At 71.6% G+C, this 56253-nt stretch carries 47 protein-coding genes, 2 tRNA genes and 1 pseudogene (1 of these 50 only partly in view); 31 read left to right on the plus strand and 19 right to left on the minus strand.

Going from position 1 to position 56253, the window contains the following annotated elements:
* Nucleotides 1-217: 217 nt before the first annotated feature.
* Nucleotides 218-1465, plus strand: a complete 1248-nt coding sequence (locus ACWD5Q_RS24760) for an MFS transporter (protein ID WP_451429219.1) — start codon at nucleotides 218-220, stop codon at nucleotides 1463-1465.
* A 109-nt stretch (nucleotides 1466-1574) separates the two neighbouring features.
* Here ACWD5Q_RS24760 and ACWD5Q_RS24765 read toward each other — a convergent pair whose 3' ends face one another.
* The 3 genes from ACWD5Q_RS24765 to ACWD5Q_RS24775 form a co-directional block, all read right to left on the minus strand.
* Nucleotides 1575-3311 (minus strand): thiamine pyrophosphate-binding protein, encoded by a 1737-nt coding sequence (locus ACWD5Q_RS24765; protein ID WP_451429220.1) that lies wholly within the window; start codon nucleotides 3309-3311, stop codon nucleotides 1575-1577.
* Nucleotides 3308-4315: an agmatinase gene (gene speB / locus ACWD5Q_RS24770; RefSeq protein WP_451429221.1), complete on the minus strand. Its 1008-nt coding sequence runs from the start codon at nucleotides 4313-4315 to the stop codon at nucleotides 3308-3310. Before speB ends, ACWD5Q_RS24765 begins: the two co-directional genes overlap by 4 nt.
* Nucleotides 4316-4418: 103 nt before the next feature.
* A complete protein-coding gene (locus ACWD5Q_RS24775) occupies nucleotides 4419-5882 on the minus strand; it encodes a sodium:solute symporter (protein WP_451429222.1) in 1464 nt (487 codons plus the stop codon).
* A 225-nt stretch (nucleotides 5883-6107) separates the two neighbouring features.
* Between ACWD5Q_RS24775 and ACWD5Q_RS24780 the strand changes: the two genes are divergently transcribed.
* The 4 genes from ACWD5Q_RS24780 (at nucleotide 6108) to ACWD5Q_RS24795 (ending at nucleotide 11962) form a co-directional block, all read left to right on the plus strand.
* Complete coding sequence (locus ACWD5Q_RS24780; protein ID WP_451429223.1) at nucleotides 6108-7739, plus strand: helix-turn-helix domain-containing protein; 1632 nt, start codon at nucleotides 6108-6110, stop codon at nucleotides 7737-7739.
* Nucleotides 7740-8072: 333 nt separating this feature from the next.
* On the plus strand, nucleotides 8073-9425 hold the full coding sequence (locus ACWD5Q_RS24785; RefSeq protein ID WP_451429224.1) for an MFS transporter: 1353 nt from the start codon (nucleotides 8073-8075) through the stop codon (nucleotides 9423-9425).
* A complete protein-coding gene (locus tag ACWD5Q_RS24790; protein ID WP_451429225.1) occupies nucleotides 9425-10870 on the plus strand; it encodes an aromatic amino acid ammonia-lyase in 1446 nt (481 codons plus the stop codon). The genes ACWD5Q_RS24785 and ACWD5Q_RS24790 overlap by 1 nt, the downstream gene beginning before the upstream one ends.
* Nucleotides 10871-11173: 303 nt before the next feature.
* A complete protein-coding gene (locus ACWD5Q_RS24795) occupies nucleotides 11174-11962 on the plus strand; it encodes a phosphatase (protein WP_451429226.1) in 789 nt (262 codons plus the stop codon).
* 46 nt (nucleotides 11963-12008) lie between these two features.
* Here ACWD5Q_RS24795 and ACWD5Q_RS24800 read toward each other — a convergent pair whose 3' ends face one another.
* The 3 genes from ACWD5Q_RS24800 to ACWD5Q_RS24810 all read right to left on the minus strand — a co-directional run bounded on the left by ACWD5Q_RS24800 (nucleotide 12009) and on the right by ACWD5Q_RS24810 (nucleotide 14781).
* Nucleotides 12009-12875 carry an acyl-CoA thioesterase gene (locus tag ACWD5Q_RS24800; RefSeq protein ID WP_451429227.1) on the minus strand — a complete coding sequence of 289 codons (867 nt, stop codon included), beginning with the start codon at nucleotides 12873-12875 and terminating at the stop codon, nucleotides 12009-12011.
* A 35-nt stretch (nucleotides 12876-12910) separates the two neighbouring features.
* On the minus strand, nucleotides 12911-14068 hold the full coding sequence (locus ACWD5Q_RS24805; protein ID WP_451429228.1) for an acyl-CoA dehydrogenase family protein: 1158 nt from the start codon (nucleotides 14066-14068) through the stop codon (nucleotides 12911-12913).
* 113 nt (nucleotides 14069-14181) lie between these two features.
* On the minus strand, nucleotides 14182-14781 hold the full coding sequence (locus ACWD5Q_RS24810; protein WP_451429229.1) for an SACE_7040 family transcriptional regulator: 600 nt from the start codon (nucleotides 14779-14781) through the stop codon (nucleotides 14182-14184).
* Between the two features lie 86 nt (nucleotides 14782-14867).
* Between ACWD5Q_RS24810 and ACWD5Q_RS24815 the strand changes: the two genes are divergently transcribed.
* The 10 genes from ACWD5Q_RS24815 (at nucleotide 14868) to ACWD5Q_RS24860 (ending at nucleotide 27902) form a co-directional block, all read left to right on the plus strand.
* Nucleotides 14868-16484, plus strand: a complete 1617-nt coding sequence (locus ACWD5Q_RS24815; RefSeq protein ID WP_451429230.1) for a carboxyl transferase domain-containing protein — start codon at nucleotides 14868-14870, stop codon at nucleotides 16482-16484.
* An 8-nt stretch (nucleotides 16485-16492) separates the two neighbouring features.
* Nucleotides 16493-18472, plus strand: a complete 1980-nt coding sequence (locus ACWD5Q_RS24820; RefSeq protein ID WP_451429231.1) for an acetyl-CoA carboxylase biotin carboxylase subunit — start codon at nucleotides 16493-16495, stop codon at nucleotides 18470-18472.
* Nucleotides 18469-19407, plus strand: a complete 939-nt coding sequence (locus ACWD5Q_RS24825; RefSeq protein ID WP_451429232.1) for a hydroxymethylglutaryl-CoA lyase — start codon at nucleotides 18469-18471, stop codon at nucleotides 19405-19407. Before ACWD5Q_RS24820 ends, ACWD5Q_RS24825 begins: the two co-directional genes overlap by 4 nt.
* 7 nt (nucleotides 19408-19414) lie before the next feature.
* Complete coding sequence (locus ACWD5Q_RS24830) at nucleotides 19415-20575, plus strand: acyl-CoA dehydrogenase family protein (protein WP_451429233.1); 1161 nt, start codon at nucleotides 19415-19417, stop codon at nucleotides 20573-20575.
* 180 nt (nucleotides 20576-20755) lie between these two features.
* Nucleotides 20756-21805, plus strand: a complete 1050-nt coding sequence (locus ACWD5Q_RS24835; protein WP_451429234.1) for an ABC transporter substrate-binding protein — start codon at nucleotides 20756-20758, stop codon at nucleotides 21803-21805.
* A gap of 79 nt (nucleotides 21806-21884) precedes the next feature.
* Nucleotides 21885-22727 (plus strand): siderophore-interacting protein, encoded by an 843-nt coding sequence (locus tag ACWD5Q_RS24840; protein WP_451429235.1) that lies wholly within the window; start codon nucleotides 21885-21887, stop codon nucleotides 22725-22727.
* Nucleotides 22728-22845: 118 nt separating this feature from the next.
* A complete protein-coding gene (desA, locus tag ACWD5Q_RS24845; RefSeq protein WP_451429236.1) occupies nucleotides 22846-24321 on the plus strand; it encodes a lysine decarboxylase DesA in 1476 nt (491 codons plus the stop codon).
* The gene (locus tag ACWD5Q_RS24850) at nucleotides 24305-25588 is read left to right on the plus strand and encodes a lysine N(6)-hydroxylase/L-ornithine N(5)-oxygenase family protein (protein ID WP_451429237.1); all 1284 of its coding nucleotides are present in this window, start codon (nucleotides 24305-24307) and stop codon (nucleotides 25586-25588) included. The genes desA and ACWD5Q_RS24850 overlap by 17 nt, the downstream gene beginning before the upstream one ends.
* Nucleotides 25585-26133: a GNAT family N-acetyltransferase gene (locus ACWD5Q_RS24855; protein WP_451429238.1), complete on the plus strand. Its 549-nt coding sequence runs from the start codon at nucleotides 25585-25587 to the stop codon at nucleotides 26131-26133. The genes ACWD5Q_RS24850 and ACWD5Q_RS24855 overlap by 4 nt, the downstream gene beginning before the upstream one ends.
* Nucleotides 26130-27902, plus strand: a complete 1773-nt coding sequence (locus ACWD5Q_RS24860; RefSeq protein WP_451429239.1) for an IucA/IucC family protein — start codon at nucleotides 26130-26132, stop codon at nucleotides 27900-27902. The genes ACWD5Q_RS24855 and ACWD5Q_RS24860 overlap by 4 nt, the downstream gene beginning before the upstream one ends.
* A 91-nt stretch (nucleotides 27903-27993) precedes the next feature.
* Here the strand turns inward: ACWD5Q_RS24860 and ACWD5Q_RS24865 are convergent, their stop codons facing one another.
* Nucleotides 27994-29559, minus strand: coding sequence for a fibronectin type III domain-containing protein (locus ACWD5Q_RS24865; RefSeq protein ID WP_451429240.1), 1566 nt, complete (start codon nucleotides 29557-29559; stop codon nucleotides 27994-27996).
* A gap of 165 nt (nucleotides 29560-29724) precedes the next feature.
* Between ACWD5Q_RS24865 and ACWD5Q_RS24870 the strand changes: the two genes are divergently transcribed.
* Both ACWD5Q_RS24870 and glmS read left to right on the plus strand, forming a co-directional pair.
* Complete coding sequence (locus tag ACWD5Q_RS24870; RefSeq protein WP_451429241.1) at nucleotides 29725-29982, plus strand: hypothetical protein; 258 nt, start codon at nucleotides 29725-29727, stop codon at nucleotides 29980-29982.
* Between the two features lie 65 nt (nucleotides 29983-30047).
* Nucleotides 30048-31865 (plus strand): glutamine--fructose-6-phosphate transaminase (isomerizing), encoded by a 1818-nt coding sequence (glmS, locus tag ACWD5Q_RS24875; RefSeq protein WP_451429242.1) that lies wholly within the window; start codon nucleotides 30048-30050, stop codon nucleotides 31863-31865.
* A 117-nt stretch (nucleotides 31866-31982) separates the two neighbouring features.
* Here the strand turns inward: glmS and ACWD5Q_RS24880 are convergent, their stop codons facing one another.
* Nucleotides 31983-32549, minus strand: a complete 567-nt coding sequence (locus ACWD5Q_RS24880; RefSeq protein WP_451429243.1) for a GPR1/FUN34/YaaH family transporter — start codon at nucleotides 32547-32549, stop codon at nucleotides 31983-31985.
* Between the two features lie 196 nt (nucleotides 32550-32745).
* Entirely contained in the window at nucleotides 32746-33273 is a 528-nt protein-coding gene (locus ACWD5Q_RS24885) for a universal stress protein (protein WP_451429244.1), read from the minus strand.
* 491 nt (nucleotides 33274-33764) lie between these two features.
* On the opposite strand from ACWD5Q_RS24885, the gene ACWD5Q_RS24890 reads away from it, so the two are divergent.
* The 4 genes from ACWD5Q_RS24890 (at nucleotide 33765) to ACWD5Q_RS24905 (ending at nucleotide 36742) form a co-directional block, all read left to right on the plus strand.
* Nucleotides 33765-34157: a hypothetical protein gene (locus tag ACWD5Q_RS24890; protein WP_451429245.1), complete on the plus strand. Its 393-nt coding sequence runs from the start codon at nucleotides 33765-33767 to the stop codon at nucleotides 34155-34157.
* A gap of 378 nt (nucleotides 34158-34535) precedes the next feature.
* Nucleotides 34536-35792, plus strand: a complete 1257-nt coding sequence (locus ACWD5Q_RS24895) for a helix-turn-helix domain-containing protein (RefSeq protein ID WP_451429246.1) — start codon at nucleotides 34536-34538, stop codon at nucleotides 35790-35792.
* Nucleotides 35793-35956: 164 nt separating this feature from the next.
* Nucleotides 35957-36559, plus strand: coding sequence for an oligoribonuclease (gene orn / locus ACWD5Q_RS24900; protein WP_451429247.1), 603 nt, complete (start codon nucleotides 35957-35959; stop codon nucleotides 36557-36559).
* 110 nt (nucleotides 36560-36669) lie between these two features.
* A tRNA-His gene (locus ACWD5Q_RS24905) sits at nucleotides 36670-36742 on the plus strand.
* A 200-nt stretch (nucleotides 36743-36942) separates the two neighbouring features.
* On the opposite strand, the gene ACWD5Q_RS24910 is transcribed toward ACWD5Q_RS24905, so the two are convergent.
* A complete protein-coding gene (locus ACWD5Q_RS24910) occupies nucleotides 36943-37809 on the minus strand; it encodes a spermidine synthase (RefSeq protein WP_451429248.1) in 867 nt (288 codons plus the stop codon).
* Between the two features lie 84 nt (nucleotides 37810-37893).
* A complete protein-coding gene (locus ACWD5Q_RS24915) occupies nucleotides 37894-38328 on the minus strand; it encodes a hypothetical protein (protein ID WP_451429249.1) in 435 nt (144 codons plus the stop codon).
* A 299-nt stretch (nucleotides 38329-38627) separates the two neighbouring features.
* Here ACWD5Q_RS24915 and ACWD5Q_RS24920 point away from each other — a divergent pair, with 299 nt between their 5' ends.
* Nucleotides 38628-40097, plus strand: coding sequence for a hypothetical protein (locus ACWD5Q_RS24920; protein WP_451429250.1), 1470 nt, complete (start codon nucleotides 38628-38630; stop codon nucleotides 40095-40097).
* A 53-nt stretch (nucleotides 40098-40150) separates the two neighbouring features.
* On the opposite strand, the gene ACWD5Q_RS24925 is transcribed toward ACWD5Q_RS24920, so the two are convergent.
* Nucleotides 40151-40747 (minus strand): histidine phosphatase family protein, encoded by a 597-nt coding sequence (locus ACWD5Q_RS24925; protein WP_451429251.1) that lies wholly within the window; start codon nucleotides 40745-40747, stop codon nucleotides 40151-40153.
* 239 nt (nucleotides 40748-40986) lie between these two features.
* Between ACWD5Q_RS24925 and ACWD5Q_RS24930 the strand changes: the two genes are divergently transcribed.
* From ACWD5Q_RS24930 to ACWD5Q_RS24945, 4 genes are read left to right on the plus strand one after another with little or no spacing between them, the layout of a single operon-like run.
* Complete coding sequence (locus tag ACWD5Q_RS24930; protein WP_451429252.1) at nucleotides 40987-41970, plus strand: phosphatase PAP2 family protein; 984 nt, start codon at nucleotides 40987-40989, stop codon at nucleotides 41968-41970.
* Entirely contained in the window at nucleotides 41882-43066 is a 1185-nt protein-coding gene (locus ACWD5Q_RS24935) for a hypothetical protein (protein WP_451429253.1), read from the plus strand. The genes ACWD5Q_RS24930 and ACWD5Q_RS24935 overlap by 89 nt, the downstream gene beginning before the upstream one ends.
* Nucleotides 43057-44745: a hypothetical protein gene (locus ACWD5Q_RS24940; RefSeq protein WP_451429254.1), complete on the plus strand. Its 1689-nt coding sequence runs from the start codon at nucleotides 43057-43059 to the stop codon at nucleotides 44743-44745. The genes ACWD5Q_RS24935 and ACWD5Q_RS24940 overlap by 10 nt, the downstream gene beginning before the upstream one ends.
* Nucleotides 44742-46094 (plus strand): AAA domain-containing protein, encoded by a 1353-nt coding sequence (locus ACWD5Q_RS24945; protein ID WP_451429255.1) that lies wholly within the window; start codon nucleotides 44742-44744, stop codon nucleotides 46092-46094. Before ACWD5Q_RS24940 ends, ACWD5Q_RS24945 begins: the two co-directional genes overlap by 4 nt.
* Nucleotides 46095-46221: 127 nt before the next feature.
* Here ACWD5Q_RS24945 and ACWD5Q_RS24950 read toward each other — a convergent pair whose 3' ends face one another.
* From ACWD5Q_RS24950 to ACWD5Q_RS24965, 4 genes and pseudogenes are all read right to left on the minus strand, one after another.
* On the minus strand, nucleotides 46222-46914 hold the full coding sequence (locus ACWD5Q_RS24950) for a 2OG-Fe(II) oxygenase (RefSeq protein ID WP_451429256.1): 693 nt from the start codon (nucleotides 46912-46914) through the stop codon (nucleotides 46222-46224).
* Between the two features lie 197 nt (nucleotides 46915-47111).
* Complete coding sequence (locus ACWD5Q_RS24955) at nucleotides 47112-47501, minus strand: tail fiber domain-containing protein (RefSeq protein ID WP_451429257.1); 390 nt, start codon at nucleotides 47499-47501, stop codon at nucleotides 47112-47114.
* Nucleotides 47502-47503: 2 nt separating this feature from the next.
* Nucleotides 47504-47860 (minus strand): hypothetical protein, encoded by a 357-nt coding sequence (locus ACWD5Q_RS24960; protein WP_451429258.1) that lies wholly within the window; start codon nucleotides 47858-47860, stop codon nucleotides 47504-47506.
* Nucleotides 47861-48254: 394 nt separating this feature from the next.
* A pseudogene (locus tag ACWD5Q_RS24965) lies at nucleotides 48255-48386 on the minus strand (aminoglycoside phosphotransferase); the annotation flags it as partial.
* 384 nt (nucleotides 48387-48770) lie between these two features.
* Between ACWD5Q_RS24965 and ACWD5Q_RS24970 the strand changes: the two are divergent.
* The 4 genes from ACWD5Q_RS24970 (at nucleotide 48771) to ACWD5Q_RS24985 (ending at nucleotide 50944) form a co-directional block, all read left to right on the plus strand.
* Nucleotides 48771-49328 carry a DUF3291 domain-containing protein gene (locus ACWD5Q_RS24970; protein ID WP_451429259.1) on the plus strand — a complete coding sequence of 186 codons (558 nt, stop codon included), beginning with the start codon at nucleotides 48771-48773 and terminating at the stop codon, nucleotides 49326-49328.
* A 435-nt stretch (nucleotides 49329-49763) separates the two neighbouring features.
* Nucleotides 49764-50129 (plus strand): hypothetical protein, encoded by a 366-nt coding sequence (locus ACWD5Q_RS24975; RefSeq protein ID WP_451429260.1) that lies wholly within the window; start codon nucleotides 49764-49766, stop codon nucleotides 50127-50129.
* A gap of 133 nt (nucleotides 50130-50262) precedes the next feature.
* Complete coding sequence (locus ACWD5Q_RS24980) at nucleotides 50263-50880, plus strand: hypothetical protein (RefSeq protein WP_451429261.1); 618 nt, start codon at nucleotides 50263-50265, stop codon at nucleotides 50878-50880.
* A tRNA-Lys gene (locus ACWD5Q_RS24985) sits at nucleotides 50871-50944 on the plus strand. Before ACWD5Q_RS24980 ends, ACWD5Q_RS24985 begins: the two co-directional genes overlap by 10 nt.
* A gap of 298 nt (nucleotides 50945-51242) precedes the next feature.
* Here ACWD5Q_RS24985 and ACWD5Q_RS24990 read toward each other — a convergent pair.
* A complete protein-coding gene (locus ACWD5Q_RS24990; RefSeq protein WP_451429262.1) occupies nucleotides 51243-52526 on the minus strand; it encodes a M6 family metalloprotease domain-containing protein in 1284 nt (427 codons plus the stop codon).
* A 562-nt stretch (nucleotides 52527-53088) separates the two neighbouring features.
* Here ACWD5Q_RS24990 and ACWD5Q_RS24995 point away from each other — a divergent pair.
* The gene (locus ACWD5Q_RS24995; RefSeq protein ID WP_451429272.1) at nucleotides 53089-55002 is read left to right on the plus strand and encodes a putative bifunctional diguanylate cyclase/phosphodiesterase; all 1914 of its coding nucleotides are present in this window, start codon (nucleotides 53089-53091) and stop codon (nucleotides 55000-55002) included.
* Nucleotides 55003-55029: 27 nt separating this feature from the next.
* Here ACWD5Q_RS24995 and ACWD5Q_RS25000 read toward each other — a convergent pair whose 3' ends face one another.
* Together ACWD5Q_RS25000 and ACWD5Q_RS25005 are read right to left on the minus strand one after the other, a co-directional pair.
* On the minus strand, nucleotides 55030-56118 hold the full coding sequence (locus ACWD5Q_RS25000; protein ID WP_451429273.1) for an LLM class flavin-dependent oxidoreductase: 1089 nt from the start codon (nucleotides 56116-56118) through the stop codon (nucleotides 55030-55032).
* Between the two features lie 86 nt (nucleotides 56119-56204).
* Nucleotides 56205-56253: the end of a maleate cis-trans isomerase family protein gene (locus ACWD5Q_RS25005; protein WP_451429263.1), read on the minus strand. 713 nt of this gene lie beyond the right edge of the window; 49 of the gene's 762 nt are visible here — the last part of the coding sequence; its start codon lies off the right edge, out of view — the gene reads right to left on this strand; the stop codon is at nucleotides 56205-56207.

Consider the following 56253-nt stretch of genomic DNA (forward strand, 5'->3'; position numbering starts at 1 on the left):
GCGGCCGCTCACCCCTTCTCATGTGCAGGCTAACAAGTCATCAGACCCCTTCATTCCGAGGCGAGTTGCAGCATTCTGTTAGGAGTTCTTAGTGAACAACGGATGGTTGTGAACCGCTGGCAGGTCGGTTGTTTGACCTGCTGTTGTGCTGCTCGCTTAGCTCTCCCTGGTCAAGGTCGGTCTGTTCGGGTGGGACATCAAAGGGGGCGTGCTGAGCATGGTGGGCAGGAGACCGTTGGGCCGGCAGTTCGGCTGGCTGTGGACGGCGTATGCGGTGAGCGCCTACGGGTCCGGGCTGGGGTTCGGGGCGTTCCCGCTGATCGCCGTGCTGGCGTTGCATGCCGGCCCCGCCGAGGTGTCCGCGCTGTCCGCGGTGGGGCCGGCGGTGGGCGCGCTGATCGCGCTGCCGCTCGCGCCGTGGGTGGAGTTCCGGCGCAAGCGCCCGGTCATGATCGCGATGGACCTGACCCGGTTCGCGGTCATGGCGACGATCCCGGTCGCCTACGCCTTCGGTTGGCTCGGTTTCGTCCAGTTGCTCGTGGTCTCGGCCGTGGTCGCCGCGGCCAAGATCGCCTTCAACGCGGCCAGTGGCGCCTACCTCAAGGCCCTCGTCCGGCCGGATGACCTGCTGGTGGCCAACGCGCGGTTCGAGTCCACGAACTGGAGCTCCATCGCGGTCGGGCCGCCGCTGGGCGGGGCGGCGATCGGCTTGTTCGGGCCGGTCGCCACCGTGGTGGCCGACGCGCTCAGCTACCTGCTCTCCGCGCTCAGCATCACCGCGATCCGAGGCCGGGAAGAAGCGGCGCCGCAACCGACCGGCAAAAGCCCGGTCCGGGCGGGCGCAGTCCTTGACGGCTGGCGGCACATCATGGGCCATCCCGGTCTGCGGGCGCTCTACCTCAACAACATGCTCGTCTCCGGTCTGATCATGGCCACCGAGCCGCTGCTGGCCGTGCTCCTCCTCCGCCAGCTCGGGTTCCCGCCCTGGCAGTACGGCCTCGCCTTCGCCGCCCCCTGTCTCGGCGGACTCATCGGCTCCCGGCTGGCCCGCCGTGTCGTGGCCCGCTACGGCCGGCACCGGGTCTTCCGCACCGTCGGCACCCTGCGCGCCATCTGGCTGATCGGCCTGGCCTTCGTCCGTCCCGGCGTCGTCGGTCTCGTCACCGTGATGGCCGTCGAGCTGGCGATCATCATCAACATGAGCCTGTACACCCCGGTGCTCGCCACCTACCGGCTCGAACAGACCCCCAGGCATCTCGTCGCCCGCACCCTGTCGGCCTGGTCGATCGGCCAGCAGGCGTCCATCGCCGTCCTCACCGCGCTCGCCGGGCTGCTCGCCGACGTCACCAGCCCGCGCACCGCCCTCACGGTCGCGGGACTGCTCATCCTGGCCACCCCGCTCCTGCTTCCCCGGCACGACCGCACGCCGCAGCACGAGCCGGAGCTGGACCGTAGCCACGCATGACACGCCCCGGCTCGCCGCTGAAGCCCGCAGGCCGCAGCTCGTCCGCCGATGCGTGTCCGCGTCGGCCGACCATGCACACCGCCGGCAAGGGCCGGGTGACTCAGAACCCTCAGTCCAGGTGCGTCGGGGCGAACATGCGCAGGACCGCCGGGAGGACGACCACCGAGGGGCCCGGCTGGGCGAGGGCGTTCGTCAGGTCCTCCTCCAAGGTCTCCGGGGTCGTACGGAGGCCCGGGACGCCGAACGACTCCGCCAGGGCCACGTAGTCCGGGCGGGTCAGCTCCGTCGCCGTGGCCTGGCCGAAGGCGTCCGTCATGTACTCGCGCAGGATGCCGTAGCCGCCGTCGTCGACGATCAGCCAGGTCACGTTCAGGTCGTACTGCCTGGCCGTCGCCAGCTCGGCGATGGAGTACAGGGCTCCGCCGTCGCCCGAGACCGCGAGGACCGGGCGCGTGGGGTCGGCCGCGGCGGCGCCGAGCGCGGCCGGGAAGCCGTAGCCGAGGCCGCCCGCGCCCTGCGCCGAGTGCATCGTGTTCGTCCCGCGCGGGTCGAACGCCGACCACGCCCAGTACGCCAGGATCGTCATGTCCCAGAAGGACGGGGAGTCGGCGGGCAGGGCGCGCCGCACCGACGTCAGCAGCCGCTGTTCCAGGGTGAGTTCCTGGGACGCGATCCGCTCGGCGACCCGCGCCAGCAGCGCCCGCACGCGCTCGGGGGCCGTCGCGTCCTCGCGTACCGGTGCCGTCTCCAGCAGCGCCTGCACCGCCAGGCGCGCGTCCGCGTGGATGCCCAGGGCGGGGTGGTTGGACTCCAGCTTGCCGAGGTCCGCCTCGATCTGGATCACCCGGCCGCGCGGCGTGAACGTGTGGTAGTTCGAGGACAGTTCGCCCAGGCCCGAGCCGACCACCAGCAGGACGTCCGCGTCCTCCAAGAAGTCCGTCGTGTGCCGGTCCTCCAGCCAGGACTGGAGGGACAGGGGGTGCTCCCAGGGGAAGGCGCCCTTGCCGCCGAAGGTGGTGACGACGGGGGCGTCCAGTTTCTCGGCGAGCTGGAGGAGTTTGCCCGCGGCGTCCGCCCGGACCACTCCCCCGCCCGCGATGATCGCCGGACGCGACGCCTTCGACAGCAGGTCCGCGGCCAGGGCGGTCAGTTCGGGGCGCGGCGGCAGGTCCTCGGGGGCCGCGTCCATCGCCGTGACCACCGGCAGGCTCGTCTCCGCGAGCAGTACGTCCTGCGGGATCTCCACCCACACCGGCCCGTGCGGAGCCGTCAGCGCCGACCGCCAGGCCTCGGCGATCGCGGACGGGATCTGCGACTGCGTACGGACCGTGTGGACCGACTTGACCACGCCCCGGAACGAGGCCGCCTGGTCGGGCAGTTCGTGCAGATAGCCGTGGCGGCCCCCGCCCAGGCCCGCGGCCGGGATCTGGCTGCCGATCGCCAGCACGGGCGCCGAGGCGGCGGCCGCTTCCTGGAGCGCGGCCAGGGACGTCAGCGCGCCGGGACCCGTCGAGAGGAGGAGCGGGGCGGCCTCGCCCGTGATCCGGCCGTACGCGTCCGCCGCGAAGCCCGCGTTGTTCTCCACCCGCAGGCCCACGTACCGCAGCGTGGAGCGGCGCAGCGCGTCGAACATGCCGAGCGCGTGCTGGCCGGGCAGGCCGAAGACGGTCGTCGCGCCCAGCCCGGTCAGGGTCTCCACGACCAGATCTCCGCCGTTGCGGCCAGTCATCACCGGGCGCGAAGCGCCTCCTTGAGGGGTGGTGGCCGGGCGACGGGTGGGAGGGTTCAGCGCGGCCTCGGTCTGGGCCGCCGTCGGACGGAGGACCAGGTCGTGGTCGTGGGTCACTTGGTCTCGGTCTCCTCACCGGCGCGGGCGGCCGCGATCTGGCGGGTCATGATGGTCGTCAGCTCGTAGGCGGTGTGGGAGGCGGCCACCGACGTGATCTCCGCGTGGTCGTACGCGGGCGCCACCTCGACGACGTCCGCCGAGACCAGGTTGCAGGACGCGAGGCCGCGCAGGATCTCCAGGAGCTCGCGCGAGGTCATGCCGCCGGCCTCGGGGGTGCCGGTGCCGGGGGCGTGCGCCGGGTCCAGGCAGTCGATGTCGATGGAGATGTACAGCGGGCGGTCGCCGATGCGCTGGCGGAGCTGGTCGGCGACCTCGTCCGCGCCGCGCCGGTAGACGTCGGCGGAGGTGACGATGCCGAAGCCCATCTTCTCGTCGTCGGTGAGGTCCTGCTTGCCGTACAGCGGGCCGCGGGTGCCGACGTGGGAGAGCGCCGAGGTGTCGAGGATGCCCTCCTCGACGGCACGGCGGAACGGGGTGCCGTGGGTGTACTCGGCGCCGAAGTAGGTGTCCCAGGTGTCGAGGTGGGCGTCGAAGTGGAGCAGGGCCACCGGGCCGTGCTTCTTGGCGACGGACCGCAGCAGCGGCAGGGCGATGGTGTGGTCGCCGCCGAGCGTCATCAGGCGGGCGCCCGTGCCGAGCAGTTCGTCGGCGGCGGCCTCGATGGTCTCCACGGCCTCGTTGATGTGGAACGGGTTCACCGCGATGTCGCCGCCGTCCGCGACCTGCGCGAGCGCGAAGGGGGAGGCGTCCTGCGCCGGGTTGTACGGGCGCAGCAGGCGGGAGGCCTCACGGATGGCGTTGCCGCCGAAGCGGGCGCCGGGGCGGTAGGAGACCCCCGAGTCGAAGGGCACACCGACCACCGCGACATCCGCGGTGCCGACCTCGTCGAGGCGGGGCAGCCGGGCGAAGGTCGCGGGGCCCGCGTACCGCGGGACGCGGGACGAGTCGACGGGTCCGCGGGGTCGGCCGGCGCCTGCTGCGGGGTTGTCGGTGCTGCTCATCGTCGGACTCCTCCGGGTCATGCGTGTTTCCTCCAGTGTCGCGGGCCCCGGGAGGGGACCCGCACGGTCCGGCCACCGTGCGGCGGCCGGACCGAAGCATCGCCTAGGCGCCCACCGCCGCGGGCTCCTCCACGGCCGGCGCGCCGCGGCCCGCGAGCCGCTCGCGCCAGGCGGCCAGCACGTGCTCCTCGGTCGGCTTCGTCACCAGCGACACCACGACGTACGCCGCCAGCGAGGCCAGCAGCCCGTAGTAGACGGGCTCGTTGGCGAGGATGCCGTAGGTCGCCATCAGGGCGATGACGGAGAGACCGCCGACGGCGACGGAGGCGAGAGCGCCCTGTGCGGTGCCGCGCTTCCACAGCAGTCCGCCGAGGATCGGCACCAGCAGGCCGCCGACGAGCAGGTTGTACGCGACGGTCAGCGCCTCGACCACGTTGTTCAGCGCGATGGCCGTACCGATCACGGCGACCCCCATGAGGAGGATGAAGGCGCGGTTGCCCCTGACCTCGTCGTGCGCCTCGTCCCCGTCGCGGCGCACGGCACCGCGCAGCCGGGACCAGATGTCGTTGTTGGCGACGGTCGCACACGCGATGAGCGCGCCGGACGAGGTCGACATCACCGCGGCGAGGGCCGCGGCGAGCACCAATCCCCGTACGCCGATGGGGAGTTCCTGCTTGACGATGGTCGCGAACGCGTCGTCCGGGCTGCCCAGCTTCGGGTACAGCACCTTGGCGGCGGTGCCGATGACCGCGCCGGCGAGCGCGTACGCCAGGCAGTAGGTGCCGGCCACCGTGCCGCCCCACTTGGCCGTCGTGTCGCTGCGGGCGGTGAACACGCGCTGCCAGATGTCCTGCCCGATCAGCATGCCGAACGTGTAGATGAGGACATAGGTGAAGATCGTCTCGCCGCCGATGCCCAGCGGGTCGAAGTACGAGGTCGGCAGCTTGGCCTTCATCTCGCTGAAGCCGCCGGCCCGGACGACCGCGATGGGCAGCAGCAGGAGCAGGACGCCGATGGTCTTCACCACGAACTGCACCATGTCGGTCAGCGTGATGGACCACATGCCGCCGAGCGTCGAGTACGCGACGACGATCGAGCCGCCCAGGATGATCGCGAGGGTCCGGTTCATGTCGAAGAGGACGTCGAAGATGGTGGCGTAGGCGATGGTCGAGGTGACCGCGAGCATCAGCGTGTACGCCCACATGACCACGCCCGAGATCAGACCGGCCCGGCCGCCGTAGCGGAGGTCGAGCATCTCGGAGACGGTGTAGACCTTCAGGCGGGCGATGCGCGCGGAGAAGAAGACGGACAGGGCGAGCAGTCCGAGGCCGATGGTGAACACCATCCAGGCGCCGGAGAGCCCGTACCGGTAGCCGAGGCCGACGCCGCCGATGGTGGACGCGCCGCCGAGGACGATCGCGGCCATGGTGCCGGAGTACATCGCGGGCCCCAGGCGGCGCCCCGCGACGAGGAAGTCGCTCTTGGACTTGGCGCGGCGCATGCCCCACCAGCCCATGGCCAGCATGCCGGCCAGATAGAGGACGATCACTGTGTAGTCGACGGCCATGTGGGGCCCTCCTTCGCGCACTGTCCGGTGGCGTGTCGTGCAGATGGGTTTCTTCGGGGACGCGGTCGGCTTGCGGGGGCCGACCGGCACTGACGGCAGTGGTTCGCGGGGACATCCGCCCGTACCCGCGGTTGCCGGTCTGGAGAGACATTAGGTGGCCGGAAAGCGACTCTGAAGTGTACGTTTCATCCATCTGAACCGAGTGGAATGGAGGAACCGTCCACCATGCCGGACCCATCGCCCCCGGCCGCGCCTGCGGTACCCCCCACGCCGCCGGTGCCGCTGTCGGCCCTGCTCGCCCGGGAGGACCTGGCCCTGCGGCAGATCGCCGGGCCGGCCGGTCCCGACCTCGTGATCCACGGGGCGCACACCTCGGAGATGGCGGACCCCTATCCGTATCTGCTGGGCGGTGAGCTGCTGCTGACGGCGGGCGTGCAGATCCCCGAGGCGGCCGGCTCCGACGGGGCCGTCCCCGGCCGGGCGGACGCGGGATGGGGGGAGTACTTCGACGACTACGTCTCCCGGATCGTGTCGGCGGGCGGCGTGGCGCTCGGTTTCGGTCTGGCGCCGGTGCACGAGAGGGTGCCGCGAGCGCTGGTGGAGGCCTGCGACCGCCAGGGGCTGCCACTGCTGGAGGTCCCGCCGCAGACGACCTTCTCGGGCGTGGCCCGGGCGGTGTGGCAGCTGATGGCCCAGGCCCGCCTCGCGGAGCTGCGCCGTGTCACGGAGGCCCAGCAGAGCCTGGCCGCGGCGGCGGCCCGCCCGGACCCGGTGCCCTCGGTCCTGCGGCAGCTCGCCCAGCGGGTGGCGGGCTGGGCGGTGCTCTACGGCCCGGACGGGACGCAGATCGCGGCGGCGGGACGGGAGCCGGAGGGCGAGCCGCGGGAGGCGATGGCGCGGCTGGCCCGGGTCGTACGGCCCGCCGGCACCGCGCCCTGGCCCCCGGCCGGCGCGTCCCAGCCGGGCACGGCCACGGGTTCGGGCCGGGCCCGCCCCGCCCCGTCGTCCGCCGCCGAGACCGTCGCCGGGACGCATCTCGCCGCCTATGCGCTCGGCCCGGCCCAGGGCTTCGTCCTCGGGGTCGCCTCCACCCGGCGCGATCCGGGGGACCACACCATCGTCTCGGTCGCCGCGGTCCTCCTCTCCCTGCTGACCGGGGAGCACCAGAGCGGCGCGGGCGCGGCACGTACGTCGGCGCTCGTACGGCTGCTGCTGGGCGACGCGCCGGAGGCGGTCGCACCGCTGCTCGGAGACGGGCGGTGGACCGTCGTGCACGCCCTCCTGGACGCCCGGACTCCCGGGAGCGGGGAGCCCGGGCGTCCGGGCGGCACCGGTCCGCACGACGCCGTGGCCGCCTCCGCGCTCGGCGCCGCGCTCGGGTCCCCGCTGGTCGACCTCGGTGCCGGGGTCGTACGGGTCCTCGTCCCGGCCGACCGGGAACCGGACCCGCTCCCCGGCTGGACCCTCGGCGTGAGCGCCGCGGTCCTCCCGGGCGACTGGCCCGCCGCCGACACCCAGGCGGCCCGGGCCCTGGCCCGCGCCCGTGCGACCCGTGCGCCGCTGGTGCGCCACGGCGAACGTACGGGTCTGGCCGACCTGGTCCCGGCCGGGCAGGCCGAGCTGCACGCCCGCACCCTGCTCGCGCCGGTCGCCGGGGCGCCCGCCCTCGTCGAGACCCTGCGCACCTGGCTCTCCCTGCACGGGAGCTGGGACCGCACGGCCATCGCCCTGTCGGTCCACCGCAACACGGTGCGCCAGCGCATCGCCCGCTGTGCGGCGCTGCTGGAAGCGGACCTGGACGACCCGGACGTACGGATGGAACTGTGGTTCGCGTTGCAGCAGAGAGGGCAGGGCTGAGAGACGGGCCCGACAGCCCACGCACCACGTTCGGCTGGGAAACCCCGGTCGAGCGGCTCGCCGATGTGCTCGCGACCTGATCAACTCACTGGATCGCAACGTCCTTGGAATTCCCATGAGTTGAGGTGGGACGGCTGGCCGCCGATCCGGAGCCGGCACTCGGGCCGACCACGCCGTGCCCATCACCCCATCGCCACGCGAGACATCCCCACAGCCAGGAAACCGTAGGGCTCGGCATCTCGATGAATGGGAATCTTCATCCAACTCTTGTTTGAGCGCATTGATTCATGCATGCTGTCGCCACCCCAACACCCCAGCTGCCGGGAGGCGCGCATGGCGACAGACGTGGAAGCGCAAGGGACACAAGAGAGCGGGGCCGTGACGGCCGCGGCGGAGCCGCTCACCCGCTTCCACCTCAGGGTGACGGCGACCACCTTCGGGGCGAACTTCTCCGACGGCTACGCCCTCGGGGTCATCGGCGCGGTCCTGCCTGCCCTCGACACGACCATGCACCTGTCGGGTGTCTGGCAGGGGCTGCTCGGCGCCTCCGCGCTGATCGGTCTGTTCTTCGGAAGCATCCTGCTCGGACGGGTGGCGGACGTCATCGGTCGCCAGAAGCTGTACCTCTACAACTTCGTCCTGATCGCGATCGCGTCCGCCGCCCAGTTCTGGGCCCACAGCCCGCTGGTCCTCTTCCTGCTGCGCCTGGTGATCGGCTTCGGTCTGGGGGCCGACTACGCCGTCGGCCCGACCCTCCTCTCCGAGTTCGCACCCCGCCGCCTGCGCGGCGTTCTGCTGGGCTCGCTCACCGTGCTGTGGACTGTCGGCTACGTACTGGCCAACATCCTCGGCACCTACATCCCGATCACCGACAGTGCCGCGCACTGGCTGCTGGCCAGCGGGGCGCTGCCCGCCCTGCTGGTTCTCGTGCTGCGGATCGGCATCCCGGAGTCCCCTAGCTGGCTGGCCGCCCGCGGCCGTGCCGCCGAGGCCGCGGAGATCCGCCGCAGGTACCTCGGTCAGTGCGAGGTCACCGCCGAGGAGGTGCGGGCCGCGGCCGCCGAACAGCCGCCGGCCGCCCGCTACCGCGAGCTCTTCGCCCGCGGCCAGGCCGCCAGGACATGGTTCGGCGTGATCTTCTACAGCGCCCAGGTGCTGCCGTACTTCGCGATCTACACCTTCATGTCGCAGATCCTGGGAACCCTGCACATCGCCGACGCCGACACCCAGAATCTGGTGCTCAACCTGGCTCTGCTGCTGGGCGGCGTGATCGGGCTGTGGCCGGTGCAGCGGATGGGCCGGAGGCCGTTCACCATCGGCACCTTCGCGATCCTCACAGCGTGTCTGGCGGCCATGGCCGTGTTCAGCGGCTCCTCCGGCTGGGTGCTCATGGTCCCGTTCCTGATCTACACCTTCGTGATGGCCGGGGCGTCCAACATCACCCAGGTCTACCCGCCCGAACTGTTCCCCACCGCGCTGCGCGGCTCCGGCGTCGGCTTCCTCAACGGCACCAGTCGGGTCGCCTCCGCGATCGGCACCTTCGTCCTGCCGGTCAGCCTGAGCCGGCTGGGCGTGGGCTGGTCGATGGGCTGGATGGCGCTCGTGCTGCTGTTGGGCACGGTCGTCAGCCTGGCCTGGGCGCCGGAAACCCGAGACACGCTCACTGCCGGGGAGTGGCACCACTGATGACGCACACTCACCTCACTCTCGACGGCCGGTCGCTCAGCGCCGCCCAGGTCTCTTCCCTCGCCCGGGGCGAGACGCTGCCCTTGCTCGACCCGAAGGCCCGCGAGCGGGTGCGCGAGGCCCGGGAGATCGCCCGGCGGACCACCGCGCGCCGCCGGGTCTACGGCTACACCACGGGCGTGGGCGCCAACCGGACGGCGACCGTCCCGGACTCCGCCGTGGACACCTTCGGGATGCGGCTGCTGCGCAGCCACAGCGGCGGTATCGGCCCGGTGGTGCCGGACGAACAGACCCGGGCAATGCTCGCGGTCCGGCTGAACCAGCTCCTGCGCGGCGGGTCGGCGATCGACGTCGCGGTGCTGGACCGTATCGCCGAGGCACTGAGCAGCGGTCACCTGCCCACCGTGCACGCCCTGGGCGCGATAGGCACCGGAGACCTCACCGCGCTCGGGGAGCTCGGCCTCACGCTGGCGGGCGAGCTGCCCTGGCACGGCGGCTCCGGACCGGCTCCCGCGCCGCTGGCGCTCAGCCGCTGGGACGCGCTGCCTCTGATGTCCAGCGGCGCGCTGACCATCGGGCAGTCCGCGCTCGCCGCCACCGATCTGCGGCTGCTGCTCGACCGGGTGCCGCTGGTCGCCGCGCTGACCCTGACCGCGCTGCGCGGCTCCACCGAACCGTACGCCGAGTACGTGCACGAGCTTCGCCCGCACCCGGGCGCGCAACTGCTCGCGGCGCGGATGCGAGAGCTGCTGGACCCGGCGGACTGGGACGCGCCGCTGGTGCAGGACCCCTTCGGTCTGCGCTGCCTCCCGCAGGTGCACGGCGCGGCGCTGGACGCCTGGTCGGCGCTGGACCAGGTGCTCTCCGTCGAGATCAACGCCGCCGTGGAGAACCCGCTGCTCAACGCGGATGCGGAGGACTACCACCACCACGGCGGCTTTCACCTGGCCCGGCTGGGCCTGGCCCTCGACCAGTTCCGGCTGGGGCTGCTGGGCACCGCGGAGCTGTCCACGACCCGGCTGGGCATCCTGGTCGAACCGGCCTTCACGGGCTTGCCGCCCTTCCTCGCCGAGGACGAGCACGGCAGCAGCGGAATCATGATCACCGAGTACGCGGCGCAGTCCGCACTGGCCGAACTGCGCGGGGCCGCACAGCCGGTCACGCTCGGCCACGCGGTGATATCGCGCGGGGTGGAGGAGCACGCGAGCTTCGCCTCCACCGGTGCCCGGCGGCTGCTGGAGTCGGTGGAGCACTTCACGCTCGTACTGGCCTGTGAACTGGTCGCGGCGGTCCGCGCGCTGCGGCTGCGCGGCCTCGTGCCGACGGGCGACGGCGAACTGCGCCACTTCTACGACCGCGCGGCCGATCGACTCGACCCGTCCGTCGCCGACCGCAATCTCACGGCGGACGTGGAGGCGGCGGCGGCGCTGCTGGCCGGCGACTGACGTCAGCCGACTGCGACGAAGGAGCGGTCCGCCGGTCCACGCGCCCGGGGAAGGAGTGCACTCGGCACCTAAGAGCTCCGAACGAAATGGGCGCCCGGCTCGCGACGCCTGGCACGCACGCTCGCGGCGTTGCCGGAAGGCCCTAGTAGCTCCGCTACGAGGACCTTCCGGCGCCTTGCGATCGCACGCACCAGACGCCGCGAGCTGATCGGACTCCCATTTTGTTCGGAGCTCTAAGTGACGCACGTCCCACGGTGCGCAAGACCGGCCGGCCCGGCGGAGCGCGACGGCACAATGGGTCCCATGCCGATACCCGGGACCCCCAGCCGCGCCGAGCTCGTCGACCACCTCGTACGGACCCGTATCGCGGGCGACGTCGCCACGCCCCGTGAGAACAACCTCTCCCACTACCGCAAACTCGCGAACGGCGACCGCAATTTCTGGCTCGGCCTGGAACTGGGCGACCGCTGGACCGACGAGCAGGACGTGCTCGCGGTCATGGCGGAGCGCTGCGGCGTCCACGACGACCCCGAGTACCGCTACGGCCAGGACACCATCGACCCCGACCTGACCGTCGACGCGCTGGACCGCCTGGCGGCCCGCCTGCGCAAGGCCGCCGCCGGCGAGCAGCGCGTGCTGCTGGCCACCGGCCACCCCGGCGGGCTCCTCGACGTCCACCGCGCCACCGCGGCCGCCCTGCGCGCCGCCGGGTGCGAGATCGTGGTCATCCCGGACGGGCTGCAGACGGACGAGGGGTACGTCATGCAGTTCGCGGACGTGGCCATGCTGGAGCACGGCGCCACCCTGTGGCACACGCACTCCGGCGAGCCGATGCGCGCGATCCTGAGGGCCCTCGAGGCGGCGGGCCGCCCGCTGCCCGACCTGGTCGTCGCCGACCACGGCTGGGCGGGCCGCGCGGGCCAGTCGGGTGTCGACTCCGTCGGCTACGCCGACTGCAACGACCCGGCCCTGTTCCTGGCGGAGGCCGAGGGGACCGTCCAGGTGACGGTCCCCCTCGACGACCACGTCACCAGCCCCCGCCACTACGACCCGCTGACGGCCTACCTGCTGAACGCGGCGGGGCTGGCCTGACGGACCGTCAGGCCGGGCCGGGGCGTGGCCTCGGCCCGCTCCACCGTCACCTCGGGACGCGGACCACGCCCTCCTGGATCACCGAGATCGCCAGCCGGCCGTCCTGTGTGTAGATACGGGCCTGGCCGAGGCCCCGGCCGCCGTACGCGGAGGGGGACTCCTGGTCGTAGAGCAGCCACTCGTCGGCCCGGAACGGACGGTGGAACCACATCGCGTGGTCCAGGGAGGCCCCGACGACATCGCCGACGGCCCAGCCGCCGCGCCCGTGCGCGAGCAGCACGGAGTCGAGGAGCGTCATGTCGGAGACGTAGGTCGCGAGGACCACGTGCAGCAGCGGGTCGTCCGCGAGTTTGCCGTTGGTGCGGAACCACACCTGGGAGTGCGGCTCGCGCGGCTCGCCGAACTTCCCGTACGGCGGGGCGTCGACGTAGCGCAGGTCGATCGCCTCCCGCGCCTCCAGAAACCGCTCCACCACCTGGGGGTCGAGGTGGTCGTAGGAGCGCATCCGGTCCTCGGAGGTGGGCAGGGCGACCGGGTCCGGCGCGGGCGGCATCGGGGCCTGGTGGTCGAGGCCCTCCTCGTACGTCTGGAACGACGCGGACAGCCCGAAGATCGGCTTGCCGTGCTGCACGGCGACGACCCGGCGGGTGGTGAAGGAGCGGCCGTCGCGGAGACGGTCGACGGTGTAGACGATGGGTGCGCCCGGGTCCCCCGCGCGCAGGAAGTACGCGTGGAGGGAGTGGGCGAGCCGGTCCGCGGGGACCGTGCGCCCGGCGGCGACCAGTGCCTGGGCCGCCACCTGCCCGCCGAAGACGCGGGGGACGACGGCGGACCGGGACCGGCCGCGGTAGATGTTCTCCTCGATCTGCTCCAGGTCGAGCAGATCGAGGAGATCCTGTAGTGCCTGACTCATGGGGTCAGTTGTATCCGCCGGTCGTTGCGCGGGGCTTACAGGCCCATGTCCTTGGCGATGATCGTCTTCATGATCTCGCTGGTGCCGCCGTAGATGCGGTTGACCCGGTTGTCCGCGTACAGGCGGGCGATCGGGTACTCGTTCATGAAGCCGTAGCCGCCGTGCAGCTGGAGGCAGCGGTCGATCACGCGGTGGGCGACCTCGGTGCAGAAGAGCTTGGCGGAGGCGGCCTCGGCGGGGGTCAGCTCACCGGCGTCGAGGGCCTCCGTCGCGCGGTCGGCGACGGCCTCCGCCGCGTCCACCTCGGCCTGGCAGGCGGCGAGCTCGAACTTGGTGTTCTGGAAGGCGGCGACGGGCTGGCCGAAGACGGTGCGCTGCTGGACGTACTCCTTGGCGAACCGGACGGCGGCCTTGGCCTGCGCGTAGGCGCCGTAGGCGATGCCCCAGCGCTCGGAGGCCAGGTTGTGGCCGAGGTAGGAGAAGCCCTTGTTCTCCTCGCCGAGGAGGTCCTCGGCGGGCACCTTGACGTCGACGAACGCCAGCTCGGCGGTGTCGGAGGTCTTCAGGCCCAGCTTGTCGAGCTTGCGGCCGACCGAGTAGCCCTCGGCCTTGGTGTCCACGACGAACAGGGAGATGCCGTGACGGCGGTCCTCGGCGGTGGGCGCGGCGGTGCGCGCGCAGACGATCATGCGGTCGGCGTGCACGCCACCGGTGATGAAGGTCTTGGCGCCGTTGAGGACGTAGTGCGTGCCGTCCTCGGAGAGCTTGGCGGTGGTCTTCATGCCCGCGAGGTCGGAGCCGGTGCCCGGCTCGGTCATCGCGATGGCCCACATCTCCTCGCCGGAGACGAACTTCGGCAGGTAGCGCTTCTTCTGCTCGTCGGTGGCGAGCAGCTTGATGTACGGCAGGCCGAGCAGCACGTGGACGCCGGAGCCGCCGAAGGTGACGCCCGCGCGGGCGGTCTCCTCGTACAGCACCGCCTCGAACTTGTACGAGTCGATGCCGGCGCCGCCGTACTCCTCGTCGACGCGAATGCCGAATATGCCCAGCTCGGCGAGCTTGTAGTAGAAGTCGCGCGGCGCCTGGCCGGCGGCGAGCCACTCGTCGTAGACGGGGACGACCTCGGCCTCGATGAAGGAGCGCAGGGTCTCCCGGAACGCCTCGTGATCCTCGTTGAACACCGTACGGCGCACGCCGCCACCTCCGCGTACCTTTGACTGTCTAAGCGCTTGCTCATATCAAACGTACCGGCGAGTACGGGCGGGCGTCCAGAGGTCCCCCGGTAACGCTCGTCACGCCGGCGACGTCAGCGCCCTCCGGCCGCCGCGAAGGCGCCCCGGGCCATGCGGTGCAGCAGCCGAGCCGTGGCCCCCCGGCTCGGGAGGGGGCCCCGGCGGCCCAGGTGCGGGGTCGAGTTCAGCAGGCCGAAGACCAGGTGGACCGCCGAGCGGGCCGCCGGTTCCGCCAGCTCGGGGTAGACCCCGCACAGGACCTCCACCCACAGCTCGACGTACTGCCGCTGGAGCTGCCGGACCAGCTTGCGGTCGCTGTCCCGGAGGCGGTCCAGCTCACGGTCGTGCAAGGTGATCAGGGGACGGTCGTCGAGCGCGAAGTCGATGTGCCCCTCGATGAGCGAGTCGAGGACCGCCTCGGGAGCGGCCACCCCGTCGGCCTCCGCCAGGCGCCGCTTCGCCCCGGTCAGCAACTGGCCGCTGATCCCGACCAGCAGCTCCGCGAGCATGGCGTCCTTGCCCGCGAAGTGCCGGTACAGACCCGGTCCGCTGATGCCCACGGCGGCGCCTATCTCGTCGACGCCGACGCCGTGGAAGCCACGCTCGGCGAACAGCCGCGCTGCCTCCTTGAGGATCTGCTCACGGCGGGTGGAGGCGTCGGTTCTGGTGGCCATGAAATCAATTCTAGACAGGCGGGTTAGCGGTCGTTAACCTGAAGGAAATGCGTTAACGCTCATTAACAAGGTGAGGGGACCGCAGGATGCCGGAGGCACCGGAGCTGACGAGCGCGGACGACCCCGCGTCGGAGGCCTGGCGGGCCAACGAGGAGGCGCACCGCGCGCTGGGCGAGGAGCTGCGCGCCAAGCTGGCCGCGGCCCGGCTCGGCGGCGGCGAGAAGGCCCGCGCCCGCCACACCGCGCGCGGCAAGCTGCTGCCGCGCGACCGGGTGGACACCCTGCTGGACCCGGGGTCGCCCTTCTTGGAGCTGGCCCCCCTCGCGGCCGACGGGATGTACGGCGGGCAGGCCCCGGCCGCCGGGGTGATCGCCGGGATCGGCCGGATCAGCGGCCGCGAGTGCGTGATCGTCGCCAACGACGCCACGGTCAAGGGCGGCACGTACTACCCGATGACGGTGAAGAAGCACCTCCGGGCCCAGGAGGTGGCGCTCGAGAACCGCCTTCCCTGTGTGTACCTGGTCGACTCCGGGGGCGCCTTCCTGCCCCTGCAGGACGAGGTGTTCCCCGACCGCGAGCACTTCGGGCGGATCTTCTACAACCAGGCGCGGATGTCGGGCGCCGGGATTCCCCAGATCGCCGCCGTCCTCGGGTCCTGCACGGCCGGCGGGGCCTATGTCCCGGCGATGAGCGACGAGGCCGTGATCGTGCGCAACCAGGGCACGATCTTCCTGGGCGGCCCGCCCCTGGTGAAGGCGGCCACCGGTGAGGTGGTGACCGCCGAGGAGCTGGGCGGCGGCGAGGTCCACTCCCGGGTGTCGGGCGTGACCGACCACCTGGCGGAGGACGACGCGCACGCGCTGCGGATCGTGCGGACCATCGTCTCCACGCTCCCCGCGCGCGGGGAGCTGCCCTGGGAGGTCGTCCCCACCGTCGAGCCGAAGATCGACCCCCTCGGGCTGTACGGCGCGGTCCCGGTCGACTCCCGCACGCCGTACGACGTACGCGAGGTCATCGCACGCGTGGTGGACGGTTCGCGCTTCGCCGAGTTCAAGGCGGAGTTCGGCCAGACCCTCGTCACCGGCTTCGCCCGCATCCACGGCCACCCGGTCGGGATCGTCGCCAACAACGGCATCCTGTTCTCCGAGTCCGCCCAGAAGGGCGCCCACTTCATCGAGTTGTGCGACCAGCGCGGCGTCCCGCTGGTGTTCCTGCAGAACATCTCGGGCTTCATGGTCGGGCGGGCCTACGAGGCGGGCGGCATCGCCAAGCACGGCGCCAAGATGGTCACGGCGGTCGCCTGCACCCGCGTGCCGAAGCTCACGGTCGTCATCGGCGGCTCGTTCGGCGCGGGCAACTACTCGATGTGCGGGCGGGCCTATGCGCCGCGCTTCCTGTGGATGTGGCCGAACGCCAAGATCTCGGTGATGGGCGGCGAGCAGGCCGCGTCGGTCCTCGCGACCGTCAAGCGCGACCAGTTCGAGGCGCGCGGGGAGACCTGGCCCGCCGAGGAGGAGGAGACCTTCAAGGCCCCGATCCGCGCCCAGTACGAGCGCCAGGGCAACGCGTACTACGCGACGGCCCGGCTGTGGGACGACGGTGTGATCGATCCGCTGGAGACCCGGCAGGTGCTGGGCCTGGCCCTGACGGCATGCGCCAACGCGCCTCTGGGCGAGCCCCAGTTCGGCGTCTTCAGGATGTGAGGGGGACCATGTTCGACACGGTGCTTGTGGCCAACCGGGGCGAGATCGCCGTCCGCGTCATCCGCACGCTGCGGTCGATGGGCGTGCGCTCGGTGGCCGTCTTCTCCGACGCCGACGCCGACGCCCGCCATGTCCGGGAGGCCGACACGGCGGTGCGGATCGGTCCGGCGCCCGCGGCCGAGAGCTATCTCTCGGCGGAGCGTCTGCTGGAGGCCGCCGCCCGGACCGGGGCCCAGGCGGTGCACCCCGGATACGGCTTCCTCGCGGAGAACGCCGCGTTCGCGCGGGCGTGCGCGGAGGCCGGCCTGGTCTTCATCGGCCCTCCCGCGCAGGCGATCTCCCTCATGGGCGACAAGATCCGCGCCAAGGAGACGGTGCGCACGGCCGGGGTGCCGGTGGTGCCCGGGTCGAGCGGGAGCGGCCTCACGGACGAGGAACTGGCCGCGGCGGCCCAGGAGATCGGTGTGCCGGTGCTGCTGAAGCCGAGCGCGGGCGGCGGCGGCAAGGGCATGCGGCTCGTCCGGGACCCGGCCGCGCTGGCGGACGAGATCGCCGCCGCCCGCCGCGAGGCCCGTGCCTCCTTCGGCGACGACACGCTCCTGGTCGAGCGCTGGATCGACCGCCCCCGCCATATCGAGATCCAGGTCCTGGCCGACGGCCACGGGAACGTGGTGCACCTGGGCGAGCGCGAGTGCTCCCTCCAGCGCCGCCACCAGAAGATCATCGAGGAGGCGCCCAGTGTGCTCCTCGACGAGGCCACCCGCACCGCGATGGGCGAGGCGGCGGTCCAGGCCGCCCGCTCCTGCGGGTACGAGGGCGCGGGCACGGTGGAGTTCATCGTGCCGGGCGGCGACCCCTCCTCGTACTACTTCATGGAGATGAACACCCGCCTCCAGGTGGAGCACCCGGTCACCGAACTGGTCACGGGACTGGACCTGGTGCAGTGGCAGCTCCGGGTCGCGGCGGGAGAGCCCCTGTCCTTCGGGCAGAAGGACGTCACGCTCACCGGGCACGCGGTCGAGGCCCGCATCTACGCCGAGGACCCGGCCCGCGGCTTCCTCCCCTCGGGAGGCACCGTGCGGGCGCTGCGCGAGCCGCAGGGCGACGGGGTGCGCACGGACTCGGGCCTGACCGAGGGCACCGAGGTCGGCAGCCTGTACGACCCCATGCTGTCGAAGGTCATCGCCTACGGCCCCGACCGCGCGACCGCCCTGCGGAAGCTGCGGGCGGCCCTCGCCCGGACGGCCACGCTGGGCGTGCAGACCAACGCCGGATTCCTGCGCCGTCTGCTGGCCCACCCGGCGGTCGTGGCGGGCGACCTGGACACGGGTCTGGTGGAGCGGGTGGTGGACACGCTCGTCACCACCGAGGTGCCGCAGGAGGTGTACGAGGCCGCGGCGGCCGTACGTCTTGAGGCGCTGACGCCGCGCGGCGCGGGCTGGACCGACCCGTTCTCCGTGCCGAGCGGCTGGCGGCTCGGCGGCGAGCCCAAGCCCCTGGTCTTCCCCCTGCGGGTGGCCGACCCCGTGGAGTACACCCCGCGGGGCACCCACACCGTGACAGAGGACTCGGTGTCCGTCGTCCTGGACGGCGTACGGCACACCTTCCAGCGGGCCGGGGACTGGCTGGGCCGCGACGGCGACGCCTGGCATGTGCGCGACCACGACCCGGTCGCCGCCTCGCTCACGCGGGCGGCGCACTCCGGCACCGAGTCGCTGACCGCGCCCATGCCCGGCACGGTGACCGTGGTGAAGGTGGCCGTCGGGGACGAGGTGGCGGCCGGACAGAGCCTGCTGGTGGTCGAGGCGATGAAGATGGAGCACGTCATCTCCGCCCCGCACGCGGGCACCGTCGCCGAACTCGATGTCACCCCCGGCACGACGGTCGCCATGGACCAGGTGCTGGCCGTGATCGCACCACACGAGAACGACGCCGACGACCCCGAGGACCCCGGGGCCGGCCGCGAGGACAGGGAGACGGAGACATGACCGCTCAGGGACTGCCGATGGTCGTACCGTCCGAGGACCTGCCCCCCAGGGTCAGGATTTACGAGGTCGGCCCGCGCGACGGCCTGCAGAACGAGAAGCGCACGGTCCCGACGGAGGTGAAGGCGGAGTTCATCCACCGGCTCGCGGACGCGGGCCTGACCACCATCGAGGCGACCAGCTTCGTGCACCCCGAGTGGGTTCCCCAGCTCGCGGACGCCGAGCGGTTGTACCCGCTCGTCGGTGATCTGCCGGTGGCGCTCCCGGTCCTCGTCCCGAACGAACGCGGACTCGACCGCGCCCTCGCGCTCGGCGCCCGCCGGATCGCCGTCTTCGCCAGCGCCACCGAGTCCTTCGCCAAGGCCAACCTCAACCGCACGGTGGACGAGGCGCTCGGGATGTTCCGGCCGGTGGTGGAGCGGGCGAAGGCGCACCGGGTGCACGTCCGCGGCTATCTGTCCATGTGCTTCGGCGACCCCTGGGAGGGTCCGGTCCCCATCCACCAGGTCGTCCGCGTCAGCAAGGCGCTGATGGACATGGGCTGCGACGAGCTGAGCCTGGGCGACACGATCGGTGTGGCGACGCCGGGCCACGTCCAGGACCTGCTGTCCGAGCTGAACGAGGAGGGCGTGCCGACCAGTGCCATCGGCGTGCACTTCCATGACACCTACGGCCAGGCCCTCGCCAACACGTTGGCGGCGCTCCAGCACGGTGTGACGACGGTCGACGCCTCCGCGGGCGGCCTCGGCGGCTGCCCGTACGCCAAGTCCGCCACCGGCAACCTCGCCACCGAGGACCTCGTCTGGATGCTGCACGGCCTCGGTATCGACACCGGGGTCGACCTCGGCCGGCTCACCGCCACCAGCGTGTGGATGGCCGCCCATCTGGACCGGCCCAGCCCCTCCCGTACCGTCCGAGCCCTCTCCCACAAGGAGTGAGACCCCCATGGACCACCGCCTCTCCCCCGAACTGGAAGAACTCCGGCGCACGGTCGAGGAGTTCGCGCACGACGTCGTGGCGCCCAAGATCGGTGACTTCTACGAGCGCCATGAGTTCCCGTACGAGATCGTCCGCGAGATGGGCCGGATGGGCCTGTTCGGACTGCCCTTCCCCGAGGAGTACGGCGGCATGGGCGGCGACTACCTGGCCCTCGGCATCGCGCTCGAGGAACTCGCCCGGGTGGACTCGTCCGTCGCCATCACCCTGGAGGCGGGTGTGTCGCTCGGCGCGATGCCGATCCACCGCTTCGGCAGCGAGGCCCAGAAGCGGGAGTGGCTCCCGCGGCTGTGCTCCGGCGAACTCCTCGGCGCGTTCGGCCTGACGGAGCCGGACGGCGGCTCGGACGCGGGCGCCACCCGGACGACGGCGCGGCTGGACCCGGAGACGAACGAGTGGGTGATCAACGGCACGAAGTGCTTCATCACCAACTCGGGCACGGACATCACCGGCCTGGTGACGGTCACCGCGGTGACCGGCCGGACCGAGGACGGCCGCCCGGAGATCTCCGCGATCATCGTCCCGTCCGGCACGCCCGGCTTCACGGTGGCGGCCCCCTACTCGAAGGTCGGCTGGAACGCGTCGGACACCCGTGAGCTGTCCTTCGCGGACGTACGCGTCCCGGCCGCGAACCTGCTGGGCGAGGAGGGCCGCGGCTACGCCCAGTTCCTGCGCATCCTGGACGAGGGCCGCATCGCGATCGCGGCGCTGGCGACGGGCCTGGCGCAGGGCTGCGTGGACGAGTCGGTGAAGTACGCCAAGGAGCGCCATGCGTTCGGCCGTTCGATCGGCGCGTACCAGGCGATCCAGTTCAAGATCGCCGACATGGAGATGAAGGCCCACACGGCCCGTCTGTCCTGGCGCGACGCGGCGTCCCGCCTGATCGGCGGCGAACCCTTCAAGAAGGAGGCGGCCATGGCGAAGCTCTACACGTCCACGGTCGCCGTCGACAACGCCCGCGAGGCCACCCAGATCCACGGCGGCTACGGCTTCATGAACGAGTACCCGGTGGCCCGTATGTGGCGCGACTCCAAGATCCTGGAGATCGGCGAGGGCACCAGCGAGGTCCAGCGCATGCTGATCGCCCGGGAGCTGGGGCTGACGGGCTGAGCCCGCGGCGCCGACGAAGAGCGATGAGGGGCCCGCGCCGCACCAGGCGCGGGCCCCTTGGCATATGAGGCCCGGTCAGGCGGATGGCCGACCCGCTCCCTGGACAGGAAGTGAGGTTAGGCTAACCTACCTTCGACTCGTCCGGCGGATGTTCCCGCCCCGTTCGAAGGCAGCTCACTCATGCCCCATGCCCGTGCCCCTCGCCTCACCCGCCGCGGCATCCTCGCCGCCGGCGGCGCCCTCGGCCTCGGTGCCGCACTCGCGGCCTGCGGAGACGACCAGGCGAAAAACGCAGGCTCGGACAGCACGAAGGGCGCGGGCAAGTCCGGCCCCTGGTCGTTCAAGGACGACCGCGGGCAGACCGCGAAGGCGGACAAGGTCCCCGCGGACATCGTCGCGTTCGTCGGTGTCGCCGCCGCGCTGCACGACTACGGCGTCGGCGTGAAGGGTGTCTTCGGCCCGACGAGGACCAAGGACGGCAAGGCCGACGTCCAGGCCGGCGACCTCGACATCGACAAGGTCACGGTCCTCGGCAACGAGTGGGGCCAGTTCAACATCGAGAAGTACGCGGCCCTCTCCCCCGACCTGCTCGTCACCACGATGTTCGACGACGCCGGAACGCTCTGGTACGTCCCGGAGGAGTCGGCGAAGAAGGTCCTCGCCGTCGGCGCCCCCAGCATCGGCATCTCCGTCTACGACCGCCAGATGACCGAGCCGCTGCAGCGGATGCTTCAGCTCGCGACGTCGCTCGGCGCGGACACCGCCTCGCCGGCCATCACCCAGGCGAAGAAGCGGTTCGAGGACGCGGCCGCCCGGCTGCGCGCGGCCACCAAGGCCAAGCCCGGCATCAAGGTGCTGGCGGGCTCCGCGAGCCAGGACGTCTTCTACGTCTCCGGCTCCGACCTCTCGATCGACCTGGAGTACTTCAAGGCCCTCGGCGTGCACTTCGTGGAGCCCTCCGCCGCCGCCCTGAAGGCGAGCGGCGGCTGGTTCGAGAACCTGAGCTGGGAGAACGTCGACACGTACCCGGCGGACATCATCATGATGGACAACCGCTCCTCGGCCATCCAGCCCGCCGACATCACCGAGGCGACCTGGAAGAAGCTCCCCGCGGTCAAGGCGGGCCAGGTCATCGCCCGCAACCCCGAGCCGATCCTGTCGTACGACAAGTGCGCCCCGCTGCTGGAGGACCTCGCCAAGGCCGTCGAGACGGCCAAGAAGGTCAGCTGACCCCCCTTTTTTTCTCCGCCCCAGGAGCCCCGCTCCCGAGCAGCCGCGTCTCGGGAGCCCCGCCCCCTCAGGAGCCCCCATGACGACGGCCGTAGCCGCCCCGTTCCGCTTCTTCTCCCTCCAGGTCGTACGGACGAGGCGGCTCGGCCCGTCCGTCGTCCGCATCACCTTCGCGGGGGACGATCTGCGCGCGTTCCACTCCGCCGGACGCGACCAGAGCCTGTCCCTCTTCCTTCCGCACCCGGGCCAGAGCGAGCCCGCCGTGCCGATCGAGCTCGGCGACCAGTGGTGGCAGGGCTGGCGCGAACTGCCCGATGACGTACGGGCGGTGATGCGCTCGTACACGCTGCGGGCCCTGCGCCGCGACCCCGACGAGATCGACATCGACTTCGTGCTGCACGGCGTGGAGCCGGGCGCCCGCGTCCCGGCGGGTCCGGCCTCCCGCTGGGCCTCCCGCGCCGCCGCCGGTGACCGTGTCGTTCTGATCGGCCCGGCGGTCGAGGACAACCGGGCGATCCGCTTCCGTCCGCCCGGGGACACCGATCTGGTGGTGATCTGGGCCGACGAGACCGCCGTGCCCGCCGCCTCCGCGATCCTCGCGTGGCTCCCCGCCGGCACACGCGCCCGTGTCTGGCTGGAGGCCGGACAGGCCGGTGACATCCAGGACCTGGCGACCGAGGCCGACGCCGAGGTGACCTGGCTCGTCCGCGGCACGGGGTCCCCGACCGCGCTCGCGGCGCTGCGCGACGCCGAACTCCCCGGCGTACGGGCCCCGTACGTCTGGATCGCGGGCGAGTCCGGCCGGGTCAAGGCGCTGCGCCGGCACTTCGTCGGCGAGCGCGGGATCGACCGCCGGCGTGTCACCTTCGTCGGGTACTGGCGGCAGGGGCTGAGCGAGGAGCAACTGCGCGACAAGGAGTGACGGCATGCGCCGGGTGCGACCCCCGGAGGTGAAACTTAGGTTAGGCTAACCTAAGTTTGATCAGGCGACTCCGCCCCTCTCCTGTCCCGCACGGACTGTCCCCACCGGAGGACCCCCCATGCGCTCGCACCTGCTCAATGACCTCACCGCGGAGCACTACCGCCGTTCCGTGACCGAAGGAGTAGAGCGGGTGGCCGCCCGACTCGCCGCCACCGACCGTCCGTTCACCGGCGTCACCGCGGACGCCCTCACCCCCCATATCGCCGGGATCGACCTGGACCGCCCGCTGCACGACACCACCGCGGCCCTGGACGAACTGGAGGAGCTGTACCTCCGCGACGCCGTCTACTTCCACCACCCGCGCTACCTCGCCCATCTCAACTGCCCGGTCGTCATCCCGGCCGTCCTCGGCGAGGCTGTCCTGTCCGCCGTCAACTCCTCCCTCGACACCTGGGACCAGTCGGCCGGCGGCACCCTCATCGAGCGCAGGCTCATCGAGTGGACCGCCGGACGCATCGGCTTCGGACCCGCCGCCGACGGCGTGTTCACCTCCGGCGGCAGCCAGTCCAACCTCCAGGCGCTGCTGCTGGCCCGCGAGGAGGCCAAGCCGGGGCACGCCGGATGGGCCGGCTCCGACACCTCCGGCACTCTCGCCGGACTGCGGATCTTCGCCTCCGAGGCCGGCCACTTCAGCGTGCAGAAATCGGCGAAACTGCTCGGTCTGAGCCCCGACGCCGTCATCCCCGTCCCGGTGGGCGCCGACAAGCGCATGCAGACCGTCGCCCTCGCCCACGAGCTGGAGCGCTGCGTCGCGGACGGCCTCATCCCGATGGCGGTCGTCGCCACCGCCGGGACCACCGACTTCGGCTCCATCGACCCGCTGCCGGAGATCGCCGGACTGTGCGCCCGGTACGGCACCTGGCTGCACGTGGACGCGGCCTACGGCTGCGGGCTGCTCGTCTCACCCGCCCGCCGCGCTCTCCTCGACGGCATCGAGCGTGCCGACTCGGTCACCGTCGACTACCACAAGTCCTTCTTCCAGCCGGTGAGTTCGTCCGCCGTGCTGGTCCGGGACGCCACCACGCTGCGCCACGCGACCTACCACGCGGACTATCTGAACCCGCGCCGCATGGTCACCGAGCGCATCCCCAACCAGGTCGACAAGTCCCTGCAGACCACCCGCCGCTTCGACGCGCTCAAGCTGTGGATGACCCTGCGCGTGATGGGCGCGGACGGCGTCGGCGCCCTCTTCGACGAGGTCTGCGACCTGGCGCGGGAGGGCTGGCGGCTGCTGGCCGCCGACCCCCGCTTCGACGTCGTCGTCGAGCCGCAGCTCTCCACCCTCGTCTTCCGCTACGTCCCGGCGGCCGGCACCGACCCCGCCGGGATCGACCGCGCCAACCTGTACGCCCGCAAGGCCCTGTTCGCCTCCGGCGACGCCGTGATCGCGAGCACCAAGGTCGCCGGCCGCCACTACCTGAAGTTCACCCTGCTCAACCCCGAGACGACCACGGACGACATCGCCGCCGTACTCGATCTGATCGCCGGCCACGCCGAGCAGTACCTGGGAGAGCCCCTTGACCGCGCATCCTGACACCCCGGACACCACGTACGACTTCGTGGGGATCGGACTCGGCCCCTTCAACCTCGGCCTCGCCTGCCTCACCGAGCCGATCGACGGACTCGACGGCGTCTTCCTGGAGTCGAAGCCCGCCTTCGCGTGGCACTCCGGGATGTTCCTGGAGGGCGCCCACCTCCAGACCCCGTTCCTGTCCGACCTGGTCACCCTGGCCGACCCCACCTCCCCGTACTCCTTCCTCAACTACCTCAAGGAGCGCGGGCGGCTGTACTCGTTCTACATCCGCGAGAACTTCTATCCGCTGCGCGTCGAGTACGACGACTACTGCCGCTGGGCGGCCTCGAAGCTGAGCTGCGTCCGCTTCGACACCACGGTCACGGAGGTGACGTTCGAGGAGCGGGACGAGGTGTACGTCGTACGGACGCGGGAGGGGGACGTCCACCGGGCCCGCCACCTGGTCCTCGGCACCGGCACCCCGCCCCACATCCCCGAGGCCTGCCGGGGCCTTTCAGGCGACGTCATCCACAACTCCCGCTATCTGGACCACAAGCACCGGCTCCAGACCAAGGAGTCGATCACCCTGGTCGGCAGCGGCCAGTCCGCCGCCGAGATCTACCACGACCTGCTCGGCGAGATCGACGTGCACGGCTACCGGCTGGACTGGGTGACCCGCTCCCCGCGCTTCTTCCCGCTGGAATACACCAAGCTCACCCTGGAGATGACCTCCCCGGAGTACATCGACTACTTCCGCGCCCTGCCCGAACGGACCCGCTACCGCCTCTGCGAGCAGCAGAAGGGCCTGTTCAAGGGCATCGACGGGGACCTGATCGACGAGATCTTCGACCTGCTGTACCAGAAGAACCTCGACGGACCGGTGCCCACCCGTCTGCTCACCAACTCCGCGCTCACCAGCGCCCGCCACGAGAACGGCACGTTCACCCTCGGCTTCCGCCAGGAGGAGCAGGAGAAGGACTTCGAGCTGCGCTCCCAGGGCCTGATCCTCGCGACCGGCTACCGGTACGTCGAACCGGAGTTCCTCGAGCCGGTCCGCGACCGTCTGCGCTATGACGGGCACGGCAACTTCGACGTGGCCCGCAACTACGCCATCGACGTGACGGGCCGGGGCGTGTTCCTGCAGAACGCCGGCGTCCACACGCACAGCATCACCAGCCCCGACCTGGGCATGGGCCCCTACCGGAACGCGTACATCATCCGGGAGCTGCTGGGCACCGAGTACTACCCCGTCGAGAAGACCATCGCCTTCCAGGAGTTCGCCGCATGAGCACGGCCACGAGTGCCGTCGGCACCCTCGCCTTCCGCCCCCTCGACCCCCTCGATGACGCCGCACTCCTGCACGGCTGGGTCACCCACCCCAAGGCGGCCTTCTGGATGATGCAGGAGGCCCGGCCCAAGGACGTCGAGCGGGCCTACACGGAGATCACGGCCGACCCGTACCACCACGCGGTCCTCGGGCTGCACGACGGCGAGCCCGCGTTCCTGACGGAGCACTACGACCCCGCCCACCGCGAACTCGTCGGCCTGTACGAGCCCCGGCCCGGTGACGTCGGCATGCACTTCCTCGTCGCACCCACCGACACACCCGTGCACGGGTTCACCCGGGCCGTCCTCACCGCCGTGCTGCGGCGCCTGTTCGAGGACCCGGCCACCGAGCGGATCGTGGTCGAGCCCGATGTCCGCAACACGGCCGTCCACGCCCTGAACGCGGCCGTCGGGTTCCTGCCCGAGCGCGAGATCACCAAACCGGAGAAGACGGCGCTGCTCAGCTTCTGCACCCGGGCCCGGTTCGAGCGGGCGGTGGCGGCATGAACCTCACCGACGCCGTCGCCCACCTCTCCCCCGAACACTGGGAGCAGGCCAACCGTCTGCTCCTGCGCAAGGCGCTGGCCGAGTTCGCGCACGAGCGGCTGATCACCCCCGAACCGGGGGACGACGGCCACTACGTCGTCCACGGCGACGACCGGCTCACCCGCTACCGCTTCCGCGCCACCCTGCGCGCCCTCGACCACTGGCAGATCGACCCCGAGTCGATCACCCGCCACCGTAACGGCGCCGAACTCCCCCTCGCCGCCCTGGACTTCTTCATCGAATTCAGGACCTCCCTCGGCCTGAGCGACGAGATCCTGCCCGTCTACCTGGAGGAGATCTCCTCCACCCTCTCCGGCACCTGCTACAAGCTCACCAAGCCGCAGGTCACCTCCGCCGAACTCGCCCGGAGCGGCTTCCAGGCCATAGAGACCGGAATGACCGAGGGCCACCCCTGCTTCGTCGCCAACAACGGGCGGCTCGGCTTCGGCATCCACGCGTACCTGTCGTACGCGCCCGAGACCGCGCACCCCGTCCGGCTGGTGTGGCTGGCGGCCCACCGCTCGCGGGCCGCGTTCACGGCGGGCACGGGCATCGCCTACGAGTCGTTCCTGCGCCAGGAGCTGGGGGCCGCGACCCTGGAACGCTTCCACCGGCACCTCACCGGCCAGGGCCTGGACCCGGCGGACTACGTCCTCATCCCCGTCCACCCCTGGCAGTGGTGGAACAAGCTCGCCGTCACCTTCGCCGCGGAGGTCGCCCGGCGGCACCTCGTCTGCCTCGGCGAGGGCGACGACGCGTATCTCGCCCAGCAGTCCGTCCGGACCTTCTTCAACCGCGACCACCCCGAGAAGCACTATGTGAAGACGGCCCTGTCCGTCCTCAACATGGGGTTCATGCGCGGTCTCTCGGCTGCCTACATGGAGGCGACCCCGGCGATCAACGACTGGCTGCACGGGCTGATCGAGAGCGACCCGGTGCTCAAGTCGACCGGTCTGACGATCCTGCGCGAGCGCGCGGCCGTCGGCTACCGCCATGCGGAGTACGAGGCGGCCACCGACCGCGCCTCCCCCTACCGCAAGATGCTCGCCGCCCTGTGGCGCGAGAGCCCGGTCGGCTCGCTCCGGGAGGGCGAGACCCTGGCGACGATGGCCTCCCTCGCCCATGTCGACCACGAGGGCGCCTCCTTCGCGGGGGCGCTGATCGAGCGGTCGGGGCTCGCTCCCACCGAGTGGCTGCGCCACTATCTGCGGGCCTACCTCGTCCCGCTGCTGCACTGCTTCTACGCCTACGACCTGGTCTTCATGCCGCACGGCGAGAACGTCATCCTCGTGCTGGCGGACGGTGTGGTGCGGCGCGCGGTCTTCAAGGACATCGCCGAGGAGATCGCGATGATGGACCCGGACGCGGTGCTGCCGCCGGAGGTCACCCGGATCCGGGTGGAGGTGCCCGAGGACCACAGGCTCCTGTCGGTCTTCACGGACGTCTTCGACTGCTTCTTCCGCTTCGTCGCGGCGCACCTCGCCGCCGAGGGCGTCCTCGCGGAGGAGGACTTCTGGCGCACGGTCGCCGAGGTCGTCCACGCGTACCAGGACGCACACCCGCACCTCGCCGACAGGTTCCGGCAGTACGACCTGTTCGCCCCGGAGTTCGCCCTGTCCTGCCTCAACCGGCTCCAACTGCGCGACAACCGGCAGATGGTGGACCTCACGGACCCGTCGGGGGCGCTCCAACTGGCCGGGAACCTCAGGAACCCGATCGCCGGGCTGTAGGAGCTCCGGACAAAGACAGGCGGGCACCCCGGTGTACGGTCCACCGGGGTGCCCGCCGTCGGCCCGCCCCGCCCTCCGGACGGGAGTGGCCTCACTTCGCCCGGCGCGCCACCGTGAAGTGGTCGACCTGCTCACCGGTCTCGGCGAGGCCGCGCACCGTCAGCGTGGCGTAGCGGCCCTGGGCGGCGGGGGTGACGTCGACGCGCAGGAACGAGTAGTCGAGGTAGCGCACGCGCGACCAGGCGACCGTCTCGTTCTGCCTGCCTTCCTTGACGTTGACGAACGAGGCGACGGACTCGACCTCGTTCTCGTGGCCCTCGTAGGACAGCGGGGCGCTGAACGCGTACAGGCTGCGGCCCGCCGCGCCCGCCGTCACGTACACCACGCCCTCGGACTCGGGGTACGCCGTGCCGCCGATCGGGAGCTTCTTGACGACCTTGTCGCCCTTGAGGACGTCGGTGCGCTCGTACTGGTGGTTGTGGCCGTTGATGACCAGGTCCACCGTGTACTTCTCGAACAGCGGCACCCACTCCTGTCGCACGCCCCCCTCCGAGGCGTGCGCCGTGGAGGTGCAGTACGCGCAGTGGTGGAAGAAGACGACGATGAAGTCGATGTCCTGGCAGGCGCGGTACTTCTTGAGCTGCGCCTGAAGCCACTTGGTCTGGGTGCCGCCCGAGATGCCGAGGTTGGCCGGGATCTCGAAGGAGATGTCGTTGGCGTCGAGCGAGATGACCGCCGTGTTGCCGTAGGCGAAGGAGTAGACGCCCGGGAGGTTCTGCTTGTCCGGTCCGTTGTCCGGCAGGGTCCAGCGGGCCTCCTCGCCACCGTAGCCGTTGGGCGAGTACCAGGCCTCCATGTCGTGGTTGCCGTAGGCCGGCATCCACGGGACCTGCTTGGCGACGGACTCGGTCTGGTACAGGAACTGGTCCCACACGCGCGAGTCGAAGCCGGTGTCGGAGGTCTTGCCCTGGCCCGCCGGGTCGCCGTAGGCGATGTCGCCGGCGTGCAGGTGGAAGGCCGGGTTCTGGCCGAGCAGCAGGCTGTTGTTGGCCAGGGCGTGGTAGCTGACGCCCTCGTCGCCGAAGGCGGTGAAGGTGAACGGCTCCTTGTGGGCGGGAGCGGTGGTGAAGGTGCCCAGGGTGCCGAGCAGGTGCCGCTCGGCCGGGTCGAAGCCCGCGTGGCCGACGCCGTAGTAGTAGGTCTTGCCGGGGCGCAGGTTGGTGAGCTTGGCGTGCAGGTAGTACTGGGTGTGGTCGCCGCTCGCGCCGACGCCCGCCGGGGTGTAGAGGGTGCGGACCTCGGCGGGGATCTGGTGGGAGAGGTCCCAGGGGTGGGCGCCGATGCGGATGAACGGCTTCTTCACGGCGACCGGGACCTGCCAGGAGACGGTGATCTCGGTGCGCGGGTCGTTGCCGAAGGCGAGGTGGCGGCCGAAGGGGGCGACGAGGGCGCCGTCGACGGACTCGGTGGCGGGGGCGGTGCGCTGGGTCGGAACGGCGGCCTGGGCGGTGGCGCCCGGCACGAACGCGCCACCCGCGACGGCGCCCAGGGTGACGGCGCCGCCTCTGATCATGGTGCGCCGGGAGAATCTCGTGCGCAGGTACTCGTGCTGCTCCGCCATGTTCATGCGGGCGGCGAGCTTCTCAGGTACTCCCATACGAGGTGTGTCCATGTGGCCTGAACTTCCTCCACATAAGCAACGTGGCACAAGACACAGAATGGACAGCCGTCGAACAGGGACCCATGAGAGTTTCAACAGACACCTGCCCGAAATCGGGCACGATTCTTGCGATTCCGGCGCTCGTATCGCAGGATCTACCGGGTGCACGACGAACTCGTTGATCATCTGACGCGGTCCACGCCCTTGAGCCGGGGCGAGGCGCTGCGCGTGATCCAGGACGTGCTCGCCTATTTCGACGAGACGACCGAGGAGTTCGTCCGCCGCCGCCACCGCGAGCTGCAGACCCAGGGCCTGGTGAACGCGACGATCTTCGAGCGGATCGAGGCCGATCTGAGGTACCGCACGGTCGCACCGCCCGAGCTTACGCTCCGCCAGCTCCGCCGCATCGTCTACGGCTGAGACACCTGGAGCCGCCTCGGAGGCCACTTCATCACAACGGGGACAAAAGGGACTTAAGGATACATATGTGCGGAATCGTTGGATACATCGGTAAGCGCGATGTGGCCCCGCTGCTGCTGGAGGGCCTGCAGCGGCTGGAGTACCGCGGCTACGACTCGGCGGGCATCGTCGTCACGTCCCCCAAGACGTCCGGCCTGAAGATGGTCAAGGCCAAGGGCCGGGTCCGCGACCTGGAGGCCAAGGTCCCCGCGCGCTTCAAGGGCACCACCGGTATCGCCCACACCCGCTGGGCCACCCACGGCGCCCCGTCCGACGTGAACGCCCACCCGCACATGTCGGCCGACCTGAAGGTCGCCGTCGTCCACAACGGCATCATCGACAACGCCTCCGACCTCAGGAAGAAACTGGAGGCGGACGGCGTCGAGTTCCTCTCCGAGACCGACACCGAGGTCCTCACCCACCTCATCGCCCGCGCCCAGGCCGAGACCCTGGAGGAGAAGGTCCGCCAGGCACTGCGGGTCGTCGAGGGGACCTACGGCATCGCGGTGATGCACGCCGACTTCGCCGACCGCATCGTGGTCGCCCGCAACGGCTCCCCCGTCGTGCTCGGCATCGGCGAGAAGGAGATGTTCGTCGCCTCCGACGTCGCCGCGCTGGTCGCCCACACCCGTCAGATAGTCACCCTCGACGACGGCGAGATGGCCACCCTCAAGGCCGACGACTTCCGCACGTACACCACCGAGGGCACCCGGACGACGGCCGAGCCGACCACCGTGGAGTGGGAGGCGGAGTCGTACGACATGGGCGGCCACGACACCTACATGCACAAGGAGATCCACGAGCAGGCGGACGCCGTGGACCGGGTGCTGCGCGGCCGGATCGACGACCGGTTCTCCACCGTCCACCTGGGCGGCCTCAACCTGGACGCCCGCGAGGCGCGCGCGGTGCGCCGGGTGAAGATCCTCGGCTGCGGCACCTCGTACCACGCCGGCATGATCGGCGCCCAGATGATCGAGGAGCTGGCCCGTATCCCCGCGGACGCCGAGCCCGCCTCCGAATTCCGCTACCGCAACGCGGTCGTGGACCCCGACACGCTGTACGTCGCGGTCTCGCAGTCCGGTGAGACCTACGACGTCCTCGCGGCCGTCCAGGAGCTGAAGCGCAAGGGCGCGCGGGTGCTGGGCATCGTCAACGTCGTCGGCTCGGCGATCGCGCGTGAGGCGGACGGCGGCATGTACGTCCACGCCGGCCCCGAGGTGTGCGTGGTCTCCACCAAGTGCTTCACCAACACCACCGTCGCCTTCGCGCTGCTCGCGCTGCACCTCGGCCGCACCCGGGACCTGTCGGTGCGCGACGGCAAGCGGATCATCGAGGGCCTGCGGAAGCTGCCCGAGCAGATCTCCGAGATCCTCAAGCAGGAGGAGGAGATCAAGGCGCTGGCGGACCAGTTCGCACACGCCCGCTCGATGCTCTTCATCGGCCGTGTGCGCGGCTACCCGGTGGCCCGCGAGGCCTCGCTGAAGCTGAAGGAGGTCTCGTACATCCACGCCGAGGCCTACCCGGCCTCCGAGCTGAAGCACGGCCCGCTGGCGCTGATCGAGCCGGCCCTGCCGACGGTCGCGATCGTGCCGGACGACGACCTGCTGGAGAAGAACCGCGCGGCCATGGAGGAGATCAAGGCCCGCAGCGGCCGGATCCTCGCGGTCGCCCACCAGGAGCAGGAGAAGGCCGACCACACGATCGTGGTCCCGAAGAACGAGGACGAGCTGGACCCGATCCTGATGGGCATCCCGTTGCAACTCCTCGCCTACCACACCGCGCTGGCGCTGGGCCGGGACATCGACAAGCCGCGGAACCTGGCCAAGTCGGTGACGGTGGAGTAGCGGCTCCCCTCGGCCGCCGGCCGCCTCGCACGACGTGAACGACCCCCTGTGCGCCACCCGCACAGGGGGTCGTTCCCTCAGAGGGCCGGGGCCGCCCTTCCCCGGCCCGGCGTTGCCTCACCCGGCGGCCGTCGCCCCTCGGCCGGCAGCGCGTCGCGGAAGGGACGTGGGCCACTTGGCGAGTACGGCCGTCGCCGCGTACCAGGCGACCGCGCCCGCGGCGACCGCGCACCAGCCGCCGGCCTCGCCCAGCGCGTCGCTGCCGGCGAGGCGCGCGACGGCGAGCAGCACCAGCGAGACACAGAGCAGGCCGTAGATGCCCTGGTCAAGGACATCGCCGGCCGCTCCGAGCGCCAGGCTCAGGGCGACGAGGGCGAACAGCAGGAGGAAGAGTCCTGCGGCGTTGTCGGACATCCGGCCGCCGGCTGTGACGGCCCAGGTGAACCACAGGGCGCCGAGCGCCGTGAAGGCCGTGCCCGAGGCGGTGTCGCGGTCGCGGAAAGCGAGCAGGCCGGCGAGGAACAGGGCGACGCCGCCCACGTAGTGGGCCACTGACACGGCGTCGGCCGTCGTCACGCCGTCGATCACCTTGGTCGTTCCGAGGCCGAAGGCCAACAGCGTGATGCCCAGCGCGAGTCGGCCGACGATCGATGTGGTGCTTCCCGCAGAGACGTCGTTGTCCACGGCGGGCTCCCTTCTTGTCCTGCACGTACGGTCGTGCGGTGACCGGTATATGCCCTTCACAAAGGCACAAACACCTCTACGCGCGAGTAGATTCACGCGTCCGCGCAGGAGAGTGGGGAGTGACGGTTCCTCATCTCACCCGAGACGACCGGCAGTCGGGAACGGTGTGGGGGCCCGGAGGCGGTGTCGGGAGGCCTCAGGGAATGACGATGACGGGGCGCCGGGCGCGCTTGGCGAGACGGCCGGCGACCGAGCCGAAGAGACGGCCGACGATGCCCTGGGTGGAGCCCACGATGATCGCGTCCGCCTCGTACTCCCGCCCCACCTCTTCGAGTTCGTGGCAGATGTCGCCGCCGCGCTCGACCAGGATCCAGGGCACCTCGGCGAGATGGTCCGCGCAGGCCAGTTCCAGCCCGAGGACCTCCGTGCGGTGGTCCGGCACGTCGACGAAGACCGGTGGCTCGCAGCCCGCCCACACCGTGGTGGGCAGCCGGTTGGCGACATGCACGATGATCAGGCCCGAACGGGAACGGTGGGCCATGCCGATCGCGTAGGCGAGCGCGCGCTCGCTGGAGGTGGAGCCGTCGAAGCCGACCACCACACCGTGCTTGAAGGCGGGGTCGCAGGACGGGCGTGACTCTTCCGCCGCCAAGGGCTCGGCCGCCGTGGGATCGGCGACGCGGCGCTTGCGGTCTGCGTGTTCGAAGAATTCGTGACCGGCCATGAGTTTCTCGGCGTGTGATCCTCGTGGGTGGGACGGCTCTGTGAGGCGAAGCGATGTCCGGGAATCGTCTTCCCAACCCCATACCCCCAAGGGTACGGCGGCACGCCTCCTTCGCCCAGATCCCGCGCGCCCCCCGAGTTCCGGGCTTCGCCCGAACCAGGGAGCCCCCGTCACGGGGTTCCAGAGAGCATGCACGAGGGGCGCCTGTAACGCAATGGTTGCTGGGTCGTACAGGCGGTTTGCTCAGGGTTCACTCTGGAACCGGGGTGACGGTCCGCCTTCCGCGCGAGGGAGGTGACACCGGTGAGCGACCGGCCGGACACGCGTCGGTATCCGTGAGGGACCGGCCAAACAGGCGTCGGCATCCGCGAGAGGCCGGCCAAACAGACGTGGGTGCCCGTGAGCGACCGCCCGGACACGCAACGACGCCAGTGACCGACCGCCCGGACACGCGTTGATTCCGGTGACCCGTCACCCCAGGGAGCCCGCCGTTGTCCGCACCCCGCCCCGCCCCCGGCGACCGCTCCGCTCCGGACACGGCGACCGTTGTCGTCCGCTGGGCCTGGTTCACCTGTGGCCTGGTCCCCGTGGTCCTCGTCTGGAGCGGCACCTCGGTCGCCGGTGCGATCAGCGCCACGCTGGGCCTCACGGCGGTCACCTGGGCGTGCCGCGCGCTCCTGCGGCAGTCCGAGCGGGGCGCGGCACGGGCCGTGGACGCGGACCACGCCCCCTGCGCCACCCGGCACCGCGGAGCCGGCTCCGCACCCCGCCCCGCCGGGTACGGCGGAGCCGGCTCGGCCGTCCGTCCCGCCCGGTACGGCGGGGCCGGAACGGGGGCGCGTGGGGGCGGGCGGAACAGGGGAGCGAACACTCCGGTCGACTGACCGGTTTCCGCGCACGCCCCCGCTTCTTTTCAGCCAACTTCTCGCACCCGTACATGAGGGGGTCGAACGACCCCCTACTCCCGGTTCGACCTGCACCGAAAGGGTCCTGGAGGGTTCCCGGACCCTATGGGGATTGGCCACTGGGACGAGGCGCACTTCCCTGCACGGCCCACGAGTGCAACCCTTCGTGATCGAATGCTTTACGCCAAGTTGCCATGTCGACAATGTGCCGGATCGTGAACTGGCCACGCGGACGCTGCGGAACGCAGTAAATTCGATCATGATTGTCTTACGGCGGGGGACTCGTGCAGGACCGAGGGGAAACGTGCAGGAGCGACACAACCGAGGAGCCGCGACCACCGAGGGGGGCTTAGCAGGATGAGCCACGACTCCACTGCCACGGCGGATGCCGCGGCCCGGAAGCTGTCCGGGCGACGCCGCAAGGAGATCGTCGCGGTGCTGCTGTTCAGCGGCGGCCCCATCTTCGAGAGTTCCATACCGCTTTCGGTGTTCGGGATCGACCGCCAGGACGCCGGAGTCCCGCGCTACCGACTGCTGGTGGCCGCCGGAGAGGAAGGCCCGCTGCGGACCACAGGGGGTCTGGAACTGACCGCGCCGTACGGGCTCGAGGCGATCTCACGGGCGGGCACCGTCGTGGTGCCCGCCTGGCGTTCGATCACCTCGCCGCCGCCGGAGGAGGCGCTCGACGCACTGCGCCGGGCACACGAAGAGGGCGCCCGCATCGTCGGGCTGTGCACCGGCGCCTTCGTCCTGGCCGCCGCCGGACTGCTGGACGGCCGGCCGGCCACCACCCACTGGATGTACGCGCCGACGCTGGCCAAGCGCTATCCGTCGGTGCACGTCGATCCCCGCGAGCTGTTCGTGGACGACGGCGACGTCCTGACCTCGGCGGGCACGGCGGCCGGTATCGACCTCTGCCTCCATATCGTGCGCACGGACCACGGCAACGAGGCGGCGGGCGCGCTCGCCCGGCGTCTGGTGGTCCCGCCGCGCCGCAGCGGCGGCCAGGAGCGCTACCTCGACAGGTCTTTACCCGAGGAGATCGGCGCCGACCCGCTCGCGGAGGTCGTCGCCTGGGCGCTGGAACACCTCCACGAGCAGTTCGACGTGGAGACTTTGGCCGCGCGCGCGTACATGAGCAGGCGGACGTTCGACCGCCGCTTCCGCTCACTGACCGGCAGCGCGCCGCTGCAGTGGCTGATCACCCAGCGGGTGCTGCAGGCGCAGCGGCTGCTGGAGACCTCCGACTACTCGGTCGACGAGGTCGCCGGGCGCTGCGGCTTCCGCTCCCCGGTCGCGCTGCGCGGGCACTTCCGGCGCCAGCTCGGCTCGTCGCCGGCGGCGTACCGGGCCGCCTACCGGGCGCGCCACCCGCAGGGCGAACGGCCGGGGGATCCCGACGGGCCCGGCGGACCGACGGCGCCGCAGGTGGTGCAGGAGGCCGCCCCGGTTCCGGTGCACGCCCGCCGCACGGCCGCCGCCGGCGCGCTCGGTCCCGCGGCGTCCCTGTCCACGGACCACCACGGCAAGCACGTCGAGCACCCGGGCAGGCATGTCCCGGAGATGTACGCGGCGGGCCGCCCGAGCCTGCCGGGACAGCGCAGCGCGCACTAGCGACACCGCCGCCGGGCCGGATCCGGGGAGGGGCAGGATGCGTGGTACGTATCACGCATCCCGCCCCTTCGGCGTGCCGGTGGCGGCCCGCCCGGGGGCTCTTTGGGGCCGTCCCCCCTGCACGGGCGGTCCGCACGGCCCGGACGGGCCATAAGGTGGGACACATGAACGATCGCATGGTGTGGATCGACTGCGAGATGACCGGCCTCTCGCTGTCCGACGACGCGCTCATCGAGGTGGCCGCGCTGGTCACCGACTCCGAGCTGAACGTACTCGGCGACGGCGTGGACATCGTGATCCGGCCGCCGGACGCGGCGCTGGAGACGATGCCGGAGGTGGTGCGTCAGATGCACACCGCCTCAGGGCTGCTCGAGGAGCTGGCGGCCGGCACGACGCTCGCCGACGCCGAAGCGCAGGTCCTCTCGTACGTCCGGGAGCACGTCAAGGAACCGGGCAAGGCGCCGCTGTGCGGCAACTCCGTCGGCACGGACCGCGGCTTCCTGGCCCGCGACATGCCGACGCTGGAGGACTACCTCCACTACCGGATCGTGGACGTCAGCTCGATCAAGGAACTGGCCCGGCGCTGGTACCCGAGGGCTTACTTCAACAGCCCCGAGAAGAACGGCAACCACCGGGCGCTGGCCGACATCCGCGAGTCGATCGCGGAGTTGCGCTACTACCGGGAGGCGATCTTCGTGCCGCAGCCGGGCCCCGACTCGGACACGGCGCGCGCCATCGCGGCCCGGCACGTGGTGCCCGCGCGGTAGCGTCCCCGCCGGGGCCCGTTCGGGCCCCGGAGAAACGATGGCGCGAGCACCCCTTCGGACCCTGTACACTTTTTCTCGGCTGGTGCGGGAAACCGAAAACACCGGTCATGGTGGGTGTAGCTCAGATGGTAGAGCACCTGGTTGTGGTCCAGGATGTCGCGGGTTCGAGTCCCGTCACTCACCCTTACATGAAAGGCCCCTGGCCTGCGGAAACGCAGCCCAGGGGCCTTTTGGTCGCCCGGCTTGGCCAAACGGCGGCCTGACGCGGCCGGATTGTCGGAAGAGCGGGGCCGGTCCGCTGTGAACGCCCTCGGGACCGACGGAGAAAGCCGGCCGGCCGTGGACTTCCGTTGCCGTCGGCGGAGCGTGCCTCTGGCCGGTGCTCAGCGGAACACCGAGGGCGGCGGTGCCGGTGACGCCACCGCCGCCGCGTCCGTGACCGCCGCCGCGCCCCCGGTGAAGTCGGCCAGTGCCCTGCCGTGTTCCACGCGCGCGGGGTGCGGGTCCGAGGCGGCGCGGCGGGTGAGTTCGGCGACCGGCAGCGGATGGGCGGAGGCCACCAGGACGGCGTTGCCGAAGCGCTTGCCGCGCAGGACGGCCGGGTCGGCGACCAGCGCCAGTTCGGGGAAGACGGCCGCAGCGGTCGAGATCTGGCCGCGCAGATGGGCCAGCGGCGGGCCGTCGGCGAGGTTGGCCGCGTACACGCCGCCGTCCTTCAGTGCCCTGCGGACCTCGGTGAGGAACTCGACCGAGGTGAGGTGCGCCGGGGTGCGCGCACCGCTGAACACATCCGCGATGACCAGGTCCGCCCAGCCGTCCGGCACCTTCGTGAGCCCTTCGCGGGCGTCGGTGGAACGCACCCGTATACGGGCGTTCGGGTCCAACGGCAGGGCGCGCCGTACGAGTTGGACGAGCGGGGCGTCGCGCTCGACGACCTGCTGGGTGGAGCGGGGGCGGGTGGCGGCGGTGTAGCGGGCGAGGGTGAAGGCGCCGCCGCCGAGGTGCACGGCCTGCACGGGCCGGCCGGGCGGGGTGGCCAGGTCGATGACGTGGCCGAGGCGGCGCTGGTACTCGAAGGCGAGGTGGGCCGGGTCGTCGAGGTCGACGTGCGACTGCGGGGCGCCGTCGATGAGCAGGGTCCAGGCACGCGCCCGGTCCCGGTCGGGTACGAGCTGGGCGAGCCCGCCGTCGACCGCCTCGACGACGGCTTCGGCGTCCTGTCCGCGCCGCGCGTTCCGTGACCTCCCCATCCCGCCATTATCGGGGGAACCGCAGGGGGCGGCCGCTCGGGGCCCGCGGGCCCCGCGGAGGGGTTCCGCGCTGTCCGCGCATGCTCACCGACAGTTGTCCGCGGCCTCGATCAGCCGGGCCGCCTCTCCGAGCGCCTCGCGCAGCACGGCCGGGTCCGTGGCCGGTTCCGCGCCGCCGGGCGGGAGCAGCCAGGCGGCGCCCTGGGCCTGGGGCTGCTCCGCGACGAGGCTCAGGCCCCTTCCGTCCGTCTGTGTGCAGGTGCTGCCCGGGACGTCCCACCCGTCCGCCGTGCCCGGCGGGACCAGGAAGCCGAGGGTGTCGCAGCCGCCGTCGTGCAGGACGGGGCCGACGCAGTCGCCCGCGCCGCGGCGGAGGATGTCGACCGCCTCGAGGCCCTGCCGGGCCGGGACGGTCACGAGGTCGGGAGCCCGGTGCGGCGGAGCGCCGCACTCCGGCGTCGGCATGGGGCGCGCGGTCGACGGCTGCCCACGGAATTCGGTGCTCTGCCTGGTCTGCATCCCGGCCTCCAACGGAACCCGTCCTCGACGGTGAGTTGGGTCGGGAGTTCGGGCGGCTCCCGGTCCACACGGTTCAACGCGGTGGAACGTCAACGGCAACGGCACAACACCGCCGTCAAGGATGGCAGTTCATGGCAGATCGCGCACGAGATATCCGGTTTGCAGGCAAACCGTGCATGACGGCCCCCGGAAGGCAGGTACTTTCTTGCACCGCCGGACACACGGAGCCAACTTGCACCACACGGACAAGTCATTCTGAATCCGGCATGGTTCGACGGTTCGCACGAGAGGGCCCGGCCATGAGTTCGCCCCAGTTCCCCAGGCCACCGCGGCCGAACCTCGCCTTCCGGCACCTGCGCGGACCGCGTTCGCCGGGCGAGTTCGCCGCGGCGGTGCGGCGCGCCGCACGCGAGATCGGCGAGCGGGTCAGCTGTGACGCTCGTTACATCGGTCGCGTGGAGGCCGGTGAGATCCGCTGCCCCAACTACGCCTACGAACGGGTGTTCCTCCATATGTTCCCCGGTCGCACGCTCGTAGACCTGGGGTTCGCCCCCCGCTCTTCGGTACGCGGCCGGGGGGCGCGCACCGAAGAGGAAGCGCCCCCCGCGTGCCCCGGCAGCGACCCCCATGCTCCCAGTGAGACCCCGAGGGCGTGTGAGACGTATGCCCTGCGGGACACCCGAGCCATCCACGGAACGCACGAGTCCGGCACACGCCCGGACGACGAACAGAACCACGAGGAGAGCGACGTGCAGCGTCGCGCATTCATGACCGGGGGCACCGCCACCGTGGCGGCCGCCTCCCTGAGCCCGCTCGGGCTCCCCTTCGGCGGCTCGGCAGCGGCCGCCGAACGCCCCGTCCACCGTGCCGGCACGTCCGAGGCGAGCGCGCTCGAGGAAGCCGTACACCGGATCAGACTGCTCGACGACCGGCACGGCGCGGACGGCCTCTACCGACGCGCGACGGCTCCCCTGCGGGCCGCGTACGCGCTGCTCGACGCGGGCACCTCCCGGCGGGCGGTCACCGAGCGGCTGTACGCGGGCGCGGGTGAACTGGCCATCTCGGTGGGCTGGCTGGCGCACGACTCGGGCCGCTTCGACGACGCCCGCTCGCACTACGCGGAGGCGTTGGCCACCGCACGGATGTCCGAGGACCCGGCCCTGGAGGCGCACGCCTTCTGCAACACGGCGTTCCTCGCCCGCGACGCGGGCCGGCCCCGGGAGGCCGTACGGGCGGCGCAGGCGGCCCAGCGCGCCGCCCGTCCGCTCGGCTCGCACCGCCTGATGTCGCTGCTGGCGCTGCGGGAGGCGGGCGGCTGGGCGGGGCTCACGGACCGGGCGGGCTGCGAGCATGCGCTGGCCCGGGCGCAGGCCCTGTTCGCGCGGGGGACGTCGGACGCCGACCCCGAGTGGATGACCTTCTACGGAGAGGCCGAGCTGGAGGGCCTGGAGGCGCAGTGCTGGTCGGCGCTGGGTGACTGGCCGCGCGCGGCCCGGCACGCCCGGCGCGCCGCGCACCTGCAGAATCCGCACTTCTCCCGGAACATCGCCCTGTACACCGCGGAGCTGGCCGACGACCTGGCCCGCGGCGGCCACCCCGACGAGGCGGCCCAGGCGGGTACGCGCGTACTGGACCTCCTGGACCAGGTCCAGTCGTCCCGGGTCCAGACCATGCTGGCGGGCACGGCGAGGGTGCTGCTGCCGCACCGGCGGGCATCGGGGGTGTCGGCGTTCCTCGACCGGCACGCGAGCCTGCCCCGCACGGTCTGAAGGGCGGCCGTCGCACGGCCGCGCCGCGGCCCCCGGCCGTGCGCTGCCGCCCTTCAGACCGTCAGATGGCCGCAGTCGTTCCAGGACTCGATCGCCGGTTCCCCGTACGCCCACCCCAGCACCGACAACGACGTGGGGTTGAGCCTGATCCGCGCGGCGAAGTCCAGCGGCAGGCCCAGCCAGCGCGCCCCTACGGACCGCAGGATGTGGCCGTGGGCGAAGACCAGGACGTCACGGTCCGCCGCACGGGCCCAGGCCACGACCTCGTCCGCGCGTGCAGTGACCTCGGACAGGCTCTCCCCCTCCGGGACACCGTCGCGCCAGATCAACCAGCCCGGCCGGATCGCCTGTATCCCGGCCGGCGTCATCCCCTCGTACGCCCCGTAGTCCCACTCCATCAGCGCGTCCCAGGCGCTCGCCCGGTCGCCGAACCCGGCCAGCTCGCACGTCTCACGCGCGCGTACCAGCGGACTCGTGCGCACCTCGACGCCGGGCAGCCCGTCGAACGGCGCCCGGTGCAGCCGCTCGCCCAGGAGCTTGGCGCCCCGCCGCCCCTCCTCCAGAAGCGGCACATCCGTCCTGCCGGTGTGCTTGCCGGACAGCGACCAGTGCGTCTGTCCGTGCCGGGCCAGCAGGATGCGCGGTGCCATGAGGGACCTTTCCGGGAGGAATCCACAGGGGTCCCCCCATCATCTCCCACCCCGCTCCCGGGCAACCCGGGGGCCGATCCCTGCGTCATTGAGAGCCGGGGCCGCCCCACCTGGGCGCCCGCGGACACCGTAAGGTGGCACGGCCGGACGGCCGGGGCCGTCGCAGAGTGAGAGTTCCGAACAGAATGCGAGCCGGGCGCCTGTTTTCGTCGGAGCTCTGAAGGGGGAGGGCGAATCGGATGCCGCAGGCCGAGACACCAGGCGCCGGGGCGACCCGGCTGCGCTGGTGGACCGAACTGCCCCTGCTCCTCCTGGTGTACGGCTCGTACTCCGCCGGCCGACTGCTCGCCCGGGGTGACGTCTCCGACGCCGTCGACCACGGCCTGGCGATCCTGCGCCTGGAGAAGCTGCTCCACATCAACGCCGAGCACCCGCTGAACCGTCTCTTCACCAGCGCGGCATGGCTCGGCATACCGGCCGACTTCTGGTACGCCTCGCTGCACTACCTGGTGACCCCAGCGCTCCTGGTGTGGCTCTTCAGACGCCGCGCGGAGCACTACCGCGCGGCCCGCACCTGGCTGATGACGTCGACGTTCATCGGCCTGATCGGCTTCACGCTGCTGCCCACCTGTCCGCCCCGCCTGCTCTCTCCGGGGTACGGCTTCGTCGACACCATGGCCCAGTACAGCTCCTACGGCTGGTGGGGCGGCGAGGCGAGCGCGCCGCGGGGGCTGGGCGGCATGACGAACCAGTACGCGGCGATGCCGAGCCTGCACGTCGGCTGGGCGCTGTGGTGCGGCGTGATGCTGTGGCGCCACGGCCGCACCCGCTGGGCGAAGGCGGCGGGCATCGCCTATCCGCTGCTGACCGCGCTGGTCGTGATGGGCACCGCGAACCACTACTTCCTCGACGCGGTCGCGGGCGTCGCCGTCATGGGCGCCGGCTTCCTGCTCTCCCGGCCGCTGGCGCGGGTCGTGGACGCGGTCAGGACCCGGCTGCGGGCGCGCTCCGCCCCCGTCACGGCTGCCCCAGGGGCCGCGGGTTCCTCGATTGTCAGTGCCGGATGCCAGACTTCGACGAGTGAGCGAATTCCCCGACAGCGCACCTCCCCCACCGGTCCGGGAGCCGAGCCGGGTGCCTCCCCCGCACACGCGCGGGACGGCACTGCGGCTTGGGCTGTCCCCGGCCCGAGCGAAGCCGAGAGCCTGGGAAAGACTCGCTGACCTGCGCGGCGCCTCCGTACCGCCCAAGGCGCTCGACGCGCGCGCCCTCGCCGCGCTCGCCGCGAACCCCGGGTGCAGCCGGCGCGCGCTCTTGGACGGCGCGGGGGTGGACAAGGCGGCGCTGGCGCGTGCGCTCGGCGCGCCGTCGGCGTTCGGACAGTCACAGTTCGCCTTCACACGGGGCAACGCCTTCGAGGCCCGGGTCAAGGCGGACGGCGGCGCGGAGCTGCTCCGGCTGGTGCACGAGAAGCTGGACCCGGCCGCCGCGGCGCCGGACGGGGCCCTCGTCCCCGACCTCACCGCCGTCGGCCCCGAGGGCCGCACCGCCCGTACGGCACTGGCGCTGCGCGAGGCCGTCGAGGCCCGCACCTGGACGCTGCTCGACCACCCGATGCTCGCCCTGGACGTGGCGGGCTCCCCCGCGTTCCTGGAACCGGACGCGGTCGTCGTTCACCCCGACGGAAGCTGGACCGTCGTGGAGATCAAGTCCTTTCCCCTGCTCGACGGTTCGGCGGACCCGGCGAAGGTCGGCGCCGCCGCCCGCCAGGCCGCGGTCTACGTGCTGGCACTGGAGGAGGTCGCTGCCCGTATCAGCGGGTCCGAGGGCACCCCCGTGCCTGTAGTACGGCACCGGATTCTCCTTGTGTGTCCCAAGGACTTCTCCAATCTGCCCGCCGCCGCCCCGGTCGACATCCGCAAGCAGCGCGCGGTCACCCGCCGCCAGCTCGCCCGCCTCACCCGTGTCGAGGAGATCGCGGACACCCTCCCCGAGGGCACGTGCTTCGCGCCGGACCTGCCCCAGGAGGAGCTGGCGGCCGCCGTCGAGTCGGTCCCGGCGACCTACGCGCCCGAGTGCCTGGCCGCCTGTGACATGGCCTTCCACTGCCGCGCCCGGTCTCGCGCGCAGGGCGCGGTGACGTCCTACGGGCGGTCGCTGCGCGCCGAGCTGGGCGGCCTCGCGACGGTGGACGACGTCCTGGCCGCCGCCCACGGGACGGCCGGGGACCCGGACGACCCGGCGGTGGCGGCCCTGCGCCGGGCGGCACAGTTGCGCGCCGAGGCGCTCGGGGCCGGGAAGGACGCCGCATGTCGCTGATCGCCACCCTCGCCCGTCTGGAGGCCGTGCGGTCCGGGCACGCCCAGCCCGCCGCCACCGTCCGGCACCGGCATCTGTCCGAGCGCCCCCTCGTCCTGGTTCCGCTCACCACCGCCGGCGAGGCCGGGGCGCCGCTCGGCGCGCTCGTCGGCACCGACCGGGACACTCCCCGGCTGCTCGTGGTGCCCCAGCCGCGCGACCGCGACCTCAGGTTCGCGTTCCTCGCCGCCCTCGCCGACATCGTCCTGCCCTACGTCGACGGGTACGCCGAAGCGGTCGAGGCCGCCGAGCGCACCGAGACCGATCCCGGGACCGGCAAGCGGGTCAAGGTCGAGGTCGAGCTGTGCGCGGACGCCCCGCAGCTGATCGTGCCGAGCCGGGCGGGCATCGACTTCGTACGGCTCCTGGGGCGCTCCATGCGGTTCCGCCGCACGGCCGAGCAGGACCCCGAGACCCCGTATCCGGCGCCCCCGCGGGTGCCGCTTCTCGGGCGCTGGCTCACCCATTTCGGGGAGCGCGCCCGGGTGCCCGGCTCCTCGCTGCTGCTCGCCCTCACCGAGGTGCTGGCGCGGCACTGGACGACCGGGCAGTCGAGCCTGGAGGACCAGCACCTGGGCGCGCTGCTGGCCTGGATCGACCCGCCGCAGGGCACTTGGGGCGCGGACGCGGCGCTGCGGGCCGAGCTGGCGCGGGACGCGGACGGCCAGTTGCTGTGCCCGCCGGCCGGACCCGCCACCGACCCGGCCTTCGACAACAAGCTGCTCGCCCCCGCCATCGAGCGCTACGACCGTGCGCGGACCCGGCTCGCCGCCGCCGAGGACGGCGTCGAGGCGGACGACCGGCTCGGTGAACTCGGCGCCGCCGAGGGAGAGATCCGGGCGCTGGTGGCGAGCCGTACGCGTCCGACGTGGGATGCCGTGTGGCGCGGGCTCGATCTGCTGCGCGCGCTGCCGGAGGGCGCGCATGTCGAGGAGCGGTGGACCCGTGACCGCTGGTCGTTCACCGGCCACCGGGACCGGGTCGCCGCCGGGGAGCCGCCCCAGCCGCGCCGCGACGACGCGGTCACCGCGGCGAACAAGCTCGCCACGCGCGAGCGCGAACAGGCCCGGCTGGACGCCCAGGAGGCGCTGGACGACCCGCTGGTGATGGCCGGGCGGCGCCTGGCCGGGGAGGCGTTCGCGGGCGAGGTCACGGATGTCGTGATGACGTACAGCGAGGGCAAGCGTCCGAGCCCCCGCCCGCTGGTGACCGTACGGACCGAGGACCGGCCGCATCTCGGGGAGCGCGTGAAGGTGTACCGCTCGCTGGGCGGAAAGCCGCAGGCGGCCGAGTTCGTCGGAGTCGACTTCGCCGGGGCCGAGTTCGCCGGGGCTGAGGGACCCGAGGACGCGGGCCGCGAGGACGTGGACGGCGACGGCCGGGGACACGGCGGAGACGGCGCCGAGAGCGCCTTCATGGTCCTGCGCATCGTCGACAAGATGGGCCGCGGCAAGGAGCCGGAGGCCGGATCCGTGCCGGAGAAGGGCGACCGCGTCTGCTTCACGCTGTTCGAGCACGAACAGCGCGGCGGGGCGAAGCTGCCGGAGCCGGAGGAGACACCCTGGACCCACGGCGGGCCGCCGGGCGAGGCCGACGCGTCGCCCCGGCCGGACCCGGTGACCGAGGAGGACGTGCTGTGACCGTGTTCGCCCGGCCGGGCGGGGCCTTCGATCCCGGGACCGCGGCCACCCGGGCCACCGAGGCGATCCTGCGGGACACGCTGCACGGCGGGCACCGCGGGGTCGTCGTCGACTCGCCGCCGGGTGCCGGGAAGTCGACGCTCGTCGTGCGGGCCGCGCTCGAACTCGCCTCCGCCGGGCGTCCGCTGATGGTCATCGCCCAGACCAACGCACAGGTGGACGACCTGGTGCTGCGACTGGCGGAGAAGGACTCCAGCCTCCCGGTCGGCCGGCTGCACAGCAGCGATCCGGACCCCTACGACAAGGCCCTCGACGATCTGCCGAACGTCCGCAAGTCGGCGAAGGCGAAGGATCTGACGGGTCTGGACGTCGTCATCTCGACCGCCGCCAAATGGGCGCACGTCAAGGATGTCGAGCCGTGGCGGCACGCGATCGTCGACGAGGCGTACCAGATGCGTTCGGACGCGCTGCTGGCGGTGGCGGGGCTGTTCGAACGGGCCCTGTTCGTGGGCGATCCGGGCCAGCTCGACCCGTTCGCGATCGTGGGTGCGGAGCAGTGGGCCGGTCTGTCGTACGACCCGTCTGCGTCGGCCGTGACCACACTCCTGGCCCACAACCCCGAGCTGCCGCAGCACCGGCTGCCGGTGTCATGGCGGCTGCCGGCGTCGGCGGCGCCGCTGGTGTCGGACGCGTTCTATCCGTACACCCCGTTCCGCAGCGGTACGGAACACGGGGACCGGAGGCTGTCGTTCGGCGTGCCCTCGGACGGCTCGGGTCCCGACCGGGTGATCGACGAGGCGGCGGAGAGCGGCTGGGGACTCCTGGAACTGCCCGCCGGGCACACCCCGCGCACGGACCCGGAGGCGGTGCGGGCGGTCGCGACGGTCGTACGGCGGCTGCTGGACCGGGGCGGGGCGGCTGTCTCGGAGCGGGCCGCGGAGCCGGTGCCGCTGACCGCGGACCGGATCGCCGTCGGCACGGCGCACCGCGACCAGGCGGCGGCGGTGCGCTCCGCGCTGGCGGACCTCGGGGTGGCGGAGGTGACGGTGGACACGGCCAACCGGCTCCAGGGCCGGGAGTTCGACGTGACGGTGGTGCTGCACCCGCTGTCGGGAAGACCGGACGCGACGGCGTTCCACCTGGAGACCGGGCGGCTGTGCGTACTGGCGTCCCGGCACCGGCACGCGTGCATCGTGGTGTGCCGGGCGGGAGTGACGGAGCTGCTGGACGACCACCCCTCGACCGAGCCGGTGCAGCTCGGGGTGACGATGAAGTTCCCGGACGGCTGGGAGGCGATGATGACCACATACGATCACCTGTCCGACCATCGGGTGTCGTGGCGGCCGTAGCGCAGAGAAGCCCCCTCCCCCACCCGCCGGACGCTCGCGCACAGTCCCGGGAGCTCACGTGACCTCGCCTCGAACGAGTCCGACCGACGGGACGCGTCCCGTCGGTCGGACTCGGGGACGATGCGTCTCACGGGCTCGCGTCATTCCCACGGTTCGCGGGGTCGGGGCTGCACAGCCAGCCGTTGATGGCGAAGCGGCTGTCCGCGTGCTGCTTGCTCGGGCAGCTGACCGGCCGTACCTCATGCCAGGCGGTGGGGAGGAAGAACACGATGCTGTCGTGCTCGGGCTCCCAGTCCCGCCAGGTGCGTTCCTGCCATCTCCCGGCTGTCTCGGTGTGCAATGGCAGGGCTGCGTCGAACACACGCAGCTCGCCCCCCTCGAAAGGCCGGGGCGTGCGATGCAGGTAGTACACGAACGTGAGCAGACGTCGGGGGGCGAACTCGGCGCTGGTGTCCTGGTGCGGCCGGTAGAAGTCGCCGTCGTTGTGCGCGTTGAGGCTGTAGCTGGGTTCGGTGTACTGACAGGAGACTCCGAGAGTGTGCTCGACCGCCTCCAGCACCTCGTCGATGGCTGCCATCAGCTCAGGCGCGGCGAAGTCATGGCGCGAGCGGGACCGGCGAAAGTCGGGGACCACCTCTCGGTCTCGGATCATGGAGGGCTTCAACGTGTCGCCGGCAGAGGCGATGGCGCGCTCCAGTAGGGCGCCAGCCGTCTGCTCACCCAGGAACTGGGTGATGCGACAGACCGTCACCGGAAGCCGCCAGACCGCGTCCGTGCACACCGGTGACCGCAGATCCATCGCCTGGGATGGTCCCGTCACGGTGTCGTGTCGTGCCAAGGTGTCCTGCCTTGTCATGGTGTTGTGCCTTCTGGATCGCGATGAGCGTTCCGCAGGGACCGACTCCCCCAGCCTTCTGAGGGAAAGGGATGGCGACCACGCGGGCCGCGGCTCGGCGAGGGAGGCGGCTGACCTTCCCGGCCGAGCGCTGGAGCATCACAGCAGGCCGTCCGGAGTCGTCACGCGGCCCCGGGCGTGTTCACGCTCTTCACGCTCGCGGCTTCTCGCAGACGATCCACTTCGACCGTGAGTTCTTCCACGCGGCGGTGCAGCGCCTGGATGCACACCAGGGCGACGCCGAGGCCGTCGACGACGGGGATGGTGGTGTCGTCCTGGTTGAAGCCGAAGGCGGCATGCCAGTCCTGGGCCATCGGTCCCAGGTGACGCACACCTTCGGGCTCCCAGATGTAGCGCCAGGTGCTGACGGGCAGCGCGGCCACGGTCTCCAGGACCGCGTAGCCGTTGACCGGGCCGGCCGGTGCCGCACCGCTGCTCTCCCGCGCCTGGACCGGAGGCCGTGCCGGGGCGTCGCGGTCAGCCGCCCGGGACCGCCGACGGAAGATCCGCACCGCTACCGGCTCCAGTCGACCGGGACCACGTCCTGCTTGAGCGCACGATCGCTGCAGACGGCGCATGGGGCGCCCGGGACACCGGGGCCCTGGTCGGTGCCGATCGTGATCGCTCCGTGGGCCCCGGCCGGGGCGTGAACGCCGTCGCCGACCATTGCGGCTTCGTAGCCGCCCAGCAGTTCCTGGAGGGTTCCGGGGCCCAGGTTCTCCGGAGCAGCGATCGCAGCGATGCCGTCGTAATCCGTATAGGCCGTCCCCAGCGTCCTGCCGCCCATGGTGGCGAACACGATCTTCGCGCCGCGAATGGGCTCCCCGGTCACCGCGTCGGACGCCATCGCGTTGATGTTCTCCAATTGCATCTGGGTGACATTCAGGCTGGCCTGGCTGGCCGTGAGCCTGGTCGGCTTCAGACTGGTGCATTCCGCCCCGCTGCACGACGGCGCCGCTGTAGGGGCCGCGGACGCGGGAGCACCACTTCCTACTCCCAGCGCCGCCATAGCCACGGCCATTGCCGAGACAGCCATACGCCCCGAAGACCTCACGTCCCACTCCCCTGTGTCAGCGACGGATGCCGTCTCATCCGGACGACACGCAGACTGTAAGGACGCCCGGCCGGCGATACTGCGCGACGATCGAAGATGCCTTCCATCGGGTGAGCTGACGGCCGGGGCGCTGACTCGGTCGGTCAAGGCTCGACGGCACGAACTGGGCTTTGGTCAATCTTCAGCGGCAATCGGTCATGTCCCGTCTCGGGAAGATGGCGTTGACCGTCCCGGTCGACGACAGGAGTTGGATCGCCTTGCCGCTCCACTGAGGGAACTGTTCCTGGATCAAGGTCGCAACGATTTCGGTGGTCACGTCCACCCGGTCATCGCGCATGGTCATGTCGCTGCGTCATCCAACCCAGTCGACGCCGACAACGCCGCTGGCGTCGCCCCGGCACACCGGCTTGAGCGGGGTTGTCGATGCTGCTTCTCGGCATGTGCTGGGCCGATGCGGACTTCCACGGCGGCAGGCAGCGCCACCGCCCCAGTTCCCGCAAGGACCTGCGCAAGAGGCCACGTGGACAGGGAAACCGCAACTTCGACATGGCCCGCAGAGGCAGCTACCTTCACCTGGACTTCGGTGGTCGCCCACGGTCGCACAGGGGTTCCTTCAGGCTGAGCCACCCGCGACGGGATGAGTCGGTCATGCCCCACGCACCCTCGCCCCCATGCGTAAGCCACCGAACCGGGTCCACGCCAGGCAGCCCCAACCAGGGAGAGACGCATGCCCCATCTTGCTCTGTACACATTCGGCGTCCTCAAGTCACCTCTCGCCGATCACGCACCTCTCACGCGCGAGTTCTACGACATTGGTGAGGCCGTCTACCGAAAGGTCAGTCAGCACCCCGGATACCTCGCACGTGCTGAAGCGGCAGACGGTGACCGGGGCATGCTCTTCGAGGCGGACTGGGGTGCATGGGGAGAGTTCGCCGTACCGACCTGGTACGGCAAGGGCCGTACGGTGGAAACCACTGCCCTGGCCGCGACCCTCTCACTCTGGACCGACCTGCGCCCCGCCTTCGACGCCGTCTACACCGGTCTGCACCGTGCGGCGCTGAACAGGCGTTACGACTGGTTCGAGAGGACAGGGCACCCGAATTACGTGTTCTGGTGGGTCTCCGACGGCGTGATACCCACCTGGCGGGACGGGGTTTCCAGGCTGGAGCACCTCCACGACCACGGCTCCGCACCGCACGCCTTCACCTTCCACCACTCGTTCGCCCCGGACGGAACTCCGACCAGGATCGAAGGCATCGGGCCGAAGAGCGACCAGGTTCGCTGACAAGGAAGCCTGAACGACTGGGTTCGCTGTCAAACGCCTCGATTGAACGACGGCGAACAGGGAGCCGCTCGGGCAACGAGAAGGGGAGCTGCGTTGCGCCATCCGTGACGGGGATGGACTGGATCTTCCGCCGATCGAAACGGCGTACTGGCTCCTCAAGCCCCGCTCATCGGTACGGGGCACCTGGGATGAGGCGAGGGAGGCGGCGTCATGGCTCGGTGAGCGGCTGGCCGAGTTGGCACCCCGGTTCGCGTCCGCGCAGCGGGGAACATCGCTCGGGCCTGCGGCCTTGAGACCCTCGGAGCCGTGCGGCGCGCGGAGCACGAGCGGGTGCTTTATGCCCGGTCCCGCGCTCTTGCGGCGCCGCGCGACAATGGACGGTGGCCCACCCTCCCCGTGGAGGGAGCCACCCCGACCCTACGAGGAGGAGAAGACATGGCGGAGCCCACGCCGCGTCGGAACGAGCCGCGGCTACGCCCCGCGCCCCTGCTCTTCGAGCCCGAGGAAGCGGCCTCCGACCCGGAGCACTTCTTCGACCTGGAATCGATCGACGACCCGCGGGCGCTGCTCGCGCGGTCGACCGAGCTGGCACAGGCGTTCCGTGCCGCCGCGGACCGTGCGGTGGAGTACCAGGCGATCGCCGCCGCCCAGCTCGCCGATCCGCGCCGCTTCGACCGGCTGACCCCGGCGGCCATCGCCGAGCGGGCGGAGTGGACCGAGGACTACGCGAAGAAGATGGTGGAGTTCGGGCAGGACCTGCTGCAGGGCGCGGAGAGCAACGGCCCGGAGAGCCTGGGCTGAGCGTCCGCCGCACCACGTGGCCGAATGATCTTCTGGCATATGCGGCGGCACGATACTCCGCTCGGTCCCTGAGTGTCCCGGTTTTCCGCAACTCTCGGAGACGGATCGCTCACGCCCGGTACATCTGGCTGCCATGAACAGTCGAATGCCGTTCACCGAGCCCTCCCGCCCCACCTCGGAGGGCGCCGCCTGGCTCGCCTCCGCGGGGACGTGTCCGCGGAGCGCGGCGGCGTACTGGGCGAAGCGGCCCACCACGCCGGCCGTGCTGCCCTGCGGCACCGTGTTCGACGTCGTGAGCGCTCCCGCGATCTTCGGACGGCGCATGCTCGACCGGCTCTGGGGGGAGGGTCCGGGCTCCGGGCCGGTCGCCGAGCACCGGGGGCGCATGCTGCTGTTCGCGGCGCCCGGCACGGCCCGGCGGCTGCCGGCGCTGCTGGACTGGGAGGAGTGGGGCGGCCGTACCCCCGCGGTGCCGCCGTTGCTGTGCCATGGCCCCGGGGATGCCGTGACCGTGCCCGCGAGCAGCCCCACGACCAGCCCCACGGCCTCTCCGGCCGACGCCGGCAGCCGCCCCGAGTCCCGCTGGCTCGTCGCACCCGACACCCGTCACCCCTGGCTCCCCGGGCCGGAAGTCGTCCTGTGGGCGGCGGTCCGGGCAGCCCGGACGGTGGCGTCCACGGCCGTACGGATATCGATTTTTCCTCCCGCCGACCAGGGTGCTAAGGTCTACGACGTCAGCAGGCGCCGCTAGCTCAGTTGGTTAGAGCAGCTGACTCTTAATCAGCGGGTCCGGGGTTCGAGTCCCTGGCGGCGCACGATGGCGATGGCGAGTCGTGTTCGCGGACAGCGCGAACCGGGTCGCCATCGTTTTTTCTGCGCGGCTTCGCCGCGCGTCGTGGGGGCTGCGCCACCCACACCCCCGCACCGCGCCGCCGGAGCCGCCCGGCCCCATCGCGCCCGTGTTCGCGGGCGACGCGAACCCACGATCCGGCCCGCCGCCCTCACGCCCCGCGCAGGTCCATCCCGTGCGGCAGGAGCTTCGCCACCCACGCCCAGGGACCGCCCGGCCCCACGGTGCCCGTCGCGGGCCCCTCCCCCTCCGGCCCCGACGGCTCACGGCCGAGTGATCCGTACCGTCCACGCGCCCGTGGCCGTGCGGTCCTCCACCTCCACCCGTACGCCGTCGCCGGGCACGGTGAAGCTTTCCCCCACATCCACGGGGGCGTCCGCGAGGGCCGGGTACACCGAGGTGTTCCAGCAGGCCGAGGAGTGCGGATGGGCGTCCAGTACCTCGATCGGGCCGCCGCCCGACGCCGTGTCGCCGTGGACGCGGTACACGAGGACGCCCTGGGTGCAGGTCGCGCTGTCGTTCCCCATGGCGTCGCGCGCCTCCAGGGCGAGCACACTGTCGGGTCCGGTGCGCACGAGAGCCAGTTTGGTGCCGTGCCCGGACCCGAACGCCTGCACACCGGGCCCGAGCGGCCACGTCCCCGCCGCACCCGCCGTCCCGGTATCCGCGGGCGCGCCCGCGTTCACCGCCACCTGCGGCACTCCCTGCGCTCCCGCCCCCAGCGGCTCCAGGGTCAGCCGCGTGCTCCCCCTGCCCCGCACGCACAGCACCTGGCGGTCGTCCAGCCAGCCCAGCTTCCACTTGTGCCAGGCGAAGAGATCCGGGGCCAGTCCGAACTGGCTGCCCATGAGGTCCCAGTCGCCGACATAGGTGTCCCAGTCCCCCTTGCCGTCCGTCGGCCGGTGGTAGAGGTCGGGCAGGTCGAAGACATGCCCGGTCTCATGGGCGAGTACCAGACGGTCCGGCGGATGCTTCTCGAACACCGTGACCACCCGGCGGACCTCTGCGCCGTCGGCCTGGAGCGGGGTCTCCAGGTTGACCACCTTCGTGGCGTCCGAGTCGATGCCGGGCGCGTCCGGGTCGGCCACGAAGTACACGACGTCGTACCGCGAGAAGTCGACCTTCTTGTCGGCGACGGCGAGCGCGTCGCGCAGGTACGCGTTCCGGTGATCGGGGTCCCAGTCGCGCCGTACGGCGTACGAGACGGAGGGCCGGGGCATCCGGATCCAGTGGTCCAGCGGATGCGGACGCACGGTGAACCGGCCGTAGGAGGCGCGGTCGAAGAAGCGGCTCGTGGCCGGGAAGTAGTCCGAGGTCAGCTCGGCCGGCGTGGTCGTCGGCACGGAGTCCGGGAAGGACAGGAAGATCAGGACGGCGTCCACCGGCCGGGTGGGCCGCGTATAGCCGTCGTTCCAGGTGTCGACGCCCTCCGAGTGGTGCGCCTCGCTGCGGGTGAGTTCGCAGGGCGCGGCGGGGGAGCCGAAGAGCGCGGGCCCCGTGACGAGCGAGGTCGCGGCCAGCGCCGTCAGCGACGTGGCCGCGGCCATGGTCCGGCGCAGGACGTGGGGCACCCGGCCCCGGACACGCCGACGCGGAACCTCGTGGCTGAACCCCCTGCGGGGGAGCGGACACGGCACGTCGACCTCCGGGTGCGGTTCTGGCAACTCCACACCCAGCTTTGTCGTACTTGTATTACTACGCCCTGTTTGTCTGCCCCAGAAGGGTGAGAGGCCGTCAGTCGGGGGAAAGGCCAGAAGGGGACCGCGACGGCCGGGGAGGGGCAATGCGGGGCGGGAGCACACACCGGCGCCCGAGCGCCGAGGGGGCGGCCGACATGGGCCGACGCCCCGCATACTCACGGAACGTCACAGTCGAAGGCGGCCTGATGGACCTGGGCAAGGTGCGGGCAGAAACGATCTGTCAGACCATGTGCTCGTTCCGGGAGACTGGACAGCGGCTGGAAGGCCCCTGGGCCAACCTCTATGATCGGCACACTTTCCTGCACGAACACGGCTTGTACGGCCGCTCTCCCTGCGGCCGTCGACCCCGACGAGACCCACGAGATCCGTACGAAGAACGAGTGCACTGCGGGAGCGAGCGGTGAGCGGAATGTCCGAAGGGCAGGCGACCGCGGCAGACCTCGTCGGCCCGGTTGTCACAGTACGTCACAACAGCACGTCATCCGGTACGTCCGAGCCACCGCCCCTCCTCGGGGCGTATCCGCTTCCGCCCCCCGCGGACGCGCTGCCCCCACCACCCCCCGCCGCCTCCCCACCACTCTCCTCCGCCTCCCCGCGATCCCCCTCCTTCGGCGCGGTGTTCGCCGCCGCGCCGCACGCCATGGCGGTCGTCGACCGGGAGGGCCTGGTGGTCACCGCCAACGACACCCTGGGCGAGCTGCTCGGCACCGGCGCCGACGGGCTGGTCGGCAGGGTCGCCGCCGACCTGCTCGATCTGTCCTCCGACACCCGCGCCTGGCACGCGTACCGCGAGGTGCTGCGCGGCCGTCAGGCCCGGCTGCGCTGCGCGCGCCGGCTCAAGCACCCCGACGGGCACTCGCTCTGGGTGCAGGTGACCGTCACGGCCCTGCCCGAGGCCGAGCGGGCCGTCCTGCTCTCGGTCGCCGACATCAGCGCCCGCCGTGAACTGCAGTCCCGGCTACGCCACTTGCAGATGCACGACCCGATGACCCGGCTGCCCAACCGGACGCTGTTCTTCGAACGCCTGTCGGCCGCGCTGGAGGCGGAGTCGTACGAGGAGGGCGGGAGCGGCCGGATCGGGCTGTGCTACCTCGATCTCGACGGCTTCAAGGCGGTCAACGACACCCTGGGCCACCGCGTCGGCGACCGGCTGCTCGCGGCCGTCGCGGAGCGTCTGACGCACTGCGCGAACGAGGCGGGCCACAGCCGGGCCACCACTCCCCTGGTGGCCCGGCTCGGCGGCGACGAGTTCGCCCTGCTCGTCGAGGACTCGACGGGCACCGACCAACTCGCGGAGCTGGCCGAGTCGGTGCTCAGGGCGCTGCAGGCACCGTTCGACCTGGCCGGGCAGCGGTTGTCGGTCTCCGCGTCCATCGGTGTGGTGGAGCGGCACGCGGCCGGGACGACGGCGACCGGTCTGATGCAGGCGGCCGATACGACGCTGTACTGGGCGAAGGCCGACGGAAAGGCCCGCTGGACCCTCTTCGACCCCGAGCGCAACGCGCACCGTATGACCCGCCAGGCCCTCTCCTCCGGTCTGCGTCCGGCCATCGAACGGGGCGAGTTCGCCCTGGAGTACCAGCCTCTCGTGGGTATGGAGGACGGGCGGGTGCGCGGGGTGGAGGCGCTGGTGCGCTGGCACCACCCCCAGTTCGGCACCCTGACGCCGAATCGGTTCATCGGACTGGCGGAGGAGGACGGCTCGATCGTGCAGCTCGGGCGCTGGGTGCTCACGACCGCCTGCCGCCAGGCCCGTCGGTGGCAACTGGAGCGCCCCGACGAGCCGCCGATCTTCGTGAGTGTGAACGTGGCGGTGCGTCAGGTCTGGGACTCCGACCTGGTGGCGGATGTGGCCGGAACCCTCGCGGAGACCGGACTCGCCCCCCATCTGTTGCAGTTGGAGCTGACCGAGTCCGCGGTCATGGGCTCGGCGGGCCGGCCGCTCCAGGCGCTTCAGGCGCTCAGCGACATGGGGGTGCGCATCGCCATCGACGACTTCGGCACCGGCTATTCGAACCTCGCCTATCTGAGCCGGCTGCCGGTGTCCGTGCTGAAGCTGGACGGCTCGTTCGTCCGCGGTTTCCAGTACGAGGGCACGGACGCCCACCCCAACCCCGCCGACGAGGTCGTCGTCGAGGCCATGATCCGGCTCGCCCACCGGCTGGGCCTCACCGTCACCGCGGAGTGCGTGGAGACCTCCGCGCAGGCCACCCGCCTGCGCCGGATCGGCTGCGACACCGGGCAGGGCTGGCTGTATTCGCGGCCCGTGCCGCCGGACCGCATCGCGGAGCTGGTGGAGGCGGCAACCTGCGACCATGCCTGACCGGCGGGGTGCGTCCCCCGCGCGTGCTCAGGAGAGCGGCAACCCGTAGGCGTCCGCGATCAGTTCGTACGAGCGCAGGCGCAGGTCGCCCCGGTGGGCATGGGAGGTGATCATCAACTCGTCGGCGCCGGTGCGCTTCTGGAGGTCGTCGAGGCCGGCGCGCACCTCGTCCGCCGTGCCGTGGACGACGTTGGCGGACCAGGACTGGATGAACTCCTCCTCCAGCGGACCGAGCGCGCTTGTCTCGGCCTCCTGCGGGTCGGGGAAGAGACCGGGCCGGCCGGTGCGCAGCCGCACCATGTTCAGGGCACCCGCCCGCACCTGACGGCGGGCCTCCTTCTCCTCGTCGGTGGCGAGCGCGCTGACGCCGATCAGGGCGTACGGGGCGTCGAGGACCTCGGAGGGGCGGAAGGACTCGCGGTACAGGTCGAGCGCCGGGACGGTGTTCTGCGCCGAGAAGTGGTGGGCGAAAGCGAAGGGCAGACCGAGCATGCCGGACAGGCGGGCGCTGAAGCCCGAGGAACCCAGCAGCCAGATCGGCGGCCGGTGCGGGGACTGGACGCCGCCCGGGGAGGTGGCCTGGACCGGGCCCGGGACCGCGTGGATCCGGGCGTAGGGGTGGCCGTCCGGGAAGTCGTCGTCGAGGAAGCGGGTCAGCTCGGCGAGCTGCTGGGGGAAGTCGTCGGCGCCCTCGTTCAGCCGGTCGGTACGGCGCAGGGCGGCGGCGGTGGATCCGTCGGTGCCCGGGGCCCGGCCGAGACCGAGGTCGACACGGCCGGGGGCCATGGCCTCCAGCGTGCCGAACTGCTCCGCGATGGCCAGCGGGGCGTGGTTGGGCAGCATCACGCCGCCGGAACCGAGCCGGATGCGGTCGGTGTGGGCGGCGAGGTGGGCGAGGATCACGGCCGGTGAGGAGGAGGCGACGCCCGGCATGGAGTGGTGTTCGGCGACCCAGTAGCGGTGGAAGCCGCGAGTCTCCGCGAGACGGGAGAGGGCGACGCTGGTGCGCAGGGCATCGGAGGCGGTGTGGCCCGCTCCGACCGTGACCAGGTCCAGTACCGAGAGGGGGACGGGGGCTGTGCCCTGTGCCGTGCCTCGGATCTCGTCCACCTGGATGCCTCCTGTGTCGTGCGTCGCGTCTCCGAAGCGACAACAGGAGGCAGTCCCCGTTTATTCCCGTCCGCCGCGGAGGTTCCCGCCCATCACACCTGGACGATCGGTTCCCTGATGAACAGGGACCCCAGGGCCGGC

This window comes from Streptomyces sp. NPDC002513 (genome assembly GCF_053595355.1).

What these genes read in the sequence shown, in the direction of transcription:
- ACWD5Q_RS24760 (WP_451429219.1), top strand. Translation starts at nt 218, where the DNA reads ATGGTGGGCAGGAGACCGTTGGGCCGGCAGTTCGGCTGGCTGTGGACG.
- speB (WP_451429221.1), bottom strand. Translation starts at nt 4,315, where the DNA reads ATGAGCAGCACCGACAACCCCGCAGCAGGCGCCGGCCGACCCCGCGGA.
- ACWD5Q_RS24775 (WP_451429222.1), bottom strand. Translation starts at nt 5,882, where the DNA reads ATGGCCGTCGACTACACAGTGATCGTCCTCTATCTGGCCGGCATGCTG.
- ACWD5Q_RS24780 (WP_451429223.1), top strand. Translation starts at nt 6,108, where the DNA reads ATGCCGGACCCATCGCCCCCGGCCGCGCCTGCGGTACCCCCCACGCCG.
- ACWD5Q_RS24785 (WP_451429224.1), top strand. Translation starts at nt 8,073, where the DNA reads ATGGCGACAGACGTGGAAGCGCAAGGGACACAAGAGAGCGGGGCCGTG.
- ACWD5Q_RS24790 (WP_451429225.1), top strand. Translation starts at nt 9,425, where the DNA reads ATGACGCACACTCACCTCACTCTCGACGGCCGGTCGCTCAGCGCCGCC.
- ACWD5Q_RS24795 (WP_451429226.1), top strand. Translation starts at nt 11,174, where the DNA reads ATGCCGATACCCGGGACCCCCAGCCGCGCCGAGCTCGTCGACCACCTC.
- ACWD5Q_RS24800 (WP_451429227.1), bottom strand. Translation starts at nt 12,875, where the DNA reads ATGAGTCAGGCACTACAGGATCTCCTCGATCTGCTCGACCTGGAGCAG.
- ACWD5Q_RS24810 (WP_451429229.1), bottom strand. Translation starts at nt 14,781, where the DNA reads ATGGCCACCAGAACCGACGCCTCCACCCGCCGTGAGCAGATCCTCAAG.
- ACWD5Q_RS24815 (WP_451429230.1), top strand. Translation starts at nt 14,868, where the DNA reads ATGCCGGAGGCACCGGAGCTGACGAGCGCGGACGACCCCGCGTCGGAG.
- ACWD5Q_RS24820 (WP_451429231.1), top strand. Translation starts at nt 16,493, where the DNA reads ATGTTCGACACGGTGCTTGTGGCCAACCGGGGCGAGATCGCCGTCCGC.
- ACWD5Q_RS24825 (WP_451429232.1), top strand. Translation starts at nt 18,469, where the DNA reads ATGACCGCTCAGGGACTGCCGATGGTCGTACCGTCCGAGGACCTGCCC.
- ACWD5Q_RS24830 (WP_451429233.1), top strand. Translation starts at nt 19,415, where the DNA reads ATGGACCACCGCCTCTCCCCCGAACTGGAAGAACTCCGGCGCACGGTC.
- ACWD5Q_RS24835 (WP_451429234.1), top strand. Translation starts at nt 20,756, where the DNA reads ATGCCCCATGCCCGTGCCCCTCGCCTCACCCGCCGCGGCATCCTCGCC.
- ACWD5Q_RS24840 (WP_451429235.1), top strand. Translation starts at nt 21,885, where the DNA reads ATGACGACGGCCGTAGCCGCCCCGTTCCGCTTCTTCTCCCTCCAGGTC.
- desA (WP_451429236.1), top strand. Translation starts at nt 22,846, where the DNA reads ATGCGCTCGCACCTGCTCAATGACCTCACCGCGGAGCACTACCGCCGT.
- ACWD5Q_RS24855 (WP_451429238.1), top strand. Translation starts at nt 25,585, where the DNA reads ATGAGCACGGCCACGAGTGCCGTCGGCACCCTCGCCTTCCGCCCCCTC.
- ACWD5Q_RS24860 (WP_451429239.1), top strand. Translation starts at nt 26,130, where the DNA reads ATGAACCTCACCGACGCCGTCGCCCACCTCTCCCCCGAACACTGGGAG.
- ACWD5Q_RS24865 (WP_451429240.1), bottom strand. Translation starts at nt 29,559, where the DNA reads ATGGGAGTACCTGAGAAGCTCGCCGCCCGCATGAACATGGCGGAGCAG.
- glmS (WP_451429242.1), top strand. Translation starts at nt 30,048, where the DNA reads ATGTGCGGAATCGTTGGATACATCGGTAAGCGCGATGTGGCCCCGCTG.
- ACWD5Q_RS24885 (WP_451429244.1), bottom strand. Translation starts at nt 33,273, where the DNA reads ATGGCCGGTCACGAATTCTTCGAACACGCAGACCGCAAGCGCCGCGTC.
- ACWD5Q_RS24895 (WP_451429246.1), top strand. Translation starts at nt 34,536, where the DNA reads ATGAGCCACGACTCCACTGCCACGGCGGATGCCGCGGCCCGGAAGCTG.
- orn (WP_451429247.1), top strand. Translation starts at nt 35,957, where the DNA reads ATGAACGATCGCATGGTGTGGATCGACTGCGAGATGACCGGCCTCTCG.
- ACWD5Q_RS24910 (WP_451429248.1), bottom strand. Translation starts at nt 37,809, where the DNA reads ATGGGGAGGTCACGGAACGCGCGGCGCGGACAGGACGCCGAAGCCGTC.
- ACWD5Q_RS24915 (WP_451429249.1), bottom strand. Translation starts at nt 38,328, where the DNA reads ATGCAGACCAGGCAGAGCACCGAATTCCGTGGGCAGCCGTCGACCGCG.
- ACWD5Q_RS24920 (WP_451429250.1), top strand. Translation starts at nt 38,628, where the DNA reads ATGAGTTCGCCCCAGTTCCCCAGGCCACCGCGGCCGAACCTCGCCTTC.
- ACWD5Q_RS24925 (WP_451429251.1), bottom strand. Translation starts at nt 40,747, where the DNA reads ATGGCACCGCGCATCCTGCTGGCCCGGCACGGACAGACGCACTGGTCG.
- ACWD5Q_RS24930 (WP_451429252.1), top strand. Translation starts at nt 40,987, where the DNA reads ATGCCGCAGGCCGAGACACCAGGCGCCGGGGCGACCCGGCTGCGCTGG.
- ACWD5Q_RS24940 (WP_451429254.1), top strand. Translation starts at nt 43,057, where the DNA reads ATGTCGCTGATCGCCACCCTCGCCCGTCTGGAGGCCGTGCGGTCCGGG.
- ACWD5Q_RS24960 (WP_451429258.1), bottom strand. Translation starts at nt 47,860, where the DNA reads ATGCAATTGGAGAACATCAACGCGATGGCGTCCGACGCGGTGACCGGG.
- ACWD5Q_RS24970 (WP_451429259.1), top strand. Translation starts at nt 48,771, where the DNA reads ATGCCCCATCTTGCTCTGTACACATTCGGCGTCCTCAAGTCACCTCTC.
- ACWD5Q_RS24975 (WP_451429260.1), top strand. Translation starts at nt 49,764, where the DNA reads ATGGCGGAGCCCACGCCGCGTCGGAACGAGCCGCGGCTACGCCCCGCG.
- ACWD5Q_RS24980 (WP_451429261.1), top strand. Translation starts at nt 50,263, where the DNA reads ATGAACAGTCGAATGCCGTTCACCGAGCCCTCCCGCCCCACCTCGGAG.
- ACWD5Q_RS24990 (WP_451429262.1), bottom strand. Translation starts at nt 52,526, where the DNA reads ATGGCCGCGGCCACGTCGCTGACGGCGCTGGCCGCGACCTCGCTCGTC.
- ACWD5Q_RS24995 (WP_451429272.1), top strand. Translation starts at nt 53,089, where the DNA reads ATGTCCGAAGGGCAGGCGACCGCGGCAGACCTCGTCGGCCCGGTTGTC.